This is a genomic window from Polynucleobacter sp. KF022 (genome assembly GCF_027924105.1).
GTDB lineage: Bacteria > Pseudomonadota > Gammaproteobacteria > Burkholderiales > Burkholderiaceae > Polynucleobacter.
This window is the reverse complement of record NZ_AP026972.1, coordinates 57,672-112,169: the sequence shown is the minus strand read 5'-3', so window position 1 is coordinate 112,169 and position 54,498 is coordinate 57,672. Positions and strand designations below refer to the sequence as shown.

At 45.6% G+C, this 54,498-nt stretch carries 70 protein-coding genes (2 of these 70 running past the window's edge); 9 read left to right on the top strand and 61 right to left on the bottom strand.

Going from position 1 to position 54,498, the window contains the following annotated elements:
* On the bottom strand, positions 1–1,439 hold the 5' portion of the coding sequence (locus PKF022_RS00645; RefSeq protein ID WP_281776796.1) for a tetratricopeptide repeat protein. Its footprint begins 541 nt before the window's first position; only the first 1,439 of its 1,980 coding nucleotides appear in the window; its start codon is at positions 1,437–1,439; its stop codon lies off the left edge, out of view.
* Positions 1,440–1,567: 128 nt separating this feature from the next.
* A complete protein-coding gene (locus tag PKF022_RS00640) occupies positions 1,568–2,890 on the bottom strand; it encodes a porin (protein WP_281776795.1) in 1,323 nt (440 codons plus the stop codon).
* A 208-nt stretch (positions 2,891–3,098) separates the two neighbouring features.
* On the opposite strand from PKF022_RS00640, the gene PKF022_RS00635 reads away from it, so the two are divergent.
* Positions 3,099–4,562 (top strand): sel1 repeat family protein, encoded by a 1,464-nt coding sequence (locus PKF022_RS00635; RefSeq protein ID WP_281776794.1) that lies wholly within the window; start codon positions 3,099–3,101, stop codon positions 4,560–4,562.
* Here the strand turns inward: PKF022_RS00635 and tatC are convergent.
* The 10 genes from tatC to hisB are packed head-to-tail and all read right to left on the bottom strand — an operon-like array spanning position 4,559 to position 10,252.
* Positions 4,559–5,341, bottom strand: a complete 783-nt coding sequence (gene tatC, locus PKF022_RS00630; protein WP_281776793.1) for a twin-arginine translocase subunit TatC — start codon at positions 5,339–5,341, stop codon at positions 4,559–4,561. The genes PKF022_RS00635 and tatC overlap by 4 nt on opposite strands.
* 11 nt (positions 5,342–5,352) lie before the next feature.
* The gene (gene tatB, locus PKF022_RS00625) at positions 5,353–5,829 is read right to left on the bottom strand and encodes a Sec-independent protein translocase protein TatB (protein ID WP_216231126.1); all 477 of its coding nucleotides are present in this window, start codon (positions 5,827–5,829) and stop codon (positions 5,353–5,355) included.
* Between the two features lie 57 nt (positions 5,830–5,886).
* Entirely contained in the window at positions 5,887–6,108 is a 222-nt protein-coding gene (gene tatA / locus PKF022_RS00620; RefSeq protein WP_216231124.1) for a Sec-independent protein translocase subunit TatA, read from the bottom strand.
* 16 nt (positions 6,109–6,124) lie between these two features.
* Positions 6,125–6,481 (bottom strand): histidine triad nucleotide-binding protein, encoded by a 357-nt coding sequence (locus tag PKF022_RS00615; RefSeq protein WP_216231123.1) that lies wholly within the window; start codon positions 6,479–6,481, stop codon positions 6,125–6,127.
* A 35-nt stretch (positions 6,482–6,516) separates the two neighbouring features.
* Positions 6,517–6,918: a phosphoribosyl-ATP diphosphatase gene (locus PKF022_RS00610; protein ID WP_215362482.1), complete on the bottom strand. Its 402-nt coding sequence runs from the start codon at positions 6,916–6,918 to the stop codon at positions 6,517–6,519.
* A 37-nt stretch (positions 6,919–6,955) separates the two neighbouring features.
* Positions 6,956–7,369 carry a phosphoribosyl-AMP cyclohydrolase gene (gene hisI / locus PKF022_RS00605; RefSeq protein ID WP_281776792.1) on the bottom strand — a complete coding sequence of 138 codons (414 nt, stop codon included), beginning with the start codon at positions 7,367–7,369 and terminating at the stop codon, positions 6,956–6,958.
* Between the two features lie 51 nt (positions 7,370–7,420).
* Positions 7,421–8,179: an imidazole glycerol phosphate synthase subunit HisF gene (gene hisF / locus PKF022_RS00600; RefSeq protein ID WP_216231120.1), complete on the bottom strand. Its 759-nt coding sequence runs from the start codon at positions 8,177–8,179 to the stop codon at positions 7,421–7,423.
* Positions 8,179–8,940: a 1-(5-phosphoribosyl)-5-[(5-phosphoribosylamino)methylideneamino]imidazole-4-carboxamide isomerase gene (gene hisA, locus PKF022_RS00595; protein WP_215400629.1), complete on the bottom strand. Its 762-nt coding sequence runs from the start codon at positions 8,938–8,940 to the stop codon at positions 8,179–8,181. Before hisA ends, hisF begins: the two co-directional genes overlap by 1 nt.
* 18 nt (positions 8,941–8,958) lie before the next feature.
* Positions 8,959–9,615, bottom strand: coding sequence for an imidazole glycerol phosphate synthase subunit HisH (hisH, locus tag PKF022_RS00590; RefSeq protein ID WP_281776791.1), 657 nt, complete (start codon positions 9,613–9,615; stop codon positions 8,959–8,961).
* A gap of 49 nt (positions 9,616–9,664) precedes the next feature.
* Entirely contained in the window at positions 9,665–10,252 is a 588-nt protein-coding gene (gene hisB, locus PKF022_RS00585) for an imidazoleglycerol-phosphate dehydratase HisB (protein ID WP_216231117.1), read from the bottom strand.
* 116 nt (positions 10,253–10,368) lie between these two features.
* Here hisB and hisC point away from each other — a divergent pair, with 116 nt between their 5' ends.
* Positions 10,369–11,436: a histidinol-phosphate transaminase gene (gene hisC / locus PKF022_RS00580; RefSeq protein WP_281776790.1), complete on the top strand. Its 1,068-nt coding sequence runs from the start codon at positions 10,369–10,371 to the stop codon at positions 11,434–11,436.
* 30 nt (positions 11,437–11,466) lie between these two features.
* On the opposite strand, the gene hisD is transcribed toward hisC, so the two are convergent.
* The 16 genes from hisD to PKF022_RS00500 all read right to left on the bottom strand — a co-directional run bounded on the left by hisD (position 11,467) and on the right by PKF022_RS00500 (position 29,995).
* Positions 11,467–12,789, bottom strand: coding sequence for a histidinol dehydrogenase (gene hisD / locus PKF022_RS00575; RefSeq protein WP_281776789.1), 1,323 nt, complete (start codon positions 12,787–12,789; stop codon positions 11,467–11,469).
* Between the two features lie 24 nt (positions 12,790–12,813).
* Positions 12,814–13,440, bottom strand: a complete 627-nt coding sequence (hisG, locus tag PKF022_RS00570; protein WP_281776788.1) for an ATP phosphoribosyltransferase — start codon at positions 13,438–13,440, stop codon at positions 12,814–12,816.
* 20 nt (positions 13,441–13,460) lie between these two features.
* On the bottom strand, positions 13,461–14,735 hold the full coding sequence (gene murA, locus PKF022_RS00565; protein ID WP_281776787.1) for a UDP-N-acetylglucosamine 1-carboxyvinyltransferase: 1,275 nt from the start codon (positions 14,733–14,735) through the stop codon (positions 13,461–13,463).
* A gap of 42 nt (positions 14,736–14,777) precedes the next feature.
* The gene (locus PKF022_RS00560) at positions 14,778–15,026 is read right to left on the bottom strand and encodes a BolA family protein (protein WP_068320176.1); all 249 of its coding nucleotides are present in this window, start codon (positions 15,024–15,026) and stop codon (positions 14,778–14,780) included.
* A gap of 32 nt (positions 15,027–15,058) precedes the next feature.
* The gene (locus PKF022_RS00555; RefSeq protein ID WP_281776786.1) at positions 15,059–15,847 is read right to left on the bottom strand and encodes an ABC transporter permease; all 789 of its coding nucleotides are present in this window, start codon (positions 15,845–15,847) and stop codon (positions 15,059–15,061) included.
* Positions 15,844–16,596 carry an ABC transporter ATP-binding protein gene (locus tag PKF022_RS00550; RefSeq protein ID WP_281777444.1) on the bottom strand — a complete coding sequence of 251 codons (753 nt, stop codon included), beginning with the start codon at positions 16,594–16,596 and terminating at the stop codon, positions 15,844–15,846. The genes PKF022_RS00555 and PKF022_RS00550 overlap by 4 nt, the downstream gene beginning before the upstream one ends.
* 5 nt (positions 16,597–16,601) lie before the next feature.
* Positions 16,602–16,859 (bottom strand): STAS domain-containing protein, encoded by a 258-nt coding sequence (locus PKF022_RS00545; protein ID WP_216231109.1) that lies wholly within the window; start codon positions 16,857–16,859, stop codon positions 16,602–16,604.
* Positions 16,860–16,877: 18 nt separating this feature from the next.
* Positions 16,878–17,519, bottom strand: a complete 642-nt coding sequence (locus PKF022_RS00540) for an ABC transporter substrate-binding protein (RefSeq protein ID WP_281776785.1) — start codon at positions 17,517–17,519, stop codon at positions 16,878–16,880.
* A gap of 69 nt (positions 17,520–17,588) precedes the next feature.
* Positions 17,589–18,341, bottom strand: a complete 753-nt coding sequence (locus tag PKF022_RS00535) for a VacJ family lipoprotein (protein WP_281776784.1) — start codon at positions 18,339–18,341, stop codon at positions 17,589–17,591.
* Positions 18,338–18,820, bottom strand: coding sequence for an outer membrane lipid asymmetry maintenance protein MlaD (gene mlaD / locus PKF022_RS00530; RefSeq protein WP_281776783.1), 483 nt, complete (start codon positions 18,818–18,820; stop codon positions 18,338–18,340). The genes PKF022_RS00535 and mlaD overlap by 4 nt, the downstream gene beginning before the upstream one ends.
* A 21-nt stretch (positions 18,821–18,841) precedes the next feature.
* Entirely contained in the window at positions 18,842–19,630 is a 789-nt protein-coding gene (mlaE, locus tag PKF022_RS00525; protein ID WP_281776782.1) for a lipid asymmetry maintenance ABC transporter permease subunit MlaE, read from the bottom strand.
* The gene (locus PKF022_RS00520) at positions 19,627–20,481 is read right to left on the bottom strand and encodes an ABC transporter ATP-binding protein (RefSeq protein WP_281776781.1); all 855 of its coding nucleotides are present in this window, start codon (positions 20,479–20,481) and stop codon (positions 19,627–19,629) included. The genes mlaE and PKF022_RS00520 overlap by 4 nt, the downstream gene beginning before the upstream one ends.
* Positions 20,482–20,491: 10 nt before the next feature.
* Complete coding sequence (locus PKF022_RS00515; protein WP_281776780.1) at positions 20,492–21,955, bottom strand: glutamate synthase subunit beta; 1,464 nt, start codon at positions 21,953–21,955, stop codon at positions 20,492–20,494.
* 47 nt (positions 21,956–22,002) lie between these two features.
* The gene (locus tag PKF022_RS00510; protein WP_281776779.1) at positions 22,003–26,748 is read right to left on the bottom strand and encodes a glutamate synthase-related protein; all 4,746 of its coding nucleotides are present in this window, start codon (positions 26,746–26,748) and stop codon (positions 22,003–22,005) included.
* A gap of 193 nt (positions 26,749–26,941) precedes the next feature.
* Complete coding sequence (locus PKF022_RS00505) at positions 26,942–27,646, bottom strand: transposase (protein ID WP_281776778.1); 705 nt, start codon at positions 27,644–27,646, stop codon at positions 26,942–26,944.
* Positions 27,647–27,658: 12 nt separating this feature from the next.
* Positions 27,659–29,995 (bottom strand): penicillin-binding protein 1A, encoded by a 2,337-nt coding sequence (locus PKF022_RS00500; RefSeq protein WP_281776777.1) that lies wholly within the window; start codon positions 29,993–29,995, stop codon positions 27,659–27,661.
* A gap of 105 nt (positions 29,996–30,100) precedes the next feature.
* Between PKF022_RS00500 and PKF022_RS00495 the strand changes: the two genes are divergently transcribed.
* Genes PKF022_RS00495 through aroB form a run of 4 tightly spaced genes read left to right on the top strand, consistent with a single transcriptional unit; the run spans position 30,101 to position 33,569 of the window.
* Positions 30,101–30,832 carry a hypothetical protein gene (locus PKF022_RS00495; protein WP_281776776.1) on the top strand — a complete coding sequence of 244 codons (732 nt, stop codon included), beginning with the start codon at positions 30,101–30,103 and terminating at the stop codon, positions 30,830–30,832.
* Positions 30,829–31,941 carry a secretin and TonB N-terminal domain-containing protein gene (locus PKF022_RS00490; protein WP_348773170.1) on the top strand — a complete coding sequence of 371 codons (1,113 nt, stop codon included), beginning with the start codon at positions 30,829–30,831 and terminating at the stop codon, positions 31,939–31,941. Before PKF022_RS00495 ends, PKF022_RS00490 begins: the two co-directional genes overlap by 4 nt.
* Positions 31,942–31,953: 12 nt before the next feature.
* Positions 31,954–32,478, top strand: coding sequence for a shikimate kinase (locus PKF022_RS00485; protein WP_216231097.1), 525 nt, complete (start codon positions 31,954–31,956; stop codon positions 32,476–32,478).
* Between the two features lie 8 nt (positions 32,479–32,486).
* Positions 32,487–33,569: a 3-dehydroquinate synthase gene (aroB, locus tag PKF022_RS00480; RefSeq protein WP_281777443.1), complete on the top strand. Its 1,083-nt coding sequence runs from the start codon at positions 32,487–32,489 to the stop codon at positions 33,567–33,569.
* Here aroB and cyaY read toward each other — a convergent pair.
* Complete coding sequence (cyaY, locus tag PKF022_RS00475) at positions 33,566–33,943, bottom strand: iron donor protein CyaY (RefSeq protein ID WP_348773179.1); 378 nt, start codon at positions 33,941–33,943, stop codon at positions 33,566–33,568. The genes aroB and cyaY overlap by 4 nt on opposite strands.
* A gap of 238 nt (positions 33,944–34,181) precedes the next feature.
* Between cyaY and lysA the strand changes: the two genes are divergently transcribed.
* Positions 34,182–35,480, top strand: a complete 1,299-nt coding sequence (lysA, locus tag PKF022_RS00470; protein WP_281776773.1) for a diaminopimelate decarboxylase — start codon at positions 34,182–34,184, stop codon at positions 35,478–35,480.
* Between the two features lie 88 nt (positions 35,481–35,568).
* On the opposite strand, the gene PKF022_RS00465 is transcribed toward lysA, so the two are convergent.
* Entirely contained in the window at positions 35,569–36,294 is a 726-nt protein-coding gene (locus PKF022_RS00465) for a c-type cytochrome (protein WP_216231096.1), read from the bottom strand.
* A gap of 114 nt (positions 36,295–36,408) precedes the next feature.
* Between PKF022_RS00465 and yihA the strand changes: the two genes are divergently transcribed.
* Together yihA and hemB are read left to right on the top strand one after the other, a co-directional pair.
* A complete protein-coding gene (gene yihA, locus PKF022_RS00460) occupies positions 36,409–37,074 on the top strand; it encodes a ribosome biogenesis GTP-binding protein YihA/YsxC (protein ID WP_281776772.1) in 666 nt (221 codons plus the stop codon).
* A gap of 4 nt (positions 37,075–37,078) precedes the next feature.
* The gene (gene hemB / locus PKF022_RS00455) at positions 37,079–38,080 is read left to right on the top strand and encodes a porphobilinogen synthase (RefSeq protein ID WP_281777442.1); all 1,002 of its coding nucleotides are present in this window, start codon (positions 37,079–37,081) and stop codon (positions 38,078–38,080) included.
* Between the two features lie 21 nt (positions 38,081–38,101).
* Here the strand turns inward: hemB and dsbD are convergent, their stop codons facing one another.
* The 31 genes from dsbD to rpsJ all read right to left on the bottom strand — a co-directional run.
* The gene (dsbD, locus tag PKF022_RS00450) at positions 38,102–39,778 is read right to left on the bottom strand and encodes a protein-disulfide reductase DsbD (RefSeq protein WP_281776771.1); all 1,677 of its coding nucleotides are present in this window, start codon (positions 39,776–39,778) and stop codon (positions 38,102–38,104) included.
* Positions 39,775–40,125, bottom strand: coding sequence for a divalent-cation tolerance protein CutA (gene cutA, locus PKF022_RS00445; RefSeq protein WP_281776770.1), 351 nt, complete (start codon positions 40,123–40,125; stop codon positions 39,775–39,777). The genes dsbD and cutA overlap by 4 nt, the downstream gene beginning before the upstream one ends.
* Before the next feature lie 69 nt (positions 40,126–40,194).
* Positions 40,195–40,590: a 50S ribosomal protein L17 gene (gene rplQ / locus PKF022_RS00440; protein ID WP_281776769.1), complete on the bottom strand. Its 396-nt coding sequence runs from the start codon at positions 40,588–40,590 to the stop codon at positions 40,195–40,197.
* Between the two features lie 16 nt (positions 40,591–40,606).
* A complete protein-coding gene (gene rpoA / locus PKF022_RS00435) occupies positions 40,607–41,587 on the bottom strand; it encodes a DNA-directed RNA polymerase subunit alpha (protein ID WP_068320137.1) in 981 nt (326 codons plus the stop codon).
* 23 nt (positions 41,588–41,610) lie between these two features.
* The gene (gene rpsD / locus PKF022_RS00430; RefSeq protein WP_011901924.1) at positions 41,611–42,234 is read right to left on the bottom strand and encodes a 30S ribosomal protein S4; all 624 of its coding nucleotides are present in this window, start codon (positions 42,232–42,234) and stop codon (positions 41,611–41,613) included.
* A 118-nt stretch (positions 42,235–42,352) separates the two neighbouring features.
* Positions 42,353–42,760: a 30S ribosomal protein S11 gene (gene rpsK, locus PKF022_RS00425; protein WP_015420254.1), complete on the bottom strand. Its 408-nt coding sequence runs from the start codon at positions 42,758–42,760 to the stop codon at positions 42,353–42,355.
* An 18-nt stretch (positions 42,761–42,778) separates the two neighbouring features.
* On the bottom strand, positions 42,779–43,144 hold the full coding sequence (rpsM, locus tag PKF022_RS00420) for a 30S ribosomal protein S13 (protein ID WP_015420253.1): 366 nt from the start codon (positions 43,142–43,144) through the stop codon (positions 42,779–42,781).
* A 24-nt stretch (positions 43,145–43,168) separates the two neighbouring features.
* Entirely contained in the window at positions 43,169–43,285 is a 117-nt protein-coding gene (gene rpmJ / locus PKF022_RS00415; protein WP_012357167.1) for a 50S ribosomal protein L36, read from the bottom strand.
* A gap of 34 nt (positions 43,286–43,319) precedes the next feature.
* Positions 43,320–43,538, bottom strand: coding sequence for a translation initiation factor IF-1 (gene infA, locus PKF022_RS00410; RefSeq protein ID WP_068320132.1), 219 nt, complete (start codon positions 43,536–43,538; stop codon positions 43,320–43,322).
* Positions 43,539–43,542: 4 nt separating this feature from the next.
* A complete protein-coding gene (gene secY / locus PKF022_RS00405; RefSeq protein WP_216231089.1) occupies positions 43,543–44,880 on the bottom strand; it encodes a preprotein translocase subunit SecY in 1,338 nt (445 codons plus the stop codon).
* 17 nt (positions 44,881–44,897) lie between these two features.
* A complete protein-coding gene (gene rplO / locus PKF022_RS00400; protein WP_068320126.1) occupies positions 44,898–45,338 on the bottom strand; it encodes a 50S ribosomal protein L15 in 441 nt (146 codons plus the stop codon).
* Between the two features lie 27 nt (positions 45,339–45,365).
* A complete protein-coding gene (gene rpmD, locus PKF022_RS00395; RefSeq protein ID WP_015420249.1) occupies positions 45,366–45,554 on the bottom strand; it encodes a 50S ribosomal protein L30 in 189 nt (62 codons plus the stop codon).
* A 24-nt stretch (positions 45,555–45,578) separates the two neighbouring features.
* Complete coding sequence (gene rpsE, locus PKF022_RS00390; RefSeq protein ID WP_011901917.1) at positions 45,579–46,097, bottom strand: 30S ribosomal protein S5; 519 nt, start codon at positions 46,095–46,097, stop codon at positions 45,579–45,581.
* Between the two features lie 18 nt (positions 46,098–46,115).
* Positions 46,116–46,469 (bottom strand): 50S ribosomal protein L18, encoded by a 354-nt coding sequence (gene rplR / locus PKF022_RS00385; RefSeq protein WP_215360615.1) that lies wholly within the window; start codon positions 46,467–46,469, stop codon positions 46,116–46,118.
* 13 nt (positions 46,470–46,482) lie between these two features.
* Positions 46,483–47,016 (bottom strand): 50S ribosomal protein L6, encoded by a 534-nt coding sequence (rplF, locus tag PKF022_RS00380; RefSeq protein WP_216231088.1) that lies wholly within the window; start codon positions 47,014–47,016, stop codon positions 46,483–46,485.
* A 10-nt stretch (positions 47,017–47,026) separates the two neighbouring features.
* Entirely contained in the window at positions 47,027–47,422 is a 396-nt protein-coding gene (rpsH, locus tag PKF022_RS00375) for a 30S ribosomal protein S8 (protein WP_068947700.1), read from the bottom strand.
* Between the two features lie 24 nt (positions 47,423–47,446).
* Positions 47,447–47,752 carry a 30S ribosomal protein S14 gene (gene rpsN / locus PKF022_RS00370; protein WP_071464445.1) on the bottom strand — a complete coding sequence of 102 codons (306 nt, stop codon included), beginning with the start codon at positions 47,750–47,752 and terminating at the stop codon, positions 47,447–47,449.
* Positions 47,753–47,761: 9 nt separating this feature from the next.
* The gene (gene rplE, locus PKF022_RS00365) at positions 47,762–48,304 is read right to left on the bottom strand and encodes a 50S ribosomal protein L5 (RefSeq protein ID WP_046329383.1); all 543 of its coding nucleotides are present in this window, start codon (positions 48,302–48,304) and stop codon (positions 47,762–47,764) included.
* A 16-nt stretch (positions 48,305–48,320) separates the two neighbouring features.
* A complete protein-coding gene (rplX, locus tag PKF022_RS00360; protein ID WP_011901911.1) occupies positions 48,321–48,629 on the bottom strand; it encodes a 50S ribosomal protein L24 in 309 nt (102 codons plus the stop codon).
* Positions 48,630–48,638: 9 nt separating this feature from the next.
* The gene (gene rplN / locus PKF022_RS00355) at positions 48,639–49,007 is read right to left on the bottom strand and encodes a 50S ribosomal protein L14 (RefSeq protein ID WP_015420241.1); all 369 of its coding nucleotides are present in this window, start codon (positions 49,005–49,007) and stop codon (positions 48,639–48,641) included.
* Between the two features lie 183 nt (positions 49,008–49,190).
* A complete protein-coding gene (gene rpsQ, locus PKF022_RS00350) occupies positions 49,191–49,460 on the bottom strand; it encodes a 30S ribosomal protein S17 (protein WP_011901909.1) in 270 nt (89 codons plus the stop codon).
* A gap of 12 nt (positions 49,461–49,472) precedes the next feature.
* Positions 49,473–49,667 carry a 50S ribosomal protein L29 gene (gene rpmC, locus PKF022_RS00345; protein ID WP_068320118.1) on the bottom strand — a complete coding sequence of 65 codons (195 nt, stop codon included), beginning with the start codon at positions 49,665–49,667 and terminating at the stop codon, positions 49,473–49,475.
* A gap of 14 nt (positions 49,668–49,681) precedes the next feature.
* Positions 49,682–50,095: a 50S ribosomal protein L16 gene (gene rplP / locus PKF022_RS00340; protein WP_011901907.1), complete on the bottom strand. Its 414-nt coding sequence runs from the start codon at positions 50,093–50,095 to the stop codon at positions 49,682–49,684.
* A 2-nt stretch (positions 50,096–50,097) separates the two neighbouring features.
* The gene (gene rpsC / locus PKF022_RS00335) at positions 50,098–50,925 is read right to left on the bottom strand and encodes a 30S ribosomal protein S3 (RefSeq protein ID WP_281776768.1); all 828 of its coding nucleotides are present in this window, start codon (positions 50,923–50,925) and stop codon (positions 50,098–50,100) included.
* An 8-nt stretch (positions 50,926–50,933) separates the two neighbouring features.
* Positions 50,934–51,266, bottom strand: a complete 333-nt coding sequence (gene rplV / locus PKF022_RS00330; protein WP_198929325.1) for a 50S ribosomal protein L22 — start codon at positions 51,264–51,266, stop codon at positions 50,934–50,936.
* Positions 51,267–51,273: 7 nt separating this feature from the next.
* Positions 51,274–51,552 carry a 30S ribosomal protein S19 gene (gene rpsS / locus PKF022_RS00325; protein ID WP_011901904.1) on the bottom strand — a complete coding sequence of 93 codons (279 nt, stop codon included), beginning with the start codon at positions 51,550–51,552 and terminating at the stop codon, positions 51,274–51,276.
* A gap of 19 nt (positions 51,553–51,571) precedes the next feature.
* Positions 51,572–52,402 (bottom strand): 50S ribosomal protein L2, encoded by an 831-nt coding sequence (gene rplB / locus PKF022_RS00320; RefSeq protein ID WP_216231087.1) that lies wholly within the window; start codon positions 52,400–52,402, stop codon positions 51,572–51,574.
* 2 nt (positions 52,403–52,404) lie between these two features.
* Positions 52,405–52,719 (bottom strand): 50S ribosomal protein L23, encoded by a 315-nt coding sequence (rplW, locus tag PKF022_RS00315; RefSeq protein ID WP_068320111.1) that lies wholly within the window; start codon positions 52,717–52,719, stop codon positions 52,405–52,407.
* Complete coding sequence (gene rplD, locus PKF022_RS00310; protein ID WP_011901901.1) at positions 52,716–53,336, bottom strand: 50S ribosomal protein L4; 621 nt, start codon at positions 53,334–53,336, stop codon at positions 52,716–52,718. Before rplD ends, rplW begins: the two co-directional genes overlap by 4 nt.
* A gap of 11 nt (positions 53,337–53,347) precedes the next feature.
* Entirely contained in the window at positions 53,348–54,004 is a 657-nt protein-coding gene (gene rplC / locus PKF022_RS00305; protein ID WP_011901900.1) for a 50S ribosomal protein L3, read from the bottom strand.
* A 197-nt stretch (positions 54,005–54,201) separates the two neighbouring features.
* On the bottom strand, positions 54,202–54,498 hold the 3' portion of the coding sequence (gene rpsJ, locus PKF022_RS00300; RefSeq protein ID WP_011901899.1) for a 30S ribosomal protein S10. It continues 15 nt past the right edge of the window; only the last 297 of its 312 coding nucleotides appear in the window; its start codon lies off the right edge, out of view; it ends in the stop codon at positions 54,202–54,204.

Here is a 54,498-nt window from a genome sequence, read left to right as displayed (position 1 = left end):
CCATCTAATACTGAGGGCAAAATTTTGTAATTATTGTTAAAGCAACAAAATATGAATCCTGAAGATGGTAGACCATAGTCTTCTTTTGATTTTGCAGATAAAGAAACTTTTTTATTTCTATCGTTAACCTGATAGCTATCTGGTAAGTAAATGATCTTTTCAACCATGCCATTTTGAGCATCTTTAGGTATCAAAACGGGATCTGCAACAACGTAGTCGAAGCATGATGTACCCATAGTGCCAGGGAAGGCTAAATAGCTGACCTGAATGGGTGCGGCTCCATACATAAAAATAGGCGCCCTACCCTCCTGGGTAAAACCTTTTACATCAATCGCGATATCAATCTCAAACTCCCGAGAGAGGGCTGCTATCTCTTGATCTGCTTTGTGTTCAACATCGATAAACTGATCGAATGCCTTCACAAGTCTTGAGCGCATTTCATCTGGCTGATTGCGTCCAAAAACAAATGCGATTAATTCAAACTTTTCTCGGTCATGGCTTTCAAATAATTCAGCCATCAAGTGAGCCGTAGGATGATCATGAAAGTCTGCCGAGAAATAGCCCAAACGAATTTTTTGATGATTTGGGTATGAGGAAATGCCCTCTCTTTTGATATCCCCCTGAATACCATTGGCGTAAATAGATATCGCCTTCTTGATCAATTCAGGATCATCCAACAAGGTAAATACGTTGTAAGGCAGGGCAACCTTATGCCCCTCCTGTATCCCACTTATGAGCTGCCGAGTCTGATCTTGCAAATTTGACCAATCGCACATCTGCAAGGCATTTTGCAGTTTTATGCCAAACAAGTAATCCAATTGAGGGGCAATCTCATATGCCCTCTGAAATGCTGTCTGAGCCAAAGCAAATTGCTTATCCTCAGCGTAAATATTTCCCTTAGAGAGCCAAGCATTCAGATTGCCGGGATCTAAGGCGATGACTCGATCAAAAGCATCAATTGCTTTCTCATAATGCTTCGTCAGCCAATAGGTTTTCCCCATCTCCTCCCAGGCCATCAAAGACTCAGGATTGATGGCGCTTGCCCTTTCACTGCAAGCAAGTGAAAGCCCATATTCATGGCGCAGATTAAAGATGACAGCAGCATTACATAGAGCGCTGACATCGGAAGGATTCAACAGGAGCGCCGCTTCATAAGATTGCAGAGCCTCTTCAAAACGCATCAATAACTTCAGAATATTTCCGCGATTACTCAGCGCAAGGAAGTTATTTGGATCAGACTGAATGGCAAGGTCAAAATATCTCAAAGCCTCCTCCCAATCCGCCTCAATAGCAGCAACTACTCCCAAATGACGCAATATCTCCGTTTGCTTGTTATCAATTCTTAATGCTTCTTCCAAGATTAGCTTGGCAGAATCAAGCTGATTGGCCTGTATCTCTTGTGTTGCCTTTTGTAGTAATTGAATAATTTGAGGACTCATAAACTTATCTTAATCGAAGGACTCGCAAGCAGGTATATCCAGAGACCAATAAAGAAAAACCCACCGTGTTACCACGGTGGGTTAATTTAATGCCTAACTAATTCTAACTAGCTTACGCTAGCATTAAATTAGAAAGTGTGACGGATACCAACAGCGTAGTTGCTGATGTTTGTAGAGCTAGGATTGTTTGTACCCATAGTCTGTGAACCATTCAAAGCTGTTGGCAATGAAGTGTTTGATGTACCAGTTTGACCATAGATTGCGTACAAGTTAGTACGCTTGCTGACCCAGTAGTTAGAGCCAATCTGCCATGCTGTCAAGTTAGCAGTGTTAGCACCGTAACCTGTGTAACGACCCATACCACCAGAAGCCCAAGCTTCGATAGCTGGAGTGATGTAGCTACGAACACCGATCTGCTCAGCAGAACGCTTGAGGTAGAAATTGCTGTTCTGTTGTGCAGAAACTTTACGATCGATGTACTGAGCGTATGCCTTCAAGATACCGAAGTCATAAGTAGCAGCTACGTAGAACTGGTTGTCTTGTACGTTTGTACCAGGAGTTGAAGCACCACCTGCGTAACCAACTGTTGGGAAACCAGTATTGGTAATAGCAGAGTTAGTAACTGTTGCACCTGTAGAAGCTTGCATTGCATAAGATGCATATGGGTTGTAAGCTTGCTTTGAAGTCAAAGCCTGGTAGTTAGCAGTTGCATAGAACTTTTGAATTGCGTAATCAACACCCAAGCCCCAACCGTTTTGGTTATTAACACCGCCAGAAGTGTAGCTAGAAGCTAAGCTAGAAGCTGTGTTTGGCTGTGTAGATGTACCAGTAGTTTGGTTAGAGTTCTTGTTGTTAGCAACAAGCATTGCATTAGCTGTGAAGCCAGCAAATGTTGCTGATTTCAAAGATAACTGGTTGTTTGTACGAACTGTGTAAGCTGCACCAGTTGAGTTCTCAGCAGAGCCAGCACCTTCAGTGATAGCTGGGTAAATAAGGTTACCAGCAATGTTGTTAGCTTGACCTGGGTCAGTTGCGGCAACAGCGTTATGAACTGTTGTGTACTGAGTACCCAATGCGAATTGGCCAACGCCATTCTTCTTCAAACCAACGAAAGTTTGACGGTTTTGTGTAGCGCCAGTATTAACGTTTTGTGCGCCGTTAGGTGTCAAACCGAGTTCGATAGTGAAGAAAGCAGAAGTGCCGCCGCCTAAATCTTCAGTACCCTTGAAACCCAAACGTGAAGTAGATTCTGCAGATGATGAGAATGCGTTACCTGTTGTCTTGCTTACAACGCCTGATGGAGCACCAGTTGTTGTTGGCAAGTTAGCTGCACGTGTGTTGTAACCAACATAACCAACGTCCAAAAGACCGTATACGGTTACGCTTGATTGAGCTTGAGCTGCGCCAGCAAATGCTGTTGTAGCTGCGATAGCAAATAGCGATTTTTTCATTCTTTAAATCTCCAAAAATTAAAAGTAATGCCCAAATAAAACTGGGACCATTGAATTTTGCTTGTTTTGCCCTACTAGATTGGGGGTCAGGGTATTTAGGAGCTCTTTTTGCTTGTCAAAAGGTAGTTTTTTGGCTTTCTTCGTTGTATCTCGGCAACAAGCCCCCTCTTTTCTGTCTTTTATAGGCCTCAGATGCCAAAATTGTCATATGGCAAGCCGTGAATTCTTAAAAATCCTGAGTTCAGCCCGATTGGGTGATGTTTCTGCGCAACAAAATTTGGCCAATGCATACCTAACAGGTGCCTATAAAACGCCTATTCAGCCTGCTAATGCCTTGATTTGGCTAGAGAAATCCTATTTTTCTATTACAAATCAGGCACTTGAAGATCAAAGCTCAAGTAGCTCTGAAATTCTTAAAGCCTTGGCTCAAGTTGCCTCCATCCCTTTAGTTGAAACCTTTAATTCCCCTGCATTTGGGTTTGGCTGGGACTCATTTTGGAGGCTTGCTGAAGCAAATCATGATTTAGAGCATGCCTCAGCAGCAAAGTGGCAGCTAGTGAATTTACTCATCAATCCACAGCATCAAGACATTCAATCCCAGTTATCTGATTGGCTTAAAAAATCTAGCGGTGTTACAGCTGTTGAGAAAATTTCTGCGCTGGATTTTGGCGGCCTTCAAAAACTAGCAAAAAATTATTTGGCCGAACTAGCAGAAGGAAGCTCAACTTACGCATCCAATGCAAAAGAATTGCTCATCAAGCTCCAACCAAAAAATGAGGCGCTCTCTTCTTTGTGGAATGTTTGGTTAGACGAACAAAATGAAGAGGCTTTAGTTCGAGCGGCTGAACTTGGTCTAACTATTGCAAAGCTTACTTTGGGCTTAAGACTTGCACAACTCGACGACAGGGTTGAGTCAGCCGAAACAAAATCCAATGCCTCGCTTAAAAAAGCAGCACATTGGTTAGAGCTTGCTGCGAAAGATGGCGATCGCGATGCATGGTATGCACTTGGCGAAATTTATCGACGTCCACAGTTTTCTGGATACAACGCAGCAGAAAGTGATCGCTGCTTTGATCGCGCCGCTGACCTTGGTCATGCGCAAGCACAGTTACGCAAAGGTGCCAATCTATGGCGCAAGCGCGAAAAGTCTGAAGAAAAGGTTCGCGGACTACAAGCCTCTTATTGGGTTTGGCAGGCGCATCAACAAGGAGTACCAGAAGCAAAAGATTTGCTGAGCAAGATTTTGGAAAGTTGCTCGGATCCAAAGAAAAACGAATGGTTTGAGTTGGCTCAATTTGCAGAGCAGGCGCTAAATCACCATTCCGAACATAAGCTAGATGAAGATTGGCTCTTGTTATGTCATCGACTCATCATTGCAAACCAATTTAATTTCAGCAAAGCAGAATTATTGCTATGCGAAGTGGGTCAGCTGCAACATGAGCACTGCGTTGTCGTCGATATTCGCTGGGAGCTACCGAAGATATTACCTAGATTGATTCAGATTGAAACTATTCAACAACGTCGCGCCCTATTAGCGGCTGGCAAAGCTTTTGCGGGCTCTGAAATAGACCTGGAGGGCAATCTTCGCCAAAGACGCTATCGTTTTGATCGAGCAACCGACTGGTTGAAGGCGACCTTTGCAGGTCAAGCGACCGAAGCAACTACTAATTAAGTAGTAGAGCTCTCTGACGCAACATCATCCTCTGATGGCTTGGGCTCATAAAAACGGGCAATCAAAAGGCCTAGCTCGTAGAGCAGTGTCATAGGGATAGCTAGAAGTAATTGAGACAGTACGTCTGGCGGAGTCACGATTGCTGAAATCACAAAAGCGCCAACAATCACATATGGGCGAATCTCTCTTAGCTTGGCCAGCGGCACCATACCCATGCGTACCAAAACAACTACCACCACAGGAACTTCAAAAGTAAGACCAAATGCCAAAAAGGTATTCATGGCAAAGCCAAGATATTTATCGATATCAGTAGACATCTCTGCACCCAATGGAGCGTTATAGCTGGCCATAAAGTTAAACACCGTAGGGAATACCAAAAAGTAGGCGAAGGCCATACCAATAATAAATAAGCTGTAGCTACTCACCACTAGAGGAAGTATCAACCTTCTTTCATGCAGATAGAGGCCTGGTGCAATAAAAGCCCAGAGTTGATACATCACCACTGGTAACGCAATCAAAAATGCCACAAGCATGGTGACTTTCATCGGCACAAAGAATGAACCCGTGACGTCGGTCACAATCATTTTGCCGCCTGCTGGCAATGATTCAAGTAAAGGCTGTGCAAATAAATGAAAAATATCTGGGGCCCAATAAACGAGGCACACAAAAACTACAATGATTGCTAATGCAGACTTGATTACGCGATCACGCAATTCAAATAAGTGGGATAGAAATGTTTCTTGTAACCCCGAGTCTTCAGTTGAATTCTTTTCAGTCATGCGTTTATATTTTATTTACCAGCGGTATGATGAAAACGCTTCATTCGGGCAGCCCCAGATTGCACACGAGTACGAATGCCTGCAGAGCGCTTAAACCAAACCGGCCTTGCGGCACGACGCACACCCCAGCTATTGCGGCCCTGGCGCTTGCTTTTACCGAACACTTCTTTTTCATTCAGCGGTGGTTTTTCGAAATGAGTTTCAAAGATGTCAGCCTGATCGCTCAAGTTAGCGCCGGCCTCTTGAACGGTGGAGCCAATACTATTTTCAACTTCTTTGAGTGTGGCGGTCGTTTCTTCTCGAAACTTTTTAAATTCTTCGACTTCCATTTGGCGGTTGACTTCAGACTTGACATCAGCCATGTAGCGTTGCGCGCGCCCAAATAAATTTCCTGCCATGCGGGCTACTTTTGGTAAACGCTCTGGTCCAACAACGACCAAGGCAACTACGGCAATTAGCGCAAGCTTTGAAACTCCAAGATCAATCATTTAACTCAGTCATTTTTTAGCTGCATGAGCTTCTATTGCGCTTCAAATATTGATTGATTATTTGTTGACGTCTTTAGCCTGAACATCAACAGTCTTTTCTGCTGTTGCAGAACTTTGTTGAATTTGCTCTTTAGACTCTTCAGGGGTTTTCATGCCATCTTTGAAACCCTTAACAGCACCGCCCAAATCTTGACCGATGTTACGCAATTTTTTGGTACCAAATACCAACATCACGATAACCAAAACAATTAACCAATGCCAAATGCTAAATGAACCCATCTTTAATCTCCTAGGATTATTTTTTCCAGGGGCGGGGACCGCCCATCACATGTAAGTGCAAGTGATAAACCTCCTGCCCACCATCCGCACCATTGTTTACCATCAATCTAAAGCCGCCATCCTTGCCGGGACGACAACCCTGCTCTTTGGCAAGACGGGGTGCTAATTCCATCATTCTACCCAGCAAAGGGATATCTACGCTTTCCGAAGACTCCAACATGGGTATATGTTTTTTAGGAATCATCAAAAAATGGATTGGGGCTGCAGGATTGATATCTTTAAAAGCGTAGATTTCCTCATCCTCGTAGACCTTCTGGGAAGGGATCAAACCCGCAGAAATCTTGCAAAACAGGCAATTAGGGTCGTGTGACATGCTTATTCCGTAGTTATTCCAGAGTTATTCCGCGATTACTCTTTGCCAGCCGCTTTTCTAGCAGCCTTCTCTTCAATACCCGAGGTTCCTAAACGGCGATCAAGCTCGGCAATCACATCTTCTGGGCGGAGGTTAAATTGAGACAGGGCAATTAAGCAGTGAAACCATAAATCAGCCATTTCACCAACCAGCAACTTTTGCTGGTCAGCCGCCAAATTTGAGTTACGCGCATCTTTTGCAGCCATTACCGCTTCAGTCGCCTCTTCGCCAATCTTCTTCAAAATTCCATCGTCACCTTTTGAAAAGAGCAAAGCGGTATAGGAGGTTTTAGGATCTGCTTGCCCAGCCTTAAACGCATCACGACGTTGATCAACTACATCTGCTAAATGGGCAAATGCAGAGTCTAAATTAGAAGGTTTATTTGCAGAACTAGTCATTTAATCATTTTATGTCGTTTAAGTTAAAGCATGCGCTTTACTTTTTGTTCTCGGACTCATCAACCCAGGCAGCCTTTACTGAGTCCCACTGTAAAAAGAAGCAACTATGCTCACCGGTATGGCAAGCAATACCATCTTTTTGCTCAACTAAAAGCAAAATCGTGTCGCCATCACAATCTAAGCGAATTTCTTTTACTTTTTGGGTATGGCCAGACTCTTCGCCTTTGTGCCATAACTTTTGTCTAGAGCGAGTCCAATAGACCGCTTCGCCCAAACGCAAAGTTTCTAAAAGCGCATCTCGATTCATCCAAGCCATCATCAAGATATCTTTGCTACCTACCTCCTGGGCAATGGCCGGAACCAAGCCTTGCTCATTCCATGAGACAGCATCAAGCCATGAACCAGCCTGAAGATCTTGAATGGGTTTGAAGGTGCTTTGAGATTTACTCATACCTAAACTTTACAGGCAATGGCACAAACTTACTAAAAAGCCTGGGATTAATTAAATCCGAACCGGAATTCCATGGGCAGCCATATATTCCTTTGCCTGTCCAACGGTGTACTCACCATAGTGAAAAATGCTTGCCGCCAGTACAGCGTCTGCATGCCCCTTGGTGATGCCATCAACTAAATGCTGCAAATTACCAACCCCGCCAGAAGCAATAACTGGAACGGATACTGCATCACTTACAGCGGCAGTAAGCGCCAAGTCAAATCCATCTTTGCTGCCATCGCGATTCATACTGGTTAATAGAATCTCACCTGCACCACGCTTAGCAACTTCTTTGGCCCATTCAACTACATCCATACCAGTAGCAGTTCTACCGCCATGGGTAAATACCTCCCAATTACCTGCCTCTGTTTGTTTGGCATCAATTGCCACCACAATACATTGCGAACCGTAATACGCAGCTGCATCAGAAACCAAATCTGGATTTGCCACAGCAGAAGAGTTCATACTGACTTTATCTGCGCCAGCGTTTAGCAAACGACGTACGTCAGCAACAGCGCGTACACCGCCGCCAACCGTCAAAGGAATAAATACTTGTGATGCGACATCTTCAATGATGTGCAAAATTAGATCGCGCCCATCAGATGTAGCGGTAATGTCTAAAAAGGTTAGCTCGTCTGCACCTTGTGTGTCATAACGTTTAGCGATTTCGACAGGATCGCCTGCATCACGTAGGCCAACGAAGTTCACACCCTTAACTACGCGCCCTGCAGTGACATCAAGGCAAGGAATAATTCGCTTAGTTAACACTAGATAATTTTCTTTTTATATTTCAGCGTCAACTCATCAGCATATTTTTGAGCAGCTGCAAGATCTAGATCGCCAGCATAAATTGAGCGGCCAGCAATCACGCCCATAACACCTTCTTCTTCAGCTTTGCAAAGCGCATCAATGTCTTGATTGTTTGATAAGCCACCACTTGCAATTACCGGAATACGAATAGCCTGGGCCAACTTTACTGTGGCATCAATATTGACGCCCTTGAGCATGCCGTCACGACCAATATCAGTATAGATAATGGCTTCAACGCCCCAGTCTTCGAATTTCTTGGCAAGGTCAATGACCTCGTGACCAGTAATTTTGCTCCAACCGTCCGTTGCAACTTTGCCATCACGCGCATCTAAGCCAACCATGACATGTCCTGGAAAAGCCGTGCAAGCATCTTGTACAAATCCTGGATTCTTAACGGCTGCAGTACCAATAATGACAGTGCTAATTCCGTCATCTAATAAACGCTCAATAGTTTCGAGATCGCGAATACCGCCACCTAGCTGAACGGGGATTTCATCTCCGACTGCTTTCAAAATAGATTTAATAGCAGATTCATTTTTTAACTTACCCGCAAATGCGCCATTGAGATCCACTAAGTGCAAACGGCGCGCTCCCTTGCTAATCCAATGTGCCGCCATTGCACCTGGGTCTTCAGAAAAAACTGTGGCTTTATCCATGTCACCCTGTTCGAGTCGAACACAGTGGCCGTCTTTTAGATCAATTGCGGGAATCAGCAGCATAGCAAAGAGTAAATTAAATTAAGGTTGCCAAGAAACAAAGTTTTGATAAAGCTTTAATCCGTATTCTGCACTTTTTTCTGGATGAAATTGAGTTGCAAAAATATTATCTCGCGTCACCGCAGAAGTAAACCAATCGCCATATTCAGTAGAGCCAGCGGTATCTTCCTTGCGCTGCGGCACAACATAGTAGCTGTGCACGAAATAAAAGCTCGTCAAATCAGGTATTCCATCCCATAGCGGGTGCTTTTGATCCTGACGAACTTGATTCCAGCCCATATGTGGCACTTTATAGGCAGATCCATCCGGTTGCTTCTTACCTATTAAATCAAAGCGACGTACTTCCCCAGGAATTAAGCCCAGGCATGGTGTCCATTGCTCAGTAGCGCGAACCTCTGCACTTTTATCAAATAGCATTTGTTCGCCAACGCATACGCCTAAGAGTGGCTTATTTTTTGACGCCTCTAACAAGGCTTCTAATAAACCAGAGTCGTCTAGGTGCTTCATGCAGTCGGGCATCGCACCTTGACCAGGCAACACTACTCTATCAGCCGTACGAATCTCTTCTGGTTGATGTGCGATCAACACATGATCATCAGGTGCGACATGATGAAATGCTTGATACACAGAACGGAGATTACCCATTCCATAATCAACGATCGCAATGGTTTGCGCCAAAATTGAGCCTATCTTTGCTGTTATCTAACGGGCAACTAGAAGATCTAGATTAGAGGCTGCCTTTGGTTGAAGGAATAGAACCAGAAGCACGAGGATCCACTGCCAAAGCCATACGCAAAGCGCGTCCAAAGGCCTTGAAGACAGTTTCAATCTGGTGATGCGCATTAATGCCACGCAAATTATCAATATGCAAAGTCACTCCTGCGTGATTCACAAAACCACGGAAGAACTCAATACTGAGATCGACGTCAAAGTCACCCACACGAGCACGAGTAAATGGCACGTTAAATTCTAAGCCAGGGCGGCCAGAGAAATCGACCACTACACGAGAAAGGGTTTCATCCAAGGGCACATAAGAATGGCCATAACGAGTGATGCCAGCTTTATCTCCTACGGCCTTAGCAAAGGCTTGGCCTAAGGTGATCCCAACATCCTCAACGGTGTGGTGATCATCAATATGGGTATCGCCATTAGCAACCACTTTGAGGTCAATCATGCCGTGACGGGCAATCTGATCCAACATATGGTCAAGAAAAGGAACGCCGGAGGCTAGTTCAGCCTTACCGGTACCATCCAAATTGATGGAAATCTGAATTTTGGTTTCCGAAGTGTTTCGGGTAACGTCGGCTTGCCGCATGCTTCATTGCGCCGCGAGGCGAAGTGTTGATTGAAGCCTCATAATATCATTCCTAGAGAAGATTTAAATATCGATATTGCTGCACTTTCATCCCGATTTTTGACTTGAGACCCCACATGAGCCGTTTTTGGAGCCCCGTTGTTAAAACCCTAACCCCTTACGTTCCGGGGGAGCAACCGCAAATGCAGCGGCTGGTCAAACTCAACACCAACGAAAGCCCTTACGGCCCATCGCCAAAGGCCCTTGCTGCTATTGAAGGTCAAAACACTGCGGATTTGCGCCTTTATCCTGATCCAGAAGGTGCAGCCCTCAAACAAGCCATCGCCAAATTGCATGGCCTAGATCCAAAACAAGTATTTTTAGGCAATGGCTCAGATGAAGTTTTAGCGCATGTCTTTGCTGGGCTTCTCAAACAAAGTAAGCCCGTCAACTTTCCGGATATTACATATAGCTTCTATCCGGTCTACTGCAAGCTATTTGGAATTGATTACCAAACAATCCCATTAGGTGACCAGTTTGAGATCAACACGGCTGATTATCAAACTCCTAACGGTGGGATTATTTTTCCGAACCCAAATGCTCCAACCGGTAGATCAATCCCTCGTTCTGAAATCGAAGCTTTGCTGTCTCGAAACAAAGACTCTGTAGTGGTGATTGATGAGGCCTATGTAGATTACGGCACCGAGTCTTGTATTCCATTATTGCGCAGCAAACACTGCCCAGAAAATTTATTAGTTGTTCACACGCTTTCTAAATCACGTGCCTTAGCCGGCCTGCGCGTTGGCTTTGCTGTTGGTCATCCAGATTTAATTGAAGGATTGGAGCGAGTAAAAAATAGCTTTAACTCTTATCCGTTAGGACGACTTGCTCAAGCAGGCGCGATTGCAGCCATTGAAGATCAATCTCATCTGGAAGAAACGTCTGCCAAGGTTATACAAACTCGCACTCAGTTAATTGAGCAGCTCAATGCTTTGGGATTTGAAACACTACCTTCAACTGCCAACTTTATTTTTACGCGGCATCCAAAGCATGCTGGTGTAGAGCTCTATCAAGCATTACGTGATCGCGGCATTATCGTGCGCCACTTCAAGTCTGCACGCATAGAAGATTTCTTGCGTATTACGATTGGCACTGATGCACAAAGCGGCGAACTCGTCGCCGCTCTAAAGGAAATACTGAGTTAATTTATTTAGTAAGTTCGAGCGTTTTTGAACTTACTTCTTAAGGCGCATCTCAGCTGCGCGGGCGTGGGCCTGCAAGCCTTCTCCGTGAGCCAAAGTACTAGCTACTGCACCCAAAGTTTGTGCACCGGCCTCACTCACCTCAATCATGCTTGAGCGCTTGATGAAATCGTAAACACCCAACGGTGAAGAGAAGCGTGCAGTACGCGCAGTCGGCAACACGTGGTTGGGTCCGGCACAGTAATCACCAAGTGATTCACTGGTGTAGCTACCCATGAAGATAGCGCCAGCATGGCGAATTTGCTCGGCCCACTTGCGTGGATCAGCAGCACAAATCTCCAAATGCTCGGCAGCAATAGCATTCGCAATTTCACAGGCTTCTGCCATATCTTTAACCTGAATCAATAAGGCACGATTTATAAGTGAGGCTTCAATCACTTTGGCTCTTGGCATTTCTGGTAATAGCTTATTAATGCTAGCCTGTACTTGCTCAATATATGCAGCATTTGGACAAAGCAAAATGGATTGCGCTTGCTCATCATGTTCAGCCTGTGAGAACAAATCCATTGCAACCCAATCAGGGTTAGTAGATCCATCGCAGAGCACTAATATTTCTGATGGGCCCGCAATCATGTCGATGCCTACCGTACCAAATACTCGGCGCTTTGCTGCAGCTACATAGGCATTGCCCGGCCCCACAATTTTGTCGACCGAAGGAATTGTTTTGGTTCCATAGGCCAGAGCACCAACCGCTTGCGCTCCGCCGATCGTAAAGACACGATCAACCCCAGCCAGAAAGGCTGCCGCCAGAACTAATGGATTGCGCGCTCCGTCTGGAGTGGGCACCACCATGATGACTTCAGCAACACCCGCTACCTTGGCAGGAATTGCGTTCATCAATACTGAAGATGGATAAGCCGCTTTACCGCCCGGCACATAAATACCAACGCGATCTAAGGGGGTTACTTTTTGACCTAAGCGCGTACCATCTTTCTCTTCATATTCCCAAGAATGACAACCCGCTTCAATCTTTTGCTGCTCGTGATAAGCGCGAACTCTTTGCGCCGCAACGTCTAGGGCACTTTTTTGCTCAACAGATAAAGATTGGTAAGCCTGCTCTAAATCTTGGCGAAGAATTTCTAATTCAGAAACACTTGCAACATTTAAACGATCAAACTGTTTTGTAAAACCAAGAATTGCTTCGTCGCCTTTATCTTTCACTGCAGCCAAAATTTTTACTACTGCAGTATCTATTGCCTCATCATCAGCCGATGGCAAAGAAAGGCTGGACAACAGAATCTCTCTGAAGCTCGCATCCTTACTATTAAGGCGCTTAACGTTGATGTTTGCAGGCATGAAAAGACTTCTCGTGGCTACTGATTACTTCAGCAACTCAAAAATAGGCTGCAGCTGAGCACGCTTACGCTTATAAGATGCTTGATTCACTACCAATCGAGCGCTGATATTAGCGATAGGCTCAACTTCAACTAAACCATTCGCTTTTAGCGTATTGCCTGTAGAAACCAAGTCAACAATAGCATCGGCTAGACCTACCAATGGAGCAAGCTCCATTGATCCATATAACTGAATCGTATCGATATGCACGCCTTTATTGGCGAAGTGATCACGTGCGCAGTTGACATACTTTGTAGCAACTTTTAGGCGTGACCCTTGCTTAACTGCTGCAGCATAGTCAAACCCTTCGCGCACTGCTACAGACATACGACACTTTGCGATGTCTAAGTCGTAAGGGACATATAAACCATCGCTACCTTTTTCCATTAATACGTCCAAACCAGCAACACCAAAATCAGCGCCACCAAATTGCACGTATGTTGGAACGTCAGATGCGCGGACGATAATTAAACGGACATCTGGATTGGTAGTCTCAATGATCAGTTTGCGAGATTTCTCCGGATCTTCCAGCGGCACAATACCGACCTTGGATAAGATCTCTGCGGTTTCTTCGAAGATGCGACCCTTGGAGAGGGCTAAAGTCAATTTCATGGACTAATTATCCATCAGCCTTACTTGATGCGCTCAATCTTGGCACCTAAAAGGGTTAACTTCTGTTCCATACGGTCATAGCCACGATCCAAGTGGTAAATCCGGTCCACCTGGGTTTCTCCTTGGGCAGCCAATCCGGCAATCACCAAGCTAGCTGAGGCACGTAGGTCTGTAGCCATTACGATGGCACCGGAGAGTTTTTCGACTCCTTGGGCAATTGCAGTATTGCCTTCGATTGCAATATCCGCACCCAGACGATTGAGCTCTTGCACATGCATAAAGCGATTCTCAAAAATCGTCTCCGTAATCATTGAACTGCCAGCTGCAATTGCATTCACTGTCATCAGCTGTGCCTGCATGTCTGTTGGAAAGGCGGGATATTCAGAGGTGCGGAAATTGACCGCTTTAGGACGATCCTTCATGGATGCCTTAATCCAATCGGAGCCAATCTCCATTTGCAGACCGGCTTCTTTCAATTTCACAATAACTGCGTCTAAGGTATCAGGGCGGCAGTGCTTGACTGTAATCTCGCCACCAGTTGCAGCCACTGCGCATAAAAATGTTCCAGCCTCAATGCGATCCGGAATTACCGAATGTTCTGCGCCATGCAATTTTTCGACACCTTCAATTACCAAGCGATCGCTACCGATGCCAGAAATCTTGGCGCCCATCTTCACCAGCAATTCCGCTAAGTCGCCAACCTCAGGCTCACGCGCAGCATTCTCTAAAACTGTTGTACCCGAAGCCAAAGTTGCGGCCATCAATAAATTTTCGGTACCAGTCACAGTAATCATATCGGTCAAGATCGAAGCGCCTTTCAATCGATCTGATTGAGGCTTTGTTTCGGCCTGGATATAGCCGCTCTTAATTTTGATGCTCGCGCCCATGGCCTTGAGGCCCTTAATATGCTGATCTACCGGACGTGCACCAATCGCGCAGCCACCAGGCAAAGATACCTTCGCGCTATGCATTCTGGCCAACAATGGTCCGAGCACCAAAATAGAAGCGCGCATTGTTTTTACCATCTCATAGGTGGCTTCGGAGCTTTTGATGACTGCTGCATTCAAGACCATATGACTACGATCGCTAGCATTTGGAAAGTCTACTGTGACACCAATCTCCTGCAAAAGCTTGAGCATGGTGCGTACGTCTTGCAAGTCAGGAACATTGCGTAAAACAACCGGTTGATCGGTCAATAGACAAGCACACAAAATTGGCAACGCGGCATTTTTAGCGCCAGCAATCACTACCTCTCCGTTGAGAGGAGTTCCGCCAACCATTCGTAATTTATCCATGAAACGATTCCAGTAAAAACTTAATAATTAATAATGTGATTTTTATGCTGCTGAATTCTGAGCAAATTCTTCTGGTGTGAATGCCTTAATGGATAAAGCATGTACTTCTGCCTTCATGCGATCACCCATAGCACCATAAACCAATTGATGACGCTGCACTAAACGCTTACCTTCAAACTCGGGGCTAACAATAGTTGCAAAAAAATGCTGGCCATCGCCTTCCACTTGAATATGAGTGCACTGAATACCTTGCTTGATATAGCCTTCAATTTGTTCAGGGGTAGGTAACATTTTTTCTCCTAATGAATCCAGGGTATCGATAATTAGTAACGGAGCTTATAGCCCTTTTGTAGCAAGCGCAATGCAATGATTGAGACCACTACAAAGAAGCAAAACACAATCGCCAAACTACTCCAAGGGGAGTTATCAGAGACCCCAAAAAAACCGTAGCGGAACCCATCAATCATATAAAAGAAAGGATTGAAGTGGGATACCACTTGCCATGCTGGCGGTAACGAATGAATAGAGTAGAAAACGCCAGATAACATGGTGGCAGGCATGATGATGAAGTTCTGAAAAGCAGCCAACTGGTCGTACTTATCCGCCCAGATGCCAGCTATCAATCCCAAGCTTCCCAATATTGCCGCGCCCAAGAATGCGAACACCAAAATCCATAATGGATATTCGAGCGCGGGGAATGCAAACCAAGAAGTAATCAGGAGCACACCCAGACCAACCACAATACCCCTGAATACAGCAGCCAGAATATAGGCAGCATAAAACTCAAAATGACTCAAGGGGGCTAATAAAACAAATACTAAGTTACCTGTTACCTTGGATTGAATCAAAGAAGAAGAAGTATTTGCAAACGCATTTTGCAAAACACTCATCATGACTAAGCCAGGAATCAAGAAAGCCGTATAACTGAGACGGCCATAAATCTCTTTACCTTCAAGTACATGGCCAAAGATCATCAGATACAACACAGCGGTTAGAACCGGTGCTGCAATTGTCTGGAATGCAACCTTATAGAAACGTTTTACTTCTTTAAAGAGAAGAGTTGGAAAACCGCTGCCATATTGCAATGCAGGTCTATTTAGTCCATGCTTCATAAAGCACCTCCGGACATAATATTGACAAAGACCTCTTCTAAATCGGTTTTACCTTCCCCGTCTTTTTTGACAGATCCATAGCGACTTAATAAATTAGCAGTGGTATCTAAAGCCACTATCTTGCCCTGCTTCAGCATGGCTATGCGCTGACATAGAGCTTCAGCTTCTTCCAAATAATGCGTTGTCAAAACAATCGTATGGCCATCCTGATTGAGTCTACTAATAAATTGCCAGAGCGATTGACGCAACTCCACATCAACACCAGCGGTAGGCTCGTCCAAAATAATGACTGGCGGTCTATGCACCAATGCTTGTGCAACAAGTACTCTACGCTTCATACCGCCAGACAAAGAGCGCATATTGCTATCCGCCTTGGAGGTGAGATCAAGATTTGCCATGATCTCGTCAATCCATGCATCGTTATTGCGTATCCCGAAGTATCCGGACTGAAACCGTAAAGTCTCACGCACAGTAAAGAAAGGATCAAAGACCAACTCTTGAGGAACAACGCCCAACATACGGCGCGCGTCACGAAAACCTTTTTGAACATCGGCGCCCATAATGGCTGCATGACCATAGCTAGGTCTAACTAAGCCAGCCAAAATAGAAATGAGAGTAGTTTTGCCAGCACCATTGGGGCCCAATAAACCAAAAAACTCACCAGGCTCAATCGTTAGAGAAACATCATCTAATGCTTGGAGTGCTCCGTATTGCTTAGATATATTTTGAATAGATATTGCAGGGTGCATTGCCATTATAAACCTAGCAATGCTGCAACACCATAAACACCAGCCAAGACCTTCAACTTCTCTGGTGCGCGCTCCACTGAAATAGACTTTCCTTCAGTCATAAGCTTTTTCTGCCATGCCAATAATACAGTCAATACAGTCGAGTCAAAATCTTTTAGCGCCGAACAATCAATCGATTGCAAGCTAGGGCTATTCAGCAAACCTTCTTTTTGCAACTGCAAGGCATTTTCTTGTGTAACGGTTTTTGGCAAAAGAAAGGGCATGATGTCTTTGCTTACCAATTAATTACTTGGTTTAGCAGTAGCTAATTGTTTATTACGATCCTGCAAGAACTTCACCAAGCCTTCTATGCCGTTTTGGCTGATTTGATTAGAAAACTGATTGCGGTAGGCTTCAACCAACCAAACACCCATGATGTTCATGTCATAGACTTTCCAGCCATTGGCTGTTTTCTCTAGGCGATAGTCCAAGGGCACTGGATCGCCACGTCCCAATACAACCGTCTTCACAACCACTTCTTTGTCGTCTGGTGCTGCGCGCAACGCCTTAAATTGAACAGTTTGATCGCGCAACTGGCTCAAAGCGCCAGAGTAAGTGCGAATCAATAAATTCTTAAACTCGGAGGTTAATTGCGCCTGCTGCTCAGGCGTTGCTTTTTTCCAATTAGGCCCCATAGCCATTTCAGTCGTACGACGCATATCGGTATAGGGAACAATTTTCTTTTCAACTAAATCCACAATCTTAGGAATATTGCCCTTTTGAATATCAGGGTCGGCTTTCACTGTTGCCATTACTTCTGTAACGACCATCTTAATTAAAGCATCCGGCGGCGTTGATGGATCGGGGGTTTGAGCAAAAACGGCAGCGGATGCGAATAGTGTGCTCACCAAAACTAAGCTGTAGATTCTTTTAAAAATTTTCATATTCCCTGCCCGCCATCTTTTTTGTATTGAGACTCATTTTAGTCGCTTCAAACCACATTAGCTGACTGCTCATTGATACGGATTTTCATAAACCGGCATGAGAGGCTCTTCATCATCGCGACCCTCATTGATTTGATATGCCCGTCTTTGAATATAAGCATCACGCATGAAGCTATATTTATCAATTGCAGCGCCATCCAATAAATCGCCAGCCTCGTAATACGTATTTCGCGCATTGACGACGCGTAAACCAGTCAAACTATTGCGTAGGGCAACATTTGGCAAGAGTCTAAATAAGTAATCGGACTCTAAATCGGCAACCGTTCCAAAAGTATCGCGCACGTTACTTGGGCCAAAGAAAGGCAAAACAACATAAGGGCCAGAAGGAACACCCCATACACCTAAAGTCTGACCCCAATCTTCTTTGTGCTTTTCAAGTCCGCCTGGTGTAGCTAGATCGATCAGACCACCCAAGCCCATGGTTGTATTCACCATCACTCGCATCAGATCGCTAAATGCATAACCAGGCTTACCTTGTAGCAAGTTATACAGCGCAGTGTAGATATCACTGTAGTTACTAAAGAAGTTGTAAATGCCATCGCGAACAAATTCAGGCAAAACAAAACGATACCCAGCAACCACTGGCTTGAGTACGTAAGCATCCAAGCCTTCATTAAATTCAAATACGGAGCGATTGAATGGCTCCCAAGGATCTTGGGGGGAGCGCTCTGCACCAGCAGGAATCGAAGCGCAACCAACCATGGCAGCAACCAAACTCAGCAAGATGGCTGCCTTGAGCTTACGCACAACAGACAACATCATTTTGATGCGCCCTTTTCCTGACCGCTATCTGCCGCTTTGTTATAGAGAAACTGACTGATCAGATTTTCCAAAACAATCGCTGACTGAGTTTGAGAAATCTTCTCGCCATTCGCCAACATATCATCAGAGCCGCCTGCCTCAAGACCAATGTATTGCTCGCCTAATAAGCCAGATGTCAAAATCTTGGCTGAAGAATCCTTTGGAAACTTGTAAGAGTCTTCAATCGTCATCACTACTGTTGCTTGATATGTCTTATCGTCAAAAGTAATATTGGCGATTCTGCCAACGACTACACCAGCACTTTTAACAGGTGCACGAGGTTTCAGGCCGCCGATGTTGTCAAAACGTGCAGAAATTTTGTATGTTGGAGCGAATGACACTGCATTCATATTTCCGACCTTCAGCGCGAGGAATAGCGCCGCCAGCAAACCAATGGCAACAAAGATTCCTACCCAAACATCAATTGCACTTTTTCTCATAAGAGCCCCAGTTTATTCTTTCTAATTTGAGAACATCATCGCGGTTAGCAAGAAATCTAAAGCTAAAACCGATAAAGAAGAGATCACTACCGTACGGGTAGTCGCTTGCGAAACGCCTTCCGGCGTAGGTTTGGATTCATAACCTTGGTAAAGGGCAATAAAAGTTACCGCCACACCAAATACCATGCTTTTAATCAAGCCATTGCCAATATCTGAAAACAGGTCTACCCCACCCTGCATCTGAGACCAAAAAGCACCCGAATCAACCCCAATCAGTGGAACGCCAACCAAATAACCACCCAAAACACCTACTGCGGTAAAGATCGTTGCCAAGATAGGCATAGAAATAATGCCCGCCCAGAGTCGTGGTGCGATCACACGCCCCAAGGGGTCCACCGCCATCATCTCCATAGCAGTCAATTGTTCCCCAGCTTTCATTAGGCCAATCTCAGCCGTTAATGAAGTTCCGGCTCTACCGGCAAACAATAAGGCCGTAATGACTGGGCCCAGCTCACGAGTCAAAGACAAAGCGACTAATAAACCAAGTGCTTGTTCTGAGCCATAACGATTTAAGGTGTAGTAGCCCTGTAAGCCCAAAACAAAACCAACGAACAAACCCGAGACTGCAATGATGACAAAAGAATGATTGCCAACAAACAAAATTTGATCAATCACTAAACGTGGTCTCTTAAGCAAGAATCCTGAGCGCATGATCACTGCGACAAACATGCGGGCAGCCAATCCAAGACTGCTTAAATTACGGCGAACAAAAAATCCAAGATCGCCAAAGAGATTTAATAGTGTAGTCACAGAGATCTCACTCCAAAATCTTCTTCCAAAGTTTTTCCTGGATAGTGAAAAGGCACAGGGCCATCTGGAGCTGCATCTAAAAACTGTCTAACAAAAGGATCCGTTGAACGACTTAACTCCTCAGGAGTTCCTTCTGCACCAATGCGGCCATTCGCGATGAAATAAACATAATCTGCAATGGCAAAGGTTTCTTCAACATCATGAGTAACCAATAAACTCGTGGCTCCCAGGGCATTATTAAGATCACGAATCAAGCGTGCTGTAATTCCAAGAGAAATAGGATCAAGACCAGCAAATGGCTCGTCATACATGATGAGCGGCGGATCTAAAGCAATCGCCCTTGCAAGCGCAACCCGTCTAGCCATGCCGCCAGAAATTTGTGCAGGCATTAAATCGCGCGCACCTCTCAAACCCACCGCATTGAGTTTCATCAATACTAATGAGTGCAAAAGTTCTTCGCTTAAATCAGTATGTTCACGCAAAGGAAAGGCAACGTTTTCAAAAACACTAAGATCGGTGAACAAAGCGCCAAACTGAAATAACATGCCCATTCGTCGACGAGCTGCCATCAACTCAGCGCCGCTCATCTTGCCAATATCTTGTCCTTCAAACAGCACTTGGCCTGATTGGGCGGTATATTGACCGCCGATCAAACGAAGGATAGTAGTCTTACCGCAACCAGAACCACCCATTACTGCCACTACTTGGCCGCGTCGAAACTCCATATTGAGTCCCGACAAAATTTGCCGCTCTCCTGGAGCATAAGAAAAGTTGACGTCTTTAATAGAGACGACAACTTCGCCTGCAGCTTGCTTGCTTACATCCAAGGAGTTTGGCTGGCCACTGTTCATATCCTCGACATTATCGAGGTAAAACAGAAGACCCCATTAAATACTCATCTACTGAACGAGCGCATTGACGGCCTTCACGGATCGCCCAAACAACCAAGGACTGTCCGCGACGCATATCTCCAGCCGCAAATACCTTAGGAACATTCGTTTGATAGGCATTTTGACCATCTACAGTCGCTTTAGCATTGCCGCGCGCATCTTTTTCTACGCCAAAGGCATTGAGGACCTGCTGCACTGGGGATACAAAGCCCATTGCCAAAAGTACCAGATCTGCTTTGATCTCAAATTCAGAATTTGGCACTTCTGACATCTTGCCGTCTTTCCACTCCAAACGAACGCCGATCAATTTCTCTACTTTGCCGTCTTTACCTTCAAAGCGCTTTGTTCCCACTGACCAGTCACGATCACAACCCTCTTCATGAGACGAAGATGTACGCAACTTCGTTGGCCAATATGGCCATACTAAAGGCTTGTTTTCTTCTTCAGGAGGCTGCGGGAGCAACTCGAACTGAGTAATCTTGGTTGCGCCGTGGCGATTTGATGTGCCCACACAATCAGAGCCCGTATCTCCACCACCGATAACCACAACATGCTTATCAGTTGCACGAATTTCGTTCTTGAAATCACCTGCATTTTCTTTGTTCTGTGGAATCAAAAATTCCAACGCATAGTGCACACCGGCTAACTCACGACCTGGGACTGGCAAATCACGTGGCTGCTCTGCGCCACCAGTGATCACTACAGCATCAAAATCTTTCATCAACTGCTCAGGAGATACGGTTTTAGTGGAGTAATTTTTTACTTCAGCACCAATCGCTTCTTTGCCAACAAACACACCCGTTTCAAACTTCACGCCTTCAGCTTGCATCTGCTCTACGCGACGGTCAATCAACCACTTCTCCATTTTGAAGTCTGGGATGCCATAACGCAGTAAGCCACCAACACGATCATTCTTCTCAAACACAGTCACATCGTGACCAACACGAGCCAATTGCTGTGCAGCTGCCATACCTGCAGGGCCGCCGCCAACTACCGCTACTTTTTTACCGGTCTTGGTCTTGGATGGCTGAGGCTTAACCCAACCGCTATCCCATCCTTTATCAATGATGGCGTGCTCAATAGATTTGATGCCTACCGCAGTGCTATTGATGCCTAGAGTACAAGCAGCTTCGCAAGGAGCTGGGCAAATGCGGCCCGTGAATTCTGGGAAGTTATTAGTTGATTGCAAAACATCTAATGCGTTCTTCCAATCGTTATGAAATACCAAGTCATTGAAATCAGGGATGATGTTATTGACTGGGCATCCGTTATTACAAAATGGGATACCGCAATCCATGCAGCGCGCACCTTGAACTTTCGCTTCTTCATCGGTTAAAGCGGCAACAAACTCTTTGTAATGATGGAGACGCTTAACTGGCGCTTCGTATTTTTCATCTACGCGCTCAAACTCCATAAATCCAGTGACTTTACCCATATCGAATCCTTAGTATCTTTTCTTAATGTCTTTATTAATTCAGCGGCTTAAGCTGCAACAGTTTTATTTTGAGCTTTTTCCCACAACTCACCGAGAGCACGTTTGTACTCAGTTGGGAGAACCTTCACAAAACGACTGCGGGCATTTTCCCAATCAGCCAAGATTGCTTTAGCGCGCTCAGAGCCGGTGTGACGGAAATGACGTTCAATCAAGCCCTTCAAGATTTGCTCGTCAGTTAAGCGCTCGCCACCATCTTTAACATCGACAGGGGCATGCCACTCAGACTTAGGCATCTTGGCAATCTGATCAGCAGACGGCAGCACCTTTTCCAAAGTGGCCATGCTGGTATTGCAACGCTTATCGAACAAACCATCTTCGTCGTAAACATAAGCAATACCACCGCTCATACCTGCGGCAAAGTTACGTCCTGTTGCGCCTAATACGACTACTGTGCCACCGGTCATGTACTCACAACCATGGTCACCAGTACCTTCGACAACCGTTGTTGCACCAGAGTTACGCACTGCGAAACGCTCACCGGCTACACCGTTAAAGAATGCCTCACCAGCAATCGCGCCGTAGAGAACGGTATTACCCACAATGATGTTCTTCGCAGTATCGCCACGGAATTCATGGGGAGCACGAACAATTACGCGGCCACCGGATAGACCTTTACCAACGTAGTCATTGCCGTCACCAACCAAATCTAAAGTGATGCCACGCGCTAAGAAAGCTGCAAAGCTTTGACCAGCCGTGCCATTCAGCTGAATGTGGATAGTGTCATCTGGCAAACCTGCATGACCATAACGTTGAGCTACTTCACCAGAAAGCATCGCGCCTACAGTACGGTTTACGTTCTTCACCGGAACAATGAAAGACACTTTCTCACCACGCTCTAATGCAGGCTCACTCTTTTCGATCAAGATATTGTCAAGTGCATTGGTTAAACCATGATCCTGTGTCAATACTTGATAACGCGGAACTTCAGCAGCAACTTTTGGCTCGGCAAAAATCTTACTGAAATCTAAGCCGTGTACTTTCCAGTTCTCAATACCTTTACGGGTATCTAATAAATCAACGCGACCAATTAAGTCATCAAACTTGCGGATGCCCAATTGCGCCATGATTTCGCGAGCTTCTTCGGCAATAAAGAAGAAGAAGTTCACAACGTGTTCTGGTTTGCCAGAGAATTTCTTACGCAATTCTGGATCTTGTGTAGCAACACCAACTGGGCAGGTATTTAAATGACACTTACGCATCATGATGCAACCCTCAACCACCAATGGAGCTGTCGCGAAACCAAATTCATCTGCGCCCAATAAAGCACCAATCACTACATCGCGACCAGTCTTCATTTGGCCGTCAGCCTGAACACGAATACGACTACGCAAGCCATTGAGAACCAATGTCTGCTGTGTTTCAGCGAGACCAAGCTCCCATGGAGAACCAGCATGCTTGATTGAAGACAGTGGGGATGCGCCAGTACCGCCATCATGGCCAGCGATCACAACGTGGTCTGCTTTAGCTTTCGCAACACCAGCTGCAACAGTTCCAACGCCTACCTCAGATACCAACTTCACAGAAACGTCGGCTTTTGGATTGACGTTCTTCAAGTCATGAATCAACTGTGCAATATCTTCAATCGAATAAATATCGTGGTGCGGAGGAGGAGAAATCAAACCGACGCCTGGCACTGAGAAACGCAACTTACCGATGTAATCAGAAACCTTACCGCCCGGCAATTGACCGCCTTCACCAGGCTTAGCGCCTTGTGCCATCTTGATCTGAATCTGGTCCGCAGAACGTAGGTACTCAGTGGTGACACCAAAGCGACCAGAAGCAACTTGCTTAATCTTAGAACGCAAAGAGTCACCATCTTGCAATGGGATATTAGCCTCAACAACATCGCTACCCAAGATACTGGCTAAAGACTCGCCCTTTTTGATGGGGATGCCCTTGAGTTCATTCACATAACGGTTTGGATCTTCGCCGCCTTCACCAGTATTGGACTTGCCGCCAATTCGGTTCATAGCAATTGCCAAGGTAGCGTGTGCTTCTGTAGAGATCGAACCCAAAGACATCGCGCCCGTTGCAAAACGTTTAACGATTTCTTTTGCAGACTCTACCTCGTCTAACGGAATGGCTTTTGCTGGATCAATCTTGAATTCAAATAAACCACGCAAAGTCATTTGACGCTTAGTTTGATCATTAATGATGTTGGCGTACTCTTTATAGGTCTGGTAGCCCTTTTCTGCACCAATACGTGTGGAGTGCTGTAACTTCGCAATCGTGTCTGGAGTCCACATATGGTTCTCCCCACGAATACGGAAAGCGTACTCACCGCCAGCATCAAGCATATTGGTTAACACGGGGTCATTGCCAAATGCTGATGAGTGCATACGTAATGCTTCTTCAGCAACCTCAAACACACCGATACCACCAACATTTGATGGCGTTCCTTTGAAGTATTGATCAATGATGTCGTGATTTAAACCAATGGCCTCAAAAATCTGTGATCCGGTATAAGACATGTAAGTGGAGATGCCCATTTTGGACATGACTTTTTGCAAGCCCTTGCCAATTGCTTTCACAAAGTTTTTCACTGCTTTTTCAGCAGACAAATCACCAGATAAGCCTTTTGCCATCTCTGCCAAGGTTTCCATGGCGAGATATGGATGAACTGCTTCTGCGCCATAACCAGCCAAGAGTGCAAAGTGGTGTGTTTCACGCGCACTTCCAGTCTCTACTACTAGGCCAACGCTAGTGCGTAAACCTTTTTGTACTAAATGCTGATGGATTGCGGAAGTTGCTAATAACGCTGGAATAGCCACATGCTTTTCGTCAACCTGACGATCACTCACGATCAGGATGTTGTAACCGGAACGCACTGCATCTGCTGCTTCAGCACACAGTGAAGCTAAGCGCGCTTCAATGCCAGCCTTACCCCATGAAGCTGGATAGCAAATATCCAATTCATAAGAGCGGAACTTACCATTGGTGTAATGACCAATGTGACGAATCTTAGTAATGTCATCAAAATCCAAAATGGGCTGACTTACTTCTAAGCGCATTGGTGGATTGATGTTGTTAGTGTCTAACAAGTTAGGTTTAGGTCCAATGAAAGAGACCAATGACATCACCATGTTCTCGCGAATTGGATCAATCGGAGGATTGGTAACTTGCGCGAATAATTGCTTGAAGTAGTTATAGAGCGGCTTGTTCTTATTAGAAAGAACTGCCAACGGACTGTCATTGCCCATTGAACCAATAGCCTCTTCGCCATTCATGGCCATTGGGGCCATGAGGAACTTAATGTCTTCCTGGGTGTAACCAAATGCTTGTTGGCGATCTAACAATTTAGCAGCCGGACGAATAGTTGTTTTCTCATCAACCAAGTCCACTTTGCTGGCATCCACTTCATCTAACTTCACACGAACAGCGTCGATCCAACTCTTATAAGGCTTAGCCTTGGAAACTGCATTCTTTAATTCAACGTCATCAATGATGCGACCTTGCTCCATGTCGATCATGAACATCTTGCCTGGTTGCAAGCGCCATTTTTGTACGATCTTGCTCTCAGGAATCGGCAATACACCGGCCTCAGATCCCATGATGACGAGGTCATCATCAGTCACGTAATAACGTGCTGGGCGCAATCCATTGCGATCCAATGTTGCGCCAATTTGACGACCATCGGTAAATGCCATTGCTGCTGGGCCATCCCATGGCTCCATCATTGCCGCGTGATATTCATAGAAAGCGCGACGATTGTCATCCATTAATGTGTGCTGCTCCCACGCCTCTGGAATCATCATCATCATGGCTTGAGCCAATGGATAACCAGACATCACTAACAACTCTAAGCAGTTATCAAAACAGGCTGTATCTGACTGACCTGGATAAATTAATGGCCAGAGTTTTTGCAAATCATCGCCAAGCACTGGGGAGCTAATTGCGCCTTCACGTGCATTCACCCAATTGACATTTCCTTTAACAGTATTGATCTCACCATTGTGAGCAATCATGCGATATGGATGCGCTAATTCCCAAGCAGGGAAAGTGTTGGTTGAGAAGCGTTGATGCACTAATGCAAGCGCTGACACAGTACGCTTATCTTGTAGATCTTGGTAATAAGCGCCTACTTGGTTAGCCAACAGCAAACCCTTATAAACAATAGTCCTAGCAGACATTGAAGCAACAAAATATTCCTTGCCATGCTTCAGGTGCAAATCTTGAATAGCGTGACTTGCTGTCTTACGAATCACATATAACTTACGCTCGAGTGCATCAGTCGTCATGATGTCACGACCACGGCCAATGAAAATTTGACGAATAAATGGCTCCGTCATTTGCACTGTTGGAGACATCGGTAACTTCACATCCACCGGAACATCTCTCCAACCTAAAACTACCTGTCCTTCTAAACGAACGGTACGCTCTAATTCTTGCTCACACGCTAAACGTGAAGCGTGTTCCTTTGGCAAGAAAATCATGCCAACGCCATATTCACCTAATGGTGGCAAGGTCACACCCTGCTTAGCCATCTCTTCGCGATACAAAGTATCCGGAATCTGAATCAAGATACCAGCGCCGTCACCCATCAGAGGATCGGCACCTACCGCTCCCCGGTGATCTAAATTTTCGAGAATCTTTAATCCCTGAGAAACGATCTCATGAGATTTCTTGCCTTTGATGTGTGCCACGAATCCTACGCCGCAAGCATCATGCTCATTTCTAGGGTCATATAAACCTTGAGCAATTGGACGAAGATCATTATTTAATTGTGTAGTCATAGTATTTCCGAGGGGCGACAAAGGCCTAATTACTTTTGGAGGATCAAATATAGGTGAATACCCATACCGATGCAATAGAAATAAAATGAGTCTGTCCCATTTATTTGTATGCCGCACCAATATCAATTACTTATATGGGGACAGAGTCAGAATATTCAATGCCCTAAAGTGAATTCAGGGGGTTTTTATTGCTCTAAGCTGTTGAATTTACAACATTTACTTTTCTTGGTCGCCCTCGATGCCGAATGACAGTCATCTCTGGGGCATCCTTGAAGAGCTTTTTTGCATAAATGTCACTCACCCAAGGCTTGGATCGAATTAACGATTCGGTAATTTGACGGTCCTCCCAATGGGGGGCGCCTTCCTTAACAAAGCTTGCCCAGTTCATCTGCCTTTCAAAGGGGGTATTACCCAGCCTCCAAAAATATTGATGATCCACTAACCAAGACTCCGAACTCTCACCAATATGTGCTGAAAAACTAGTCCAAGTAGAACTTTGAGGATTGGATTCAAAACCAGCTCTCACCGGATTGAGCTCGATATAGCGCTGACAACGCAAAAAATAATCTGGGTCTATTAAAGATGAGCGATACCTTCCCTCCCAAATGGTCCCCGAGCGACGATGCTGTTGGTTGAAATACTGTGCGTAACGTCGCCCCAGAGATTGCATTGTTTTTGCAAGAGAATCTTCGCTCTGTGGAGTCATCAACAGATGAACATGATTGGGCATCAAAGCAAAGGCATGAACTGCGCAACCAAATTGCCTAGCCGCCTCACGCAACCACTCTAAATAAGTGCGACGATCTTCATCGCTAAAAAAAAGGGTTTCACGGTTATTACCGCGGACCATCACATGCATTGCTTGGCCGGGTATTACAGTGCGCGCTTGCCGTGCCATCTTAAAAGCGAACTATTGCAGTTCGCGCGCACCACCACTGTTAGAAAACTCTGGAATAAACCAGTCCCCATCAACTTGTGTAACACCACTTGGAACTTCACGAGCCTGCTGAGGAATCTCTCTTAATGCTGTACCCATATAAGAAATCCACATTGGTAGAGCAAGACCGCCACCGGTTTCACGATCGCCTAAGCTCGCTGGCTTATCAAAACCAATCCATGCAACAGCAACCACTTTTGGATTGTATCCAGCAAACCAAGCATCATGAGAATCGTTCGTTGTGCCTGTTTTACCTGCAATATCATTGCGCCCTAACTTACCGCGAGCAGAAGCTGCAGTGCCTGACTTAGTTACCTCTTGCAACATACTATCCATTACAAAAGCAGTACGCGCATCTAATACACGTGGCGCATCTTCACGAGCATGAGTAGGTTTTGCTTCAAACATGACAGCGCCTTTAGAGTCGACCATCTTATCAATCAAGAATGGATCTACGCGGTAGCCGCCATTTGCAAAGACACTATAAGCAGAAGCCATTTGTAATGGCGTAACCGAACCCGCACCCAAAGCCATCGTTAAGTAAGGGGGATGCTTTTCTGGTTCAAAACCAAAACGCTGAATATATTCCTGCGCATAAGAAGGACCAATCGCTCGAATGATCCGTACTGAAACTAAGTTCTTCGATTTAGCCAGCGCGTTGCGCAAGCGCATCATGCCTTCATACTTACCATCATAGTTTTTTGGTTCCCAGGCCTGGCTACCTGTTTCCATGCTACCGATTGATAAGGGCGCATCATTCACCATTGTGCTGGGTGAAAAACCTTTTTCAATCGCTGCCGCATAGATAAATGGCTTAAAAGAAGAGCCCGGTTGACGCAACGCTTGCGTCACATGATTAAATTGATTGCGACGGAAATCAAAACCACCCACCAGAGACAGGATCGCACCAGTCTCTGCATTCATAGACACAAACGCAGCCTCAACCTGTGGCAGTTGTGCTAATTTCCAAATTCCGCCGTCTGACAACAGTCGTACCACCGCACCTGGTCGCAACCGCTTCTTAGGCTGAGTGCTATCGGTAAGGGATGCGGATGCCAACTTCATGCCCTCACCCTTAATGGTGATGGTGTCGCCAGTTGAAATCATGACCTGCATTTCCTTAGGCTTAACGTCAAGCACAACACCAGACTGCAAATCATCCAACTGAGGATAAGCAAGTAGCGCCTCATCAATTGCACGCTGGCGCTTTACAGGATCTTGCGGAAGATCTATGAAACCTTCCGGCCCACGATAAGCGTGGCGTAGGTCATATTCAAAAATTCCTTTACGTACCGCCTTATAAGCTGCGTCTTGATCGGCCTTCAAAATGGTGGTGTAAACATCAATTCCTTGGGAGTAGATAGCTTCACCATATTGCGTAAACAGTAACTGGCGCACCATCTCGGCCGGGAAGTCTGCGCGGACCGCAAACTCATTGCCCAAGCCACGAATATGTAACTCCTCAATCATCGCTTTTTGATATTCCTCTGGTGTGATATACCCCAGATCACGCATACGCTGAAGAATGTACTCTTGACGAATCTTTGCGCGACGGAAATTGCTAACTGGGTTGTAAGCTGAAGGCGCCTTTGGCAAGCCCGCTAACATAGCCGACTCAGCAATCGTGATGTCTTTTAATTCTTTACCAAAATAAATCTGCGCTGCGCTTGAGAAGCCGTAAGCCCGCTGCCCCAAGAAAATCTGATTCATATAGATTTCAAGAATCTTGTCCTTGGTTAACTGCGACTCAATTTCCCAGGCCAATAAAACTTCATAGATTTTTCGACTAAAAGTTTTCTCGTTGCTCAAGAAGAAGTTGCGCGCCACCTGCATGGTGATAGTTGAGGCACCCTGCGAGAGGTTGCCACGTAAGTTGGTTAATGTTGCCCGCAAAATTCCTACGTAGTCCACGCCACCGTGAGAGTAGAAGCGATCATCCTCAATAGCTAAAACAGCATTTCGCATGCTTTGAGGAATTTCATTTAATGGGATTACCTTACGACGCTCCTCGCCAAATTCACCAATGAGCACTTTGTCAGCCGTATAGATACGCAAAGGTGTCTTAGGGTTGTAGTCGGTTAAGGCAGAGATCTTCGGCAGATTGGGTTTTGCTACCAAAAAGGCATACCCCATCAGCAAGGTAACCACTAAAGCAAAAACAACGCCAATAATTAATAAGGCCTTTACCAGCGGATTGCTTGATTTCTTGTGCGGGAAACCAGGCTCAACTCGTGTATGCCGAGGACGTCTTTCGAATGGACGAACGGGACGTTGGTTCAGGGGCGGCTTGTCTTTAGGAGTTAAGGCCATATGCCCAAATTATAGGGTGCTTGGTCAATTTACCTAAAAGCTCCAAATTCCTCGTTTTGGGGTGCATCAAGGCCTAATTTCTGACGCAGTCTTCAAACCAGAACGATGTCTTTTCAGGCTGCAAAACTGAAGAATATGGTCATGCCTGCACGACACATTTCCAGCGAATCCTTTGACGAAATTTTGAGCGAGCTTGGCGATGATCCTGCCATACCCGACCCCCATGGAATTCGCAAACCTCGACCCCAACAAAGCACGCCCAGAGTTGACTCAGTCCAGAGTAATCATCGCTCTTTCTTTAGCCCCTTTTCTAAGCTTCAAATCCCGAGCTCCATTCAAAACCTAGGTGGATTAATTACCCTCTTTTTTGGGGTCTTGATAGTAGTAGCAGTTGTGAGCTTTTTCACCTATATCGCCCTTGATCAGAGCTCCAAAAGCGCTCAGGAGGAATCTCAAAAACTCATATCTGAGCTAAAAAAGGAAATAGCCTTCATGCGTAATGAATTTCATGAAAATCAGGAAGATTTATATATGGCAATAGAAGAAATAGAAGTGAGTATTCACTCATTAATGAATCGAAAGCCTGAAATTAAAGTTTCCAGCAGGCCAGCGGTGCCCTCCCATGAGACTGAATTACGCCGCTGGCGCTACCTGGGGGCCGCTCAAATGGGCGACTCTCATCAAGCATTTTTCAGTACAGGAAAGGGGAATGCCGCTTTCGAAAAAGGGGCTCGAGTTTTGGGTGACTGGCAGCTTAACAGCATTGAAAGTGGCATGGCAACCTTTAGTCACCCCCAGGGCAAATCGCTAGCTCTGAAGACCCCCCACAGCGAATGAAACGCACCCTGCATTTTCTTCAATGCCACTTAAACAGCATCACTATTTTGCTTGCTTTGTTGATGCTTTTTTTACCTAATCTAGCAGGCGGAAACGCGCCTTCACAAAATCACCTGTTGAGACCAATTAGCCTGCAATTTACTGAGATAGAAATAAGAGATCTTTTACTGGTTTTAGCTAAATTGGGGAATACCAATTTTTTAATAAGTGAATCAATCAAAGGAAAGATTTCAGTCGACCTCCATAAGACTCCTTGGCAGACCGCGCTGGACTCTATTATTGCCAGCCGTGGTTTGAGACTCGTACGCAATGGTGATATCTATTGGATCGGACCCCATGCAGAAATCCAGGCCTTCCAAAAGTTTCGTCGTGAGGATGCAGCTCTTCCATTTGGTGGAGATCACATCAACAGTCCAAGACAGATTCTGATAGAGGCTCGGATTGTGGAGGCAGATGAACGCTTTGCTAGAGAGCTAGGGGTCAAACTGGGATATCAAGCAAATGGAGCCGGCAATCAAAAGCTGACAGGCAATCTTGACTTAGGTGGCACTGGGTTAAGCGGCTTCAATCCAGCAACCGTGGCTGCAACTTTAGTGTCTAAAAATGCTAACCGTATTCTGCAAGCAGAACTATCTGCCCTGGAATCAGAGGGTCAAGGAAAAATACTGTCCAATCCCCGCATTATGACGGGCGACCAAGTCAAAGCAACAATTGAACAAGGCACCGAACTTCCCTATCAAACCTCCAATCAAAACGGCAGTAAATTGCAATTTAGAAAGGCTAATTTACGCCTCGAAGTCCTTCCCAAAATTCATCCAGATGGCAAGATTTCAATGCTAGTAGGAATCAATAAGGACACAGTGGGCATGAAAACAGAGCAAGGGTATGCCATAGACACCAAAAGCCTCAGTTCCGAGGTCACTGTAGAAAATGGTGGAACAGCGATCATTGGCGGCATCTTTCAGACAACCGAGCGAGAGGATGAAGTCAAGATCCCTTTATTGGGGGATATTCCGCTGATTGGCCATTTTTTTCGCCATAAATCCAAATTGCAAGATAAAACTGAGCTGCTAGTCTTTTTAACTCCGACTGTTCTCGACAAACCCTAATAAAATCGAGGGGTGAACTCTTCGACAAACAATATCTTTCTGATCGGCCTAATGGGCGCCGGGAAGTCGACCGTCGGTAAAGTCCTAGCCAAAAAATTAGGGCGTCGATTTCTAGATGCCGACCATGTCATCGAAGAACGCTGTGGCGTAAAAATTCCCGTCATTTTTGAAATGGAAGGTGAAGAGGGTTTTCGCAAAAGAGAGGCTCAAGCCATTCGTGAAATCACCAATGAAAGAGACATTATTTTGGCAACTGGTGGTGGCGCTGTTTTATTGCCAGAAAATCGTCAAGCACTCAGTGATCATGGGACCGTCATTTATTTGCACGCAAATCCAATTGAGCTTTGGCATCGCACTAAGGGTGGTGAAGGACGTCCACTTCTTAAAAATGGCGATGCCAAAAAAATTCTAGAAAATTTATACGCTATTCGCGATCCCCTCTATCGCGAAATTGCTGACCACGTTATTGAAACTGGTAAACCAAGTGTTAATCAATTGGTCAACACCTTAATTATGCAGCTTGAACTTTCCGCTTGAAGAATATGATGAAAACACTTGAAGTTGATCTTGGTAATCGCAGTTATCCAATTTATATTGGCACAGACCTCATTGATCAGCCTAACCTATTTAGCGCCTGTGCAAAAGCAACCTCTATCTACATCGTCAGCAACACTACGGTTGCCCCAATTTACGCAGAGCGTCTGACCAAGACTCTAAATACTTTTGGCAAGCCTGTTAGAACGATTGCGTTACCTGACGGGGAGTCTTATAAAGACTGGAAAAACCTTCAGCTTATTTTTGATGACCTGTTGAAGTTTGGCGCTGATCGTCAAACAATGCTGGTTGCCTTAGGCGGTGGAGTCATTGGTGATATGACTGGATTTGCTGCAGCCAGCTTCATGCGTGGCATTCGCTTTATTCAAGTACCAACAACCTTGCTAGCTCAGGTGGATTCATCTGTAGGCGGAAAGACTGGCATCAACCATCCGCTTGGTAAAAATATGATTGGCGCCTTTCATCAGCCCGTTGCTGTGATTGCAGACCTTAATACTTTAAAGACTTTACCCCCCAGAGAACTCTCCGCCGGTCTTGCGGAAGTGGTTAAACATGGTGCTATTGCCGATGCGCAGTTTTTAAATTGGATCGAGGCTAATGCAAAGGCATTATTGGCTTGTGACACTGTCGCCATGGGTCACGCAGTTTTGCGTTCGTGCGAAATTAAATCTGCAGTAGTGTCCGCAGATGAAAGAGAGGGGGGCATTCGCGCAACCCTGAACTTTGGTCACACTTTTGGACATGCAATTGAAGCAGGCATGGGTTACGGCGAATGGTTACATGGCGAAGCGGTTGGTTGCGGCATGGTGTTAGGTGCCGATTTATCGCGCCGCCTTAACTACATCAGTGAAGCCGATGTCCAGCGCCTCACCAAAATCATCCAATCGATGAACCTACCAATTACCCCACCTAAGTTTGGTGGGGATCGCTACATGGAGCTGATGCAGGTTGATAAAAAAACTGAGGGCGGGCAAATTCGTTACGTAGTTTTAGAAAAGATTGGTAAAGCCCAGATTAAGAGTGTCGCTGATGACCAGGTCATTGAAACATTGAAAGCTACTGGCGCCGCTTAAATAAGGGCAACCTTTATTTCTTGGCCTGCCTGAGCAGTAGCAAACTCTGATAAATCACTTAAAAGCTCTTTGCCTGTTTTGGTATCCAGCCATAAAGGCTTGGCCACAGTGCCAGCCCAGCGATAGTGATATCCGCCTGATTTTGCGGCTACCCAAATTTCATGCAAAGGTGGCTGAGTATTCACCACGATGACGCTTCTATCCTTAAAACGAATATTGATGACGTTACCACCCTGGCGCTCGACGTCTAAATCCAGATCTAACGCATCATCTGCAGCTTCTAGCGCCGCCTCTATGGAATGCAGTAGCTGACTTCCCAGCTGATAAAACTGCTTGTCATCAATGGTTTCTGTGCCTGAATTATTTGGATTCATACTGGAGTCCTGCATGCTATATTCAATCATTCGTTTTAGAGACATTCATGATAGCGATTCTTAATAGAGCCCTCTGCCTTAGCTTTTTAATATCCCTTGTTGGGTGTGGGGTAAGAGGACCGCTATTTTTGCCCAATGTGCCATCTGCTCCTCCGGCTCCCACAGAGCCTGAACCCAAAGGCAAACTCTACCCACCCCAAACACCCGCCAGCCCAAGTAATCCTTCAACGGCCAAGTAATGACAAGCAAAGCACTTCCAATTCCTCAGTTATCCGGTTTTTCGGAACGTAATGGCAACTGGTTTGCCGAAGAAATTCCACTGGCTGATTTAGCAAAAGAGTTTGGCACTCCGCTCTATGTCTATAGCAAAAAAGCATTAACAGAGGCCTATCAGGCATACGATAAGGCCTGTGTTGATAGCAATGGCAAACGTCGTGCGCGCGTGCACTATGCCATGAAAGCCAATAGCAATTTAGCAGTGCTTGATTGCTTTAAAAAATTGGGTTCTGGGTTTGATTTAGTTAGTGGCGGCGAATTAGCGCGTGCGTTAGCCATTGGTGCAGACCCGAAAAGCCTGGTATTTGCTGGCGTAGGTAAATCCGCCTCTGAAATTGGCGCAGCCCTAAAGGCTGGCGTGAAATGCATCAATGTTGAGTCCATCGCCGAGCTACATAAAATCAATCGGGTTGCCTCTGAGCTAAATCTGCGCGCCCCTATTTCTTTACGCGTTAATCCGGATGTGGATGCACAAACTCATCCTTATATTTCCACTGGATTGAAGGGCAATAAATTTGGCATCGCCTATCACGAGGTTTTAAAAACATATCGTGAAGCGTCACAACTTTCTCAAATTGATGTTGTCGGTATTGATTGCCATATTGGCTCACAAATTACCACTACTGCGCCTTACTTAGATGCGCTCGATAAAGTATTGGATCTTGTTGCACAACTGAAAAAAGAAGGCATTGTTATTCACCATCTAGATCTAGGTGGCGGCCTCGGAATTTCATATAGCGATGAAACTCCGCCAGACATTACCGACTTTACAAACACTTTATTAAATCGCGTAGCTGAACGTGGCTTTGGCCATCTGGATGTTGTTCTTGAGCCAGGCAGATCATTAGTTGGTAATGCTGGCGTACTCCTAACCACGGTGGAATATTTAAAGCCAGGTGCTGAAAAGAACTTTTGCATTGTGGATGCCGCAATGACTGAGCTGATGCGTCCAGCCTTATATGAAGCGCATCACGGCATTGTCCCAGTAAAGAATAAAACAGCAACAGCCTTAACTTATGACATTGTTGGTCCTGTTTGCGAATCCGGTGACTGGCTAGGAAGAGATCGTCATCTGGCTATTGAAGAAGGTGATCTTCTCGCCATTCTTTCTGCTGGCGCTTATGGTTTTGTAATGGCGTCCAACTACAACACACGCCCTAAACCCGCTGAGATTATGGTTGATGGAAAAAATGCTTATGTCATTCGCGCTCGCGAAAATACTGCAGATTTATTCTCTTCGGAAACAGTTTTACCAAGTTAATAATTTGCATCAGTTGATAACGTCGTAAAGTTTTAGGCAATAAAAACCCCGCTGCAAGAGCGGGGTTTTGTTTTTTTGCTGTTACTAATTAACGTAAGCCTGCAATGTAGTCAGAAACTGCTTTCATTTCTAAATCTGACATCTTGCCTGCAATAGCTGTCATCATTGGACCATTCTTGCGAGTGCCGTTACTAAACGCAACCAATTGTGCGTATGAGTAATCAGCCCATTGACCACCTAATCGTGGGTACTGTGAAGGGATGCCAGCACCTGTTGGGCTATGGCAAGCTGCACATGCTGGAACACCCTTTGCTGCGATACCGCCGCGGTAAATACTTTGACCTAACTCGATGGTTGCCTTGTCTTGAGCAACACCCAAAGAAACGGGCTGCTTAACTAAGTAAGCTGCAATGTTTTGCATATCCTGTTCAGTCAATGTGGCTGACATACCCATCATCACAGGATTAGCACGAGTACCTTCTTTAAAGTTTTTCAACTGCTTGGCTGTATATGCTGCGTGTTGGGCAGATAACTTAGGCCAAGTAGCAACTGCGCTTTGCCCTTTAGGGCCGTGGCAAGTAAGACAAGCTGTAACGCCGCGCGAAGGATCGCCATTGGAGTACAGAGCTTCGCCAGCCGCTGCATCAACTTTTGGCTTGCCTGGAACAGCAGCCTTAGCTTCAGCAGCAGGTGCAGCCGGAGCCGCATCGGCAGCAAAAACTGTGCCAGAAATGCCAATCAAGGCGAAAATAGAGAGAGCCGCAAAACCAGCACGTAAGCTAGTTAATTTGGAGATTTGAGAGGTTTGACGCATTATGTTTACCTTGGCAAAAATTCCTAAAAGTGTTTGGGCCCTGCATTTACAACCTTTTACCCAACACCATGAGATATTTCATGATTTTGCGTGATTTTACAATAGCTTCTGGACATGTCTAAACTCTTTCAAGCCCGATTCGCCACCACAGTCAATGACACCCATTGCCTGCCTGCTACGCCCCTGCGTGAGGTGGCTTTTGCTGGGCGCTCAAACGCTGGTAAATCCAGCGCTATAAATGTCCTTTGCAACCAAAAAAGACTCGCTTTTGCCAGTAAAACGCCTGGCCGCACCCAACATATCAACTATTTCGGCCTTTTTGCCAAAGATGACCTCCTAGCCTACTTGGTGGACTTGCCAGGCTATGGCTATGCAGCTGTCAACCATGAAACCAAATACCACTGGAATTCCCTGCTAAGCGACTATTTGCAGGAGCGAGAGCAGTTGGTAGGCATGATCCTCATTGTGGACTCTAGGCGCGGTATCACCGATTTGGATGAGCAAATGATTGAGTGGTTTGTACCTACTGGCAAGCCAATTCATGTTTTGCTCAGCAAATGCGACAAACTCAATAAAAGTGAGTGCAAGCATGCGCTTGAGGCAGTCCGCAAGCAATTGCAGCAATACGACCCAGCTTTGCCCGATGGCAATGGTGAGTCCAAGCAACTTACGGCACAATTATTTTCAAGCACCAAACGAATAGGCCTTGAAGAGGCCGACAATATTGTTATTAAATGGTTATTTGAAGCAGAGACTAAAGAAGATGAAATCACCAGCTAATTCATTGCTTAATTTTCCAGGGCATCGTCCTCGCCGCATGCGTCGTGATGATTGGTCACGCCGCCTTATGCAAGAGAACAGTGTCTCTGCCAATGACTTTATCTACCCGGTGTTCCTGCTTGAAGGCCAAGGCAAATCCGAAGCCGTTGTCTCAATGCCAGGTGTAAATCGAGTGTCTTTAGATTTGCTTTTTCCAGTTGCGCAAGAGTGTATTGATTTGGGCATTCCAGTTCTTGCACTCTTTCCGGTGATCAACTCCTCACTAAAAACGCCTGATGGTAAAGAAGCATTTAATCCAAATGGTCTTATTCCAACAGCCGTTCGCGAACTCAAAAAACGCTTTCCCAATCTAGGCATCATGACGGATGTAGCACTTGATCCCTATACAAGCCATGGTCAAGATGGTGTTCTTGATGAGCAAGGTCGCATTCTCAATGATGAAACTACCGCAATCTTAGTTCAACAAGCGATTGCGCAAGCTGAGGCTGGCGTCGATATCGTCGCACCCTCAGACATGATGGATGGTCGCATCGGAAAAATTCGTGAAGCGCTTGAACAAAGGAAACTTATTCACACTCGCATCATGGCCTACTCTGCCAAATACGCCTCAGCGTTTTATGGCCCATTCAGAGATGCCGTAGGCTCTGCCAAGAACCTAGGCAAGGCGGATAAAAAGACCTACCAAATGGATTGCGCCAATGGTGACGAGGCTTTGCGGGAGGTGGCTCTCGATATCAATGAAGGTGCTGATATGGTGATGGTCAAACCTGGCATGCCTTATTTAGATATCGTGCGACGCGTACGCGAAGAGTTTGATTACCCAACTTATGCATACCAAGTGAGCGGTGAATATGCCATGCTCAAAGCCGCTGCACAGAATGGTTGGTTAGATTACGATGCTGTAATGATGGAATCACTACTTGCATTTAAACGTGCTGGTGCCGATGGTGTTCTGACTTACTTTGCGCTGGAAGCGGCGCGACTCATTAAAGCAGCTAAGAAATAATTCAATAGTTACTCAGCTGCTTTAGTTTTTCAACACGTTTTTTAAGCGCTCAATAAAACGTTGTGGTGGCATATAGCCAATCACACGTTGATCTTTTTGCTCTTGCGAATTTTGATCAAAGATCAGAATGCCTGGGGGACCAAATAAACCAAAGCGCTTCAGCAAAGCCTGGTTATCAGGGCTGTTTACAGTGACATCAGCCTGTAATAAAACAAACTGCTTTAGCACCTTACTGACTTCTGGATTTGCAAAAGTATTGACTTCCATTTCTTTGCAACTAATGCACCAATCAGCATAAAAATCCAAGAGGACTAGTTTCTTTTCTTCTTTGGCTTTGCTCAATTGAATATCAAGCTGCGCCGGCGACTGAATCACAATAAAAGCCAAGTTTCCAACTTGGTGAATACTCTGACCATTAACTGTTTTTGCAGTTCCAGAAGCGTCATTATTTTGCAGCAATGGCGAGGCAATCCAAGCAGCCGTTGCAACCAATAAAACACCTAGAGTGCGCTGTAACCACACCATCCAGATTCCAGTAGATGGAATCAAGATGCGAGCTTCAACAGCGATAAATAACAGTGGTAATCCCATTCCTAGCGCCATTACAAAGAGTAAGCCCGCACCCAAACTCATAGAACCGGTTTGGGCAATAAAGGCTAAAACGCCTGCTAAAGGAGCCGTAATGCAGGGGCTGGCTACCAGCGTGGAAATACCCCCCAAAGCAAAGGCACCAAATACGCTACCGCCCTTTTGACGCCCTGCTAACCTATCGACATGCTGATGCCATGATTGGGGCAGACGTAAGTCATACAAGCCAAATAGACTGCCAGATAGGGCTAATAGCAATAGGGCAAAAGTAGCGAGCGCAAAAGGACTTTGTAAGGCACGCTGTACGCTGCCCCCCAGAGCCGCCATGAGCACGCCTGCCAAGGCATATACCAAAGCCATACCTAAGACGTAGGCCAATGCTAGGGCGCTAGCACGGCCCTTTGAAATAGCTTTGCCATCTTGAGTCCCGAAGATTACGCTGGATAGGATCGGCAACATGGGAAGCACGCAAGGCGTGAATGCCAAAGCCAGGCCCAATACAAAGAATGCTAGAAATAAATACGCAGTTGAAGTGTTTTCTAAAAAGCGGCTGATGGCATTAACGTTATCGCGCTCACGCCATAAATCTGCCAAACTAAATTGGTCATTTGCCTTCACGCTTGACGAGGGAATGCCATCTAATGCTTCTGGAATTGGTGCTGCTTTTACGCCAGGTCCAGCAAGTAAAAATTTAAGGGTCATGGGTGGGTAGCAAATGCCTGCCTCTGCACAACCCTGAAGAGTGATCTCCAAATGAACAGGCTGCCCAACTGCAGGCTTAATCTCTAGAAAAACTAAGAATGGTTCTTTGTATACCTGAAGCTTTTTTTGAAAAGTTTCATCAAATTTTTCTATGCCCGGTGGCACTGCAGGCCTTATATTACTTAGCTTCTCAGCCTGTGAGCCTGCTTGGAACTTTAAAGACTCTTGGTAGATGTAATAACCTTTAGAAGGCAGAAATTCCAGTTCGACTTGATTGGAATTTTCTAACCAAGTGGCCTCCACCCGAAATGCTTTTTCTGGGGGCAAGAAATCTTGCGCAGCAAATGCTTGCGCAGAGAGGAGTAACAAGACCGCAAAAATTCTTACCAAGAAAGAATGTAATTTCATGACTTCGAATTTACCTCAGACTCGACCCATGCGCCGTACTGTCTTTCATGCTGCTCTGGTGAAAAAGCCAAGATCTCAGGCAGGTCATAAGGATGGGCACTTTGAATAAAAGCCAATATCTCAAGCCACTTTGCTTCGATAGTTTTTGCAGATAACAACACTTCTTGCTCTTCGCAAATTTTGCCTTCCCAGCGATAAATCGAATGAATACCCTCAGTCAGCTGCGCGCAAGCAGCTAAATTCTGCTCAACTAAAGCACGGGCTAAGCCCTTAGCAGCATCCAAACTAGGAAGGCTGGTAACCACCACCAAAAGCTTGCTGTGATTGAATGGTATGTTTTTAGACATTCTGTATTTATAACCTGATAAATGAAAAAAGCCAGACCGAAGCCTGGCTTTTTACTGTAACCGTGAGACTTAAGCCTCTTCAGCTACTGCTGCTGTTTCTTCAACTTCAGGGCGATCCACCAACTCAACCAATGCCATAGGTGCATTGTCGCCATGACGGAAGCCAAACTTCAAAATACGAAGGTAGCCACCTGGACGTGTTGCGTAACGTGGGCCGAGTTCTGTGAAGAGCTTGGCTACGATATCACGATCACGTGTGCGATTGAATGCCAAGCGACGGTTTGCTAAGTTGTCTTTTTTACCCAAGGTAATCAAAGGCTCAACAACCATACGCAATTCTTTGGCTTTTGGCAAAGTCGTTTTAATGACTTCGTGCTCCAAAAGTGAATTGGACATGTTGCGCAGCATCGCCAAGCGATGTGATGATGTTCTGTTTAGTTTGCGTAAGCCGTTTCCGTGACGCATGATGCTTCCTTTCTAATTATTTCTCGAGGTTAGCTGGAGGCCAGCTTTCGAGTTTCATGCCAAGACTTAAGCCACGAGCCGCCAATACATCTTTGATTTCATTCAAAGATTTACGGCCTAGATTAGGCGTCTTCAACAATTCATTCTCTGTACGTTGAATCAAGTCACCGATGTAGTAAATGTTCTCAGCCTTCAAGCAGTTTGCAGAGCGAACTGTCAACTCGAGGTCATCTACCGGACGCATCAACATTGGATCAACCATTGAAGAGCGGCTTGGTGCTAAATCACCAGAAACTTCGCTGCTTTCAAGGGCTGCGAATACAACCAACTGATCAACCAAGATGCTAGCTGCTTGACGAATTGCTTCTTCAGGAGACAACACACCGTTTGTTTCGATGGTCATTACGAGACGATCGAGATCGGTACGTTGCTCAACACGAGCAGATTCAACAGCGTAGCTAACACGACTTACCGGGCTGAATGAAGCATCCAACACGATACGGCCAATGATCTTAGTAGCTTCGTCGTTGTACTGACGTACGTTACCCGGAACATAGCCACGACCTTTTTCAACCTTGATCTGCATATCCAACTTGCCACCAGCAGACAAGTGAGCGATCACGTGATCAGGGTTCATGATTTCTACATCATGTGGCAAATCGATATCTTTTGCAGTAACAACGCCTGGGCCTTCTTTACGCAAATTGATAGTAACTTCGTCACGTGACTGCAACTTAAATACGATACCTTTGAGGTTCAACAAGAGATTTACTACGTCCTCTTGAACTCCATCTAATGTGGAGTACTCATGAACAACACCTGCAATAGCTACTTCAGTTGGTGCATAACCAACCATCGAGGACAAAAGTACACGACGTAATGCATTTCCGAGTGTGTGGCCATAGCCACGCTCGAACGGCTCCATAACAACCTTAGCTTGGTTGGCGGTAAGCGCTTCAACAGAAATAATCTTTGGCTTGAGCAAATTTGTTTGCATATTTTTTCCTTGAGAGTGCCTAATTAGCGTGAATACAATTCGACGATCAAACTTTCATTAATTTCACCGCTAATATCTTCGCGGTCAGGCACTTGCTTAAATGTTCCCTCGAGCTTGGCTGCGTCAACTGAAACCCAAGTAACAGCTGCCATTTGCCCAACCAAATTGAGTGATTCTGTAATACGCGCTTGCTTCTTCGCTTTTTCACGAATCGCAACAACATCGCCAGGCTTAACCTGAATAGATGGAATATTGACAGGGCTACCATTGAGCAAAATTGCGCAATGAGAAACCAACTGACGTGCTTCAGCGCGTGTTGAACCAAAGCCCATGCGATAAACCACGTTGTCGAGACGTGACTCAAGCAACTGGAGCAATGTTTCACCAGTGTTGCCCTTACGACGCTCAGCTTCTGCGAAGTAACGACGGAATTGACGCTCTAAAACGCCATAGATACGCTTAACCTTTTGCTTTTCACGCAATTGATTACCGTAATCAGATGTTCTTGAGCCAGATGTACGACCATGTTGACCAGGCTTAGTATCTAACTTGCACTTGTCTGACAGGGCGCGACGTGCGCTCTTTAAAAATAAGTCGGTACCTTCCCGACGTGCTAATTTGGCCTTAGGCCCTAAGTAACGTGCCACGATGCTTTCCTTTCTTTGCCGCAGTCTTGCGACCGGCGGTGAGTTCGCCCTTTAAATCAGGCGAACAGTGGGCTTTAATAAAAAACTACTGAAACTGTTGTACTGCCAACTTCCAAGCTTAAATACGACGACGCTTTGGAGGACGGCAACCATTATGTGGAACTGGGGTTACGTCTTGAATCTCAGTGATCTTGATGCCCAATGAGTTCAATGCACGCACAGCTGATTCACGACCTGGGCCTGGGCCTTTGATCTGAACTTCCAAGTTCTTAATACCGCATTCAATGGCTGTCTTACCAGCAACTTCTGCAGCTACCTGAGCAGCAAAAGGTGTTGATTTACGTGAGCCCTTGAAGCCTTGGCCGCCAGAAGTTGCCCATGAAAGCGCATTTCCTTGACGATCAGTGATCGTAATAATGGTGTTATTAAAAGAAGCGTGAACGTGTGCAATACCGTCAGCAACGTTCTTTTTAACCTTCTTACGAGCGCGCTGTGAAGCGGCGGAAGCGGATTGTTGTTTTGCCATGTCAATAAACTTTCTTGATTATTTCTTCAGTTGCACGCCAGACTTACGTGGGCCCTTACGGGTGCGCGCGTTAGTCTTAGTACGTTGACCACGTACAGGCAAGCCCTTACGATGACGAACACCGCGGTAGCAACCTAAGTCCATCAAACGCTTGATGCTCATAGTTACTTCACGACGAAGGTCACCTTCAGTAATGAATTTACCCACTTCATCACGCAACTTTTCCAAGTCACCGTCAGTAAGGTCTTTAACTTTTTTGTCGATTGCAACACCTGTGGTTTCACAAATTTTGCGTGCACGAGTTGTGCCAATACCAAAAATTGCTGTTAAACCGATAACAGTATGTTGATGATTTGGGATGTTTACCCCAGCGATACGTGCCATGAGATTTCCTCTTAATTAACCAGATCAGCCTTGACGCTGCTTATGACGTGCGTCTGAAGAACAGATCACGCGCACAACGCGTTTGCGCTTAATGATCTTGCAATTTCTGCAAATACACTTAACGGATGCTAAAACTTTCATAACTCACCTCTTAAAAATAGGTACTACTTAATCTTTACTTCGCACGGAAAATGATTCTGGCGCGCGTCAGGTCGTAAGGAGTCATCTCCACCGTCACCTTATCTCCCGGCAAAATACGGATGTAATGCATCCGCATCTTTCCAGAAATGTGCCCTAGAACCACATGTCCGTTTTCCAGCTTCACGCGAAACATCGCGTTCGGCAAATTCTCTACAACTTCTCCCGCCATCTGAATTACATCGTCTTTAGACATTCAGTTAAGCGCCCATCTTAAAGTTGGCTTTTTTCATCAAAGAGCCGTACTGCTGTTGCATAACAAATGACTGAACTTGAGCCATGAAATCCATTGCAACAACAACAATAATCAACAATGAAGTACCACCGAAATAAAACGGCACGTTGTACTTCAACACCAAGAATTCTGGCAACAAGCAAACCAGAACCATATAAATTGCACCAGCTAAAGTTAAACGCACCAAGATCTTGTCGATGTAACGTGCTGTTTGGTCGCCAGGACGAATACCTGGAACAAATGCACCGCTCTTCTTCAAATTCTCAGCCGTTTCACGGCTGTTAAATACCAATGCGGTATAGAAAAAACAGAAGAAAATAATCGCAGCTGCATACAAAATCGTATACACAGGTTGGCCTGGTGCCAAAGTTGCAGCCAAGTCTTTAATCATTCTGCTGAACATATTGGTTGGCTCGCCTGATGTAAACCAGCCAGCAATCGTTGCAGGGAACAAAATGATTGAAGAAGCAAAAATTGGAGGAATAACACCTGCCATATTCAACTTCAATGGGAAATAAGAAGACTGGCCGCCGTAAATCTTGTTACCAACTTGACGCTTTGCATAGTTCACCAAAATGCGGCGCTGACCGCGCTCGACAAACACCACAAAATAAGTCACTGCCACACAAATTACAACGATCAGCAGTGCAGAAACAATATTCATTGAGCCAGTACGAACCAACTCTAATAAGCTTGCTAAAGCATTTGGCAGACCTGAAACAATGCCACCGAAAATAATAATAGAAATGCCGTTGCCCAAACCGCGCTCAGTAATTTGCTCACCGAGCCACATTAAGAACATTGTGCCGGTTACTAAAGTCACTACAGTATTCAATTCAAACATCAAACCTGGGTTAATAACCAAACCCGGTTGCGCTTGCAAGGCAACAGAAATACCTAATGCCTGGAATGTAGCCAATAACACTGTACCGTAGCGGGTGTACTGGGTAATCTTACGTTGACCAGCTTGACCTTCTTTTTTCAAAGCCTCTAAAGAAGGTACAACAATAGTCATTAACTGCATGATGATCGATGCAGAAATGTAAGGCATGATTCCCAAAGCAAATACGGTAAAGCGAGATAAAGCGCCACCTGAGAACAAGTTAAACATTCCCAAAATGCCGTCTTTTTGGCCTGAGAACAACTGTGCCAACTGGTCCGGATCAATGCCAGGAACAGGAATGTGCGCACCCAAACGGAACACGAGCAAAGCCAACACCAGGAAGACTAAGCGTTGGCGTAATTCGCCAAACTTGCCACCTGCTGCTGCAGTGCTTGCGTTATTGGTAGGTGCTAATGCCATATTTACTAAAAGGCCTATTAAGCTAACTCAACCAATTTGCCGCCAGCTGCTTCAATAGCAGCTTTCGCGCCAGCAGTAGCTGTAATGCCCTTGAGGGTTACAGCAATCTTGAGTTCGCCAGTCTTGATCACCTTAACTGCATTGATCTGCTCACCAGCAAAGCCGTGAGCCTTCAATACCAAGAGGTCCACTTCTGGCAAGTTGATTTTTGCTAAGTCGTTCAAAGTAATTTGGCCAACGTGACGACGTGTCAAAGATACGAAACCGCGTTTTGGCAAACGACGATACATAGGCATCTGACCGCCTTCAAATCCAACCTTGTGGAAACCACCAGAACGGGATTTTTGACCTTTGTGACCACGGCCAGCAGTTTTACCAAGACCAGAACCAATGCCGCGACCAACGCGACGACGGTTTTTCTTAGAGCCTTCTGCAGGTTTAATTGTGTTGAGTTGCATATTCTTCGCCTATTTACTTGCTAGTTATTAGCCAATGACTTTAACTAGATAAGAAACTTTATTAATCATGCCGCGAACAGCTGGAGTGTCTTCCAATTCAGAAACTGAATTGATACGACCTAGGCCTAAGCCACGTACAGTTGCACGATGGCTTTCGCGTGTACCGATCAAGCTGCGTACTAATTGCAGTTTGACTTTGGAGTTAGATGTTGTCATTTATAGATTCCTAATCTTTTGGTCTTAGCCGAGAATCTCTTCAACTGATTTACCGCGCTTCGCAGCAATCTCAGCAGGAGTACTCATCTTGCTCAAACCGTCAATGGTTGCACGAACCAAGTTGTATGGGTTTGTTGAGCCAAGTGACTTAGCTACCACGTTGGTTACGCCCATTACGTCGAAAATCGCGCGCATTGGGCCACCAGCAATAATTCCAGTACCGTCTTTAGCTGGAGAAATCAAAACGCGTGACGCGCCATGTTGACCAGTAACAGTGTGCTGCAAAGTACCTTTACGTAAAGTAACTTTGATCATCTTGCGACGAGCTTCGTCCATTGCCTTTTGAACAGCAACCGGAACTTCTTTTGACTTACCTTTACCCATGCCGATGCGGCCATCGCCATCGCCAACTACAGTGAGTGCAGCAAAGCCGAGAATACGACCACCCTTAACCACTTTAGTTACACGATTAACAGCGATCATCTTCTCGCGAAGACCATCATCACGCTCTTCGTTTTGCATCTTAGTTTGCATTTTTGCCATGTTTTTTCCTAAACCCTATTAGAACTTCAGGCCGGCTTCACGCGCAGCTTCAGCTAAGGCCTTAATACGGCCGTGGTAACGATGACCGGAGCGATCAAACGCAACATCAACAACGCCTGCCTTAACAGCGCGCTCAGCAACTAACTTGCCGATTTGTTTTGCCGCTTCAGCGTTGCCGCCGTTTTTGATCGCTTGGCGCAAATCTTTTTCCATTGTTGAAGCAGCTGCTACAACCTTGGTTCCGCATGGGCTATAAACCTGAGCAGAAATATGAGTATTGCTACGGATAACTGTTAAGCGATTTGCCAATGCCTCGGCAATGCGAATACGAGTCTGCCTAGCGCGTCTTTGTCTGGATTCGTCTTTATTCATTTTCTAATCTCGCTTACTTCTTCTTAGTTTCTTTCAGATGCACAACCTCATCCACGTAGCGAACACCCTTGCCTTTGTATGGCTCTGGTGAACGGTATGCGCGAACTTCAGCTGCGACCTGGCCAACTTGCTGCTTGTTGGAACCTTTGATAATGATTTCAGTTTGAGTTGGAGTCTCAGCCTTTACACCCTTTGGGAGGTTGTAAATAATGTCGTGTGAGAAACCTAACTGCAATTTCAATGTTTCGCCTTGAGCAGCAGCACGGTAACCAACGCCTACCAAGCTAAGCTTGCGCTCAAAGCCAGTAGTTACGCCAACAACCATGTTGTTCACTAAAGCGCGTGCTGTACCTGACTGTGCACCAGCTTCTGGTGTGTCGTTATTTAAAACAACTGTCAATACGCCATCTTCTTGTTTCAAACCAACAGAAGGATGCAAGTTATGTGTCAAAGTGCCTAATGGACCTTTAACTGTGATGTTTGCACCGTTGATGCTGATTTCAGCGCCCTTAGGAACTGTAATTGGTGATTTACCTACGCGGGACATATTTCGCTCCTTAAGCTACGTAGCAAATAACTTCGCCGCCCACGCCTGTTGCACGTGCTTTACGGTCTGTCATTACGCCTTGAGGGGTTGAAATAATTGCAATGCCCAAGCCATTCATTACTTCTGGAATGTCATGACGGCCTTTATAGATACGCAGACTTGGTGTAGATACACGGTCGATACGCTCGATAACAGGACGGCCTGCATAGTATTTGAGATCAATGTGGAGCACTGGCTTAGCTGCTTCACCTTTGATTTCAAAACTTTCGATATAACCTTCGTCTTGCAAAACTTTTGCGATGGCTACTTTAACTTTTGACGACGGCATTGTGACTAACGGCTTTTGCACTGCTTGCGCATTGCGGATCCGGGTCAACATGTCGGCGATTGGATCGCTGATACTCATGAGTTCTCCTAATTCTTTCGCCGCTTACCAGCTGGCCTTGGTTAAACCGGGGATTTCGCCACGGAAGGCGATTTCACGAATCTTGCTACGAGCCAAACCGAATTTACGGAATGTGCCACGTGGGCGACCGGTTAATGAACAACGATTTCTTTGACGAATCGGGCTTGCGTTACGTGGAAGTGCCTGTAGCTTCAAGCGAGCTTCATAGCGCTCTTCATCGCTGCGTGATTGATCAGCAATGATCGCTTTGAGTTCAGCACGCTTGGCAGCGTACTTCTCTACAGTTTTTGCGCGCTTATTCTCGCGCTCAATCAGGGATAGTTTTGCCACGTTAGCCTCTTAATTGCGGAAAGGGAATTTGAATGCTGCCAACAAAGCTTTTGCTTCTTCGTCGGTTTTAGCAGTCGTCGTAATACTGATATTGAGACCACGGAGGGCATCAATCTTGTCGTATTCGATTTCAGGGAAAATGATCTGTTCTTTAACGCCGATGTTGTAGTTACCACGGCCATCAAATGCTTTACCAGAAATACCGCGGAAGTCGCGTACGCGTGGCAATGCAACAGTAACGAAACGATCCAAGAATTCGTACATGCGTGCACCACGCAATGTCACCATGGCACCAATTGGGTAACCTTGACGAATCTTGAAACCTGCAATCGCTTTTTTCGCTTTAGTTACCACTGGCTTTTGACCAGCAACTTTAGTTAAATCGCCAACTGCATTTTCGATAATTTTCTTGTCGTTCACTGCATCGCCTAAACCCATGTTCAGGGTTACCTTGGTGATACGTGGAACTTCCATTACAGACTTGTAACCAAACTTGGCAATCAAATCTGCAACTACTTTAGCTTGATAGTGTTCTTGAAAACGTGTGCTCATAATTTCTCCGTGCCCCTTATGCGCTTAAAGTTGCGCCAGTGGTTTTGAGGAAACGTTGCTTTTTACCGTCCACGAGTTTGATACCAACACGTGATGGTTTGCCGTTACCGTCAACCACAGCCACATTAGAAATGTGAACAGGCATCGTCTTGTCAATCATGCCGCCAGTAACACCGGCTGCTGGATTTGGCTTAACGCTCTTTTTATAAATGTTTACGCCTTCGATCACTAATTTGTTCTCGAGAACGGCTGTAACAGTTCCTTGCTTGCCCTTATCGCGGCCAGTCAACAGAACTACGGAATCACCTTTACGAATCTTTTTCATATCAGCCTCTTAAATAACTTCGGGGGCGAGAGAAACGATCTTCATGAACTTTTCAGTACGCAACTCGCGCGTCACTGGTCCAAAGATACGTGTGCCAATTGGCTCTAACTTTGCGTTGAGCAATACCGCAGCGTTGCCATCGAACTTAATCAATGAACCATCTGGACGGCGAACACCCTTAGCAGTTCTCACTACTACGGCGTTATAAATGTCACCTTTTTTTACACGGCCACGTGGAGCAGCGGACTTTACAGTCACTTTAATGACATCACCGATACTGGCGTAACGACGCTTAGAGCCGCCCAATACCTTGATGCACAACACTTCACTGGCGCCTGTGTTATCGGCAACCTGTAATCTACTTTCGGTTTGTATCATTTCTAATCCCCAACTTATTGGCCAAAGGCAAACAGTCTTGGTTCCGTCTATGGGTTTTAACGAAAGCTAAAACCCGGAATTAATGAAAAACACTGCTTCTCCAATAAAACCAGAGAAGCCTTCTATTCTACTACGTAAAACAGGGATTTGGGAAGAAACTTCGCCAAAATCCCTAATATTTCTTTAAATACCCTTTGAAGCCTCAACTAAACGGGTCACAACCCAAGATTTAGTGCGTGAAATTGGCTTAGATTCAGCTATTTCAACGGTATCACCCATCTTGTATGTGCCAGCTTCGTCATGAGCGTGGTACTTTTTGGACTGGCCAACGTACTTACCAATCACTGGATGCTTAACTTGACGCTCAACCAACACCGTCACAGTTTTTTGCATTTTGTCGCTAACAACGCGTCCCACGAGGGTGCGGCGCAAGGGTTTAGATAATTCTGTCATATCCCTTTTTCCTTATTTCTGTGCAGTCTTTTGGGCGATAAAAGTCTTCACACGAGCGATGTCGCGCTTATTTTTACCCAATTGGCTGGTATTTGTGAGTTGCTGAGTGCCTTTTTGCATGCGGAGCTTGAAGCCGGTCTTAAGCAACTCGGTCAACTCTGCATTTAAAGCGTTCAGATCTTTTGATGCTAATTCTGTATTTTTCATAATCTCTATCCCGATCAACCTAAGTGGCGAATCACGAAAGTGGTCTGTAAAGGCAACTTAGCAGCAGCAAGCTTGAAAGCTTCGCGCGCCAATTGCTCATCAACACCGTCCATCTCGTAGAGCACTTTGCCTGGTTGAATTTCAGCTACGTAGTACTCTGGGTTACCTTTACCGTTACCCATACGTACTTCAGCAGGTTTTTGTGAAATTGGCTTATCTGGGAAAATGCGAATCCAAATACGGCCACCACGTTTAATGTGACGAGTCATTGCACGACGTGCTGACTCAATTTGACGAGCAGTCAAACGACCACGGCCAACGGCCTTCAATCCAAAGTCACCAAAGGCTACAGAACTACCGCGTGTTGCCACGCCAGTGTTACGGCCTTTTTGTTCCTTACGATACTTGCGACGCTTTGGTTGTAGCATGCTTACTCTCCTGACTTCTGCGTATCTGCGGCAGGTGTTTCAACCTTACGCACACGCTTTACTGCTGGTTTAGCAGCAACTAATGGCTTGTCTGTGCCAGCAGCTGGTTTACGAGCAGCTGTCTTGCTTGGAGCACGACGAGTTTTCTTTTCTTCGGCAGCTGGTTCAGCAGATGGAGCAGCTACTTGAGGTTCTGCACCACGACCCAATGTGTCGCCTTTGTATACCCAAACTTTTACACCGATGATGCCGTATGTTGTTTCCGCTTCTGAAGTTGCGTAATCAATATCAGCCTTCAATGTATGAAGTGGAACGCGACCTTCACGGTACCATTCGCGACGAGCAATCTCAGCACCATTCAAACGGCCTGATGACATGATCTTGATGCCTTGTGCACCAAGACGCATTGCATTTTGCATTGCACGCTTCATAGCACGGCGGAACATAATGCGCTTCTCTAACTGTTGAGTAATAGAGTCAGCGATCAATTGCGCGTCAACTTCAGGCTTACGAATTTCTTCGATGTTCACGTGAACTGGAACGCCCATGCGCTTTTGTAATTCGCGGCGGAGCACTTCAATATCTTCGCCTTTTTTACCGATTACAACGCCTGGACGTGAGCTATAGATAGTGATACGTGCGTTCTTTGCAGGACGCTCAATCACTACTTTGCTTACGGACGCATTCTTCAACTTCTTCTTAAGATAGATTCGGACATCAACGTCCTCTTTCAGCATCTTTGCGAAGTCAGTATTGTTTGCATACCAACGTGATGTCCAATTCTTCGTTACCGCGAGTCGGAATCCGGTTGGGTTTATCTTTTGTCCCATATCTTTCCTTAGTTACTCAAGGTCACGCTAATGTGACAAGTTTGTTTTTCAATTTGATTGCCACGACCCTTAGCGCGTGCGGTAAAGCGCTTCAATGAAGTGCCTTTATCAACAATAATTGCTGAAACCTTGAGCTCATCAATGTCAGCACCTTTATTGTGTTCAGCGTTGGCCACTGCGGACTCAACAACTTTCTTCACAATGAAGGCAGCTTTCTTGGGGCTGAAGTTCAAAATGTTTAATGCGCGAGCAATTGGCAAACCACGAATTTGGTCGGCGACCAAACGTGTCTTTTGCGCAGAAATGCGGGCACCCTTGTGAATAGCTTTAACTTCCATCATCATCCCCTTACTTCTTCGTTACTTTCTTGTCAGCAGCGTGACCTTTGAAAGTACGGGTCAAGGCAAATTCGCCTAACTTATGACCCACCATGTTTTCTGATACATATACCGGAACGTGTTGACGACCGTTATGTACAGCAATCGTCAGACCAATAAAGTCCGGGAGGATTGTTGAACGGCGTGACCAAGTTTTGATCGGCTTTTTGTCTTTGTTGGCTTGTGCAACTTCAACTTTTTTTACTAAGCTGGCGTCGCAGAATGGGCCTTTTTTAGCTGAACGTGTCATATCTATTTATCCTTATCGCTTAACGTTTTTGACGACGTTGAACGATCATCGAAGTTGTACGCTTATTGCGACGTGTGCGATAACCTTTGGTTGGAGTGCCCCATGGAGATACAGGTACACGGCCTTCGCCAGTTCTACCTTCACCACCACCGTGTGGGTGATCTACTGGGTTCATTGCCACACCGCGAACGGTTGGGCGAATACCACGCCAGCGATTTGCACCTGCTTTACCAATTTGACGCAAGCTGTGCTCTTCGTTACCAACTTCACCAATAGTGGCACGGCACTCAATCAGAACACGGCGAACTTCACCGGAGCGCAAACGCACTTGAGCGTATACACCTTCACGAGCTAACAATACTGCTGAACCACCGGCTGAACGTGCAACTTGTGCACCTTTGCCTGGCATGATTTCTACACAGTGAATAGTGCTACCAACTGGAATATTGCGAATAGGCAAATTGTTGCCAGATTTGATTGGGGCTTCAGAGCCACTCATCAACGCCTGACCAACAGTCATACCTTTTGCAGCCAGAATATAGCGACGCTCACCATCTGCAAACAAAATCAATGCAATATTTGCACTACGGTTTGGATCGTATTCCAAGCGTTCAACTTTTGCTGGAATGCCATCTTTGTCGTTGCGTTTGAAATCAACAACGCGATAGTGATGCTTATGACCACCACCTTTATGACGAGTGGTGATGTGACCATTATTGTTACGACCCGCTTTTTGGAACTGTGGCTCTACCAACGCTGCAAAAGGCTTACCTTTATGCAGGTCAGGATTTACCACCTTGACCATTGAACGACGACCTGGTGAGGTCGGTTTTGTCTTCATCAAAGGCATGATTAATTCGCCTCCGCTTCAAAGTTAATTTCTTGACCTGGCTTCAAGCTTACGTAGGCCTTCTTAGTGTGGTCACGACGACCTTCAAAACGGCCATAGCGCTTTGGCTTACCCTTTTGATTTACGATTTGAACTGAGTCAACTTGCACCTTAAAGAGCAACTCAACTGCCTGTTTGACATCGCTCTTATTTGCGTCGCGAGCTACTTGGAAAACTACTTGTTCGTTTTTCTCTGCAACCATAGTGGCTTTTTCAGAGATAACCGGTCCAAGCAGAACCCTCATCAGGTTGTGATCATTTTTACGGACTTGGCTCATTTCAGCAACTCCTCAATTTTTGCGATCGCAGCTTTGCTTACCAATACTTTTTTGTATTGAACCAAAGCTAATGGATCAGCGTGCTGTGGCTCACATACAGCAACTTTATGCAAGTTACGTGATGCCAAGTACAAGTTCTCGCTCACCTGATCAACAATAATCAAGACTGAATCCAAGCCCATTGCTTTAACTTTGTCAGCTAAAACTTTAGTCTTTGGAGCGTCAAGAGAAAATTGATCAACTACATTCAAACGACCTTCGCGAGCTAACTGAGACAAAATTGATCTCATACCAGCGCGGTACATTTTCTTGTTTACTTTTTGGCTGAAATTCTCTTCTGGAGAATTTGGGAATATACGACCACCTCCACGCCACAGCGGGGAAGAGCTCATACCAGCACGTGCACGACCAGTACCTTTTTGACGCCAAGGTTTCTTGGTTGTGTGCTTAACTTGCTCACGGTCTTTTTGTGCACGGTTACCGCTTCGTGCATTTGCTTGGTAAGCCACTACAACTTGGTGTACCAATGCTTCGTTATATTCACGTTCGAATACTTCTGGTGAAGCTTGTACGCCCGCACCTAAAGTACCGTTATCTTGGAGAAGCTTAAGTTCCATATTCGCTCTCCTTATTTCTTCTTCAACGGTGTTTTAACCGCTGGAGTAACAATAACTTTACCGCCTGGGGCACCTGGAATAGCGCCTTTAACCATGATGAGATTACGTTCTGCATCAATGCGTGCGATGACTAAATTTTGAACTGTACGTGTAACGTCACCCAAGTGACCGGTCATACGCTTACCAGGGAAAACACGGCCTGGATCTTGCGCCATACCGATTGAGCCTGGTACGTTATGTGAACGTGAGTTACCGTGAGATGCGCGACCAGAAGCGAAGTGATAACGCTTGATGGTACCTGCGTAGCCCTTACCGATAGACACGCCTTGTACGTCCACTTTTTGACCAGCAGTAAATGCAGTGTCAGCAGGAATTACTTGTCCTGGTGTCATTTCTGCGATTTTTGCTGCGTCTAATTGGAATTCGTTGAGACCGTTACCAGCCATCACACCAGCTTTGGCGAAGTGACCAGCCATTGCTTTAGTAACGCGAGTAGCTCTACGTGTACCATGTGCCAACTGGATAGCATCATAGCCATCAGTTGCCTGGGTCTTGATTTGAGCGATTCTGTTGTCGCTCACGTCAATTACGGTCACAGGGATTGAATCCCCCTCGTCCGTAAATAGACGGGTCATGCCGACCTTGCGGCCGATTAAGCCTAAGCTCATATTCATGCTCCACGCCGACTTCGATTGGTCGGCAAAATTAATTTAAGTGATTTACAAGTAAAAGTACTTCTAAATCAATAACTTACAACGTTTTTGATGCTGATAAAACTAAGATTTTCGCTCAAATAATTGAGCGAAGCCTTAGATTCTATCCCGAAATACCGATCTTGACAAGCAAAAAGACCGGAAACAACAAATTACTGCAACTTAATTTCGACGTCCACACCTGCTGGAAGGTCTAATTTCATCAAAGCATCTACAGTTTTCTCTGTAGGATCAACGATATCCATCAAACGGAGGTGGGTACGGATCTCTAACTGATCACGAGATGTCTTGTTCACGTGTGGTGAACGCAAGATATCAAAGCGCTCAATACGAGTTGGCAAAGGTACTGGACCCTTAACAACTGCACCAGTACGCTTAGCTGTATCAACGATTTCAGCTGCAGACTGGTCGATCAAACGGTAATCAAATGCTTTAAGGCGAATACGAAT

What these genes read in the sequence shown, in the direction of transcription:
- PKF022_RS00640 (WP_281776795.1), bottom strand. Translation starts at nt 2,890, where the DNA reads ATGAAAAAATCGCTATTTGCTATCGCAGCTACAACAGCATTTGCTGGC.
- PKF022_RS00635 (WP_281776794.1), top strand. Translation starts at nt 3,099, where the DNA reads ATGGCAAGCCGTGAATTCTTAAAAATCCTGAGTTCAGCCCGATTGGGT.
- tatC (WP_281776793.1), bottom strand. Translation starts at nt 5,341, where the DNA reads ATGACTGAAAAGAATTCAACTGAAGACTCGGGGTTACAAGAAACATTT.
- tatB (WP_216231126.1), bottom strand. Translation starts at nt 5,829, where the DNA reads ATGATTGATCTTGGAGTTTCAAAGCTTGCGCTAATTGCCGTAGTTGCC.
- tatA (WP_216231124.1), bottom strand. Translation starts at nt 6,108, where the DNA reads ATGGGTTCATTTAGCATTTGGCATTGGTTAATTGTTTTGGTTATCGTG.
- PKF022_RS00615 (WP_216231123.1), bottom strand. Translation starts at nt 6,481, where the DNA reads ATGTCACACGACCCTAATTGCCTGTTTTGCAAGATTTCTGCGGGTTTG.
- PKF022_RS00610 (WP_215362482.1), bottom strand. Translation starts at nt 6,918, where the DNA reads ATGACTAGTTCTGCAAATAAACCTTCTAATTTAGACTCTGCATTTGCC.
- hisI (WP_281776792.1), bottom strand. Translation starts at nt 7,369, where the DNA reads ATGAGTAAATCTCAAAGCACCTTCAAACCCATTCAAGATCTTCAGGCT.
- hisA (WP_215400629.1), bottom strand. Translation starts at nt 8,940, where the DNA reads ATGCTGCTGATTCCCGCAATTGATCTAAAAGACGGCCACTGTGTTCGA.
- hisB (WP_216231117.1), bottom strand. Translation starts at nt 10,252, where the DNA reads ATGCGGCAAGCCGACGTTACCCGAAACACTTCGGAAACCAAAATTCAG.
- hisC (WP_281776790.1), top strand. Translation starts at nt 10,369, where the DNA reads ATGAGCCGTTTTTGGAGCCCCGTTGTTAAAACCCTAACCCCTTACGTT.
- hisD (WP_281776789.1), bottom strand. Translation starts at nt 12,789, where the DNA reads ATGCCTGCAAACATCAACGTTAAGCGCCTTAATAGTAAGGATGCGAGC.
- hisG (WP_281776788.1), bottom strand. Translation starts at nt 13,440, where the DNA reads ATGAAATTGACTTTAGCCCTCTCCAAGGGTCGCATCTTCGAAGAAACC.
- murA (WP_281776787.1), bottom strand. Translation starts at nt 14,735, where the DNA reads ATGGATAAATTACGAATGGTTGGCGGAACTCCTCTCAACGGAGAGGTA.
- PKF022_RS00560 (WP_068320176.1), bottom strand. Translation starts at nt 15,026, where the DNA reads ATGTTACCTACCCCTGAACAAATTGAAGGCTATATCAAGCAAGGTATT.
- PKF022_RS00555 (WP_281776786.1), bottom strand. Translation starts at nt 15,847, where the DNA reads ATGAAGCATGGACTAAATAGACCTGCATTGCAATATGGCAGCGGTTTT.
- PKF022_RS00550 (WP_281777444.1), bottom strand. Translation starts at nt 16,596, where the DNA reads ATGCACCCTGCAATATCTATTCAAAATATATCTAAGCAATACGGAGCA.
- PKF022_RS00545 (WP_216231109.1), bottom strand. Translation starts at nt 16,859, where the DNA reads ATGCCCTTTCTTTTGCCAAAAACCGTTACACAAGAAAATGCCTTGCAG.
- PKF022_RS00540 (WP_281776785.1), bottom strand. Translation starts at nt 17,519, where the DNA reads ATGAAAATTTTTAAAAGAATCTACAGCTTAGTTTTGGTGAGCACACTA.
- PKF022_RS00535 (WP_281776784.1), bottom strand. Translation starts at nt 18,341, where the DNA reads ATGATGTTGTCTGTTGTGCGTAAGCTCAAGGCAGCCATCTTGCTGAGT.
- mlaD (WP_281776783.1), bottom strand. Translation starts at nt 18,820, where the DNA reads ATGAGAAAAAGTGCAATTGATGTTTGGGTAGGAATCTTTGTTGCCATT.
- PKF022_RS00520 (WP_281776781.1), bottom strand. Translation starts at nt 20,481, where the DNA reads ATGAACAGTGGCCAGCCAAACTCCTTGGATGTAAGCAAGCAAGCTGCA.
- PKF022_RS00515 (WP_281776780.1), bottom strand. Translation starts at nt 21,955, where the DNA reads ATGGGTAAAGTCACTGGATTTATGGAGTTTGAGCGCGTAGATGAAAAA.
- PKF022_RS00510 (WP_281776779.1), bottom strand. Translation starts at nt 26,748, where the DNA reads ATGACTACACAATTAAATAATGATCTTCGTCCAATTGCTCAAGGTTTA.
- PKF022_RS00505 (WP_281776778.1), bottom strand. Translation starts at nt 27,646, where the DNA reads ATGGCACGGCAAGCGCGCACTGTAATACCCGGCCAAGCAATGCATGTG.
- PKF022_RS00500 (WP_281776777.1), bottom strand. Translation starts at nt 29,995, where the DNA reads ATGGCCTTAACTCCTAAAGACAAGCCGCCCCTGAACCAACGTCCCGTT.
- PKF022_RS00495 (WP_281776776.1), top strand. Translation starts at nt 30,101, where the DNA reads ATGTCTTTTCAGGCTGCAAAACTGAAGAATATGGTCATGCCTGCACGA.
- PKF022_RS00490 (WP_348773170.1), top strand. Translation starts at nt 30,829, where the DNA reads ATGAAACGCACCCTGCATTTTCTTCAATGCCACTTAAACAGCATCACT.
- aroB (WP_281777443.1), top strand. Translation starts at nt 32,487, where the DNA reads ATGAAAACACTTGAAGTTGATCTTGGTAATCGCAGTTATCCAATTTAT.
- cyaY (WP_348773179.1), bottom strand. Translation starts at nt 33,943, where the DNA reads ATGAATCCAAATAATTCAGGCACAGAAACCATTGATGACAAGCAGTTT.
- lysA (WP_281776773.1), top strand. Translation starts at nt 34,182, where the DNA reads ATGACAAGCAAAGCACTTCCAATTCCTCAGTTATCCGGTTTTTCGGAA.
- PKF022_RS00465 (WP_216231096.1), bottom strand. Translation starts at nt 36,294, where the DNA reads ATGCGTCAAACCTCTCAAATCTCCAAATTAACTAGCTTACGTGCTGGT.
- yihA (WP_281776772.1), top strand. Translation starts at nt 36,409, where the DNA reads ATGTCTAAACTCTTTCAAGCCCGATTCGCCACCACAGTCAATGACACC.
- dsbD (WP_281776771.1), bottom strand. Translation starts at nt 39,778, where the DNA reads ATGAAATTACATTCTTTCTTGGTAAGAATTTTTGCGGTCTTGTTACTC.
- cutA (WP_281776770.1), bottom strand. Translation starts at nt 40,125, where the DNA reads ATGTCTAAAAACATACCATTCAATCACAGCAAGCTTTTGGTGGTGGTT.
- rplQ (WP_281776769.1), bottom strand. Translation starts at nt 40,590, where the DNA reads ATGCGTCACGGAAACGGCTTACGCAAACTAAACAGAACATCATCACAT.
- rpoA (WP_068320137.1), bottom strand. Translation starts at nt 41,587, where the DNA reads ATGCAAACAAATTTGCTCAAGCCAAAGATTATTTCTGTTGAAGCGCTT.
- rpsK (WP_015420254.1), bottom strand. Translation starts at nt 42,760, where the DNA reads ATGGCAAAACAACAATCCGCTTCCGCCGCTTCACAGCGCGCTCGTAAG.
- rpsM (WP_015420253.1), bottom strand. Translation starts at nt 43,144, where the DNA reads ATGGCACGTATCGCTGGGGTAAACATCCCAAATCATCAACATACTGTT.
- rpmJ (WP_012357167.1), bottom strand. Translation starts at nt 43,285, where the DNA reads ATGAAAGTTTTAGCATCCGTTAAGTGTATTTGCAGAAATTGCAAGATC.
- infA (WP_068320132.1), bottom strand. Translation starts at nt 43,538, where the DNA reads ATGTCTAAAGACGATGTAATTCAGATGGCGGGAGAAGTTGTAGAGAAT.
- secY (WP_216231089.1), bottom strand. Translation starts at nt 44,880, where the DNA reads ATGGCATTAGCACCTACCAATAACGCAAGCACTGCAGCAGCAGGTGGC.
- rplO (WP_068320126.1), bottom strand. Translation starts at nt 45,338, where the DNA reads ATGCAACTCAACACAATTAAACCTGCAGAAGGCTCTAAGAAAAACCGT.
- rpmD (WP_015420249.1), bottom strand. Translation starts at nt 45,554, where the DNA reads ATGACAACATCTAACTCCAAAGTCAAACTGCAATTAGTACGCAGCTTG.
- rpsE (WP_011901917.1), bottom strand. Translation starts at nt 46,097, where the DNA reads ATGGCAAAAATGCAAACTAAGATGCAAAACGAAGAGCGTGATGATGGT.
- rplR (WP_215360615.1), bottom strand. Translation starts at nt 46,469, where the DNA reads ATGAATAAAGACGAATCCAGACAAAGACGCGCTAGGCAGACTCGTATT.
- rplF (WP_216231088.1), bottom strand. Translation starts at nt 47,016, where the DNA reads ATGTCCCGCGTAGGTAAATCACCAATTACAGTTCCTAAGGGCGCTGAA.
- rpsH (WP_068947700.1), bottom strand. Translation starts at nt 47,422, where the DNA reads ATGAGTATCAGCGATCCAATCGCCGACATGTTGACCCGGATCCGCAAT.
- rplE (WP_046329383.1), bottom strand. Translation starts at nt 48,304, where the DNA reads ATGAGCACACGTTTTCAAGAACACTATCAAGCTAAAGTAGTTGCAGAT.
- rplX (WP_011901911.1), bottom strand. Translation starts at nt 48,629, where the DNA reads ATGAAAAAGATTCGTAAAGGTGATTCCGTAGTTCTGTTGACTGGCCGC.
- rplN (WP_015420241.1), bottom strand. Translation starts at nt 49,007, where the DNA reads ATGATACAAACCGAAAGTAGATTACAGGTTGCCGATAACACAGGCGCC.
- rpsQ (WP_011901909.1), bottom strand. Translation starts at nt 49,460, where the DNA reads ATGACAGAATTATCTAAACCCTTGCGCCGCACCCTCGTGGGACGCGTT.
- rpmC (WP_068320118.1), bottom strand. Translation starts at nt 49,667, where the DNA reads ATGAAAAATACAGAATTAGCATCAAAAGATCTGAACGCTTTAAATGCA.
- rplP (WP_011901907.1), bottom strand. Translation starts at nt 50,095, where the DNA reads ATGCTACAACCAAAGCGTCGCAAGTATCGTAAGGAACAAAAAGGCCGT.
- rpsC (WP_281776768.1), bottom strand. Translation starts at nt 50,925, where the DNA reads ATGGGACAAAAGATAAACCCAACCGGATTCCGACTCGCGGTAACGAAG.
- rplV (WP_198929325.1), bottom strand. Translation starts at nt 51,266, where the DNA reads ATGATGGAAGTTAAAGCTATTCACAAGGGTGCCCGCATTTCTGCGCAA.
- rpsS (WP_011901904.1), bottom strand. Translation starts at nt 51,552, where the DNA reads ATGACACGTTCAGCTAAAAAAGGCCCATTCTGCGACGCCAGCTTAGTA.
- rplB (WP_216231087.1), bottom strand. Translation starts at nt 52,402, where the DNA reads ATGCCTTTGATGAAGACAAAACCGACCTCACCAGGTCGTCGTTCAATG.
- rplW (WP_068320111.1), bottom strand. Translation starts at nt 52,719, where the DNA reads ATGAGCCAAGTCCGTAAAAATGATCACAACCTGATGAGGGTTCTGCTT.
- rplD (WP_011901901.1), bottom strand. Translation starts at nt 53,336, where the DNA reads ATGGAACTTAAGCTTCTCCAAGATAACGGTACTTTAGGTGCGGGCGTA.
- rplC (WP_011901900.1), bottom strand. Translation starts at nt 54,004, where the DNA reads ATGAGCTTAGGCTTAATCGGCCGCAAGGTCGGCATGACCCGTCTATTT.